At 44.9% G+C, this 57,671-nt stretch carries 45 protein-coding genes and 1 pseudogene (2 of these 46 only partly in view); 34 read left to right on the forward strand and 12 right to left on the reverse strand.

Going from position 1 to position 57,671, the window contains the following annotated elements:
• The 7 genes from ACEN86_RS03820 to ACEN86_RS03850 form a co-directional block, all read left to right on the forward strand.
• A protein-coding gene (locus tag ACEN86_RS03820) for a hypothetical protein (protein WP_495633038.1) crosses the window boundary here: on the forward strand, positions 1–202 show its 3' portion. It extends 191 nt beyond the left edge of the window; 202 of the gene's 393 nt are visible here — the last part of the coding sequence; its start codon lies beyond the left edge, outside the window; its stop codon occupies positions 200–202.
• Between the two features lie 567 nt (positions 203–769).
• Positions 770–1,648, forward strand: a complete 879-nt coding sequence (locus ACEN86_RS03825; protein ID WP_495633039.1) for a DUF4007 family protein — start codon at positions 770–772, stop codon at positions 1,646–1,648.
• A gap of 10 nt (positions 1,649–1,658) precedes the next feature.
• Positions 1,659–5,135 (forward strand): DUF6079 family protein, encoded by a 3,477-nt coding sequence (locus tag ACEN86_RS03830; protein WP_495633040.1) that lies wholly within the window; start codon positions 1,659–1,661, stop codon positions 5,133–5,135.
• Positions 5,136–5,140: 5 nt separating this feature from the next.
• Positions 5,141–6,016, forward strand: coding sequence for a hypothetical protein (locus ACEN86_RS03835; protein WP_495633041.1), 876 nt, complete (start codon positions 5,141–5,143; stop codon positions 6,014–6,016).
• Between the two features lie 142 nt (positions 6,017–6,158).
• Positions 6,159–7,997, forward strand: a complete 1,839-nt coding sequence (locus ACEN86_RS03840) for a hypothetical protein (protein WP_495633042.1) — start codon at positions 6,159–6,161, stop codon at positions 7,995–7,997.
• On the forward strand, positions 7,990–9,534 hold the full coding sequence (locus ACEN86_RS03845) for a hypothetical protein (protein ID WP_495633043.1): 1,545 nt from the start codon (positions 7,990–7,992) through the stop codon (positions 9,532–9,534). Before ACEN86_RS03840 ends, ACEN86_RS03845 begins: the two co-directional genes overlap by 8 nt.
• Positions 9,531–14,867, forward strand: a complete 5,337-nt coding sequence (locus ACEN86_RS03850) for an FtsK/SpoIIIE domain-containing protein (RefSeq protein WP_495633044.1) — start codon at positions 9,531–9,533, stop codon at positions 14,865–14,867. The genes ACEN86_RS03845 and ACEN86_RS03850 overlap by 4 nt, the downstream gene beginning before the upstream one ends.
• 98 nt (positions 14,868–14,965) lie before the next feature.
• On the opposite strand, the gene ACEN86_RS03855 is transcribed toward ACEN86_RS03850, so the two are convergent.
• Both ACEN86_RS03855 and ACEN86_RS03860 read right to left on the reverse strand, forming a co-directional pair.
• The gene (locus tag ACEN86_RS03855) at positions 14,966–16,216 is read right to left on the reverse strand and encodes a DGQHR domain-containing protein (protein WP_495633045.1); all 1,251 of its coding nucleotides are present in this window, start codon (positions 16,214–16,216) and stop codon (positions 14,966–14,968) included.
• 15 nt (positions 16,217–16,231) lie between these two features.
• Entirely contained in the window at positions 16,232–16,732 is a 501-nt protein-coding gene (locus tag ACEN86_RS03860) for a GIY-YIG nuclease family protein (RefSeq protein WP_495633046.1), read from the reverse strand.
• Positions 16,733–17,535: 803 nt separating this feature from the next.
• Between ACEN86_RS03860 and ACEN86_RS03865 the strand changes: the two genes are divergently transcribed.
• From ACEN86_RS03865 to ACEN86_RS03885, 5 genes are all read left to right on the forward strand, one after another.
• Positions 17,536–18,432 carry a glycerol kinase gene (locus ACEN86_RS03865; protein ID WP_495633047.1) on the forward strand — a complete coding sequence of 299 codons (897 nt, stop codon included), beginning with the start codon at positions 17,536–17,538 and terminating at the stop codon, positions 18,430–18,432.
• A 298-nt stretch (positions 18,433–18,730) separates the two neighbouring features.
• Positions 18,731–19,924 carry a winged helix-turn-helix domain-containing protein gene (locus tag ACEN86_RS03870; protein ID WP_495633048.1) on the forward strand — a complete coding sequence of 398 codons (1,194 nt, stop codon included), beginning with the start codon at positions 18,731–18,733 and terminating at the stop codon, positions 19,922–19,924.
• Positions 19,925–20,117: 193 nt separating this feature from the next.
• Positions 20,118–21,107, forward strand: a complete 990-nt coding sequence (locus tag ACEN86_RS03875) for a tRNA dihydrouridine synthase (protein WP_495633049.1) — start codon at positions 20,118–20,120, stop codon at positions 21,105–21,107.
• A gap of 363 nt (positions 21,108–21,470) precedes the next feature.
• Positions 21,471–22,040, forward strand: a complete 570-nt coding sequence (locus ACEN86_RS03880) for an SF0329 family protein (protein ID WP_495633050.1) — start codon at positions 21,471–21,473, stop codon at positions 22,038–22,040.
• 65 nt (positions 22,041–22,105) lie between these two features.
• Positions 22,106–23,095, forward strand: coding sequence for a hypothetical protein (locus ACEN86_RS03885; protein ID WP_495633051.1), 990 nt, complete (start codon positions 22,106–22,108; stop codon positions 23,093–23,095).
• Positions 23,096–23,193: 98 nt separating this feature from the next.
• Here the strand turns inward: ACEN86_RS03885 and hcp are convergent, their stop codons facing one another.
• A complete protein-coding gene (gene hcp, locus ACEN86_RS03890; RefSeq protein WP_495633052.1) occupies positions 23,194–24,882 on the reverse strand; it encodes a hydroxylamine reductase in 1,689 nt (562 codons plus the stop codon).
• 263 nt (positions 24,883–25,145) lie between these two features.
• Here hcp and ACEN86_RS03895 point away from each other — a divergent pair, with 263 nt between their 5' ends.
• The 3 genes from ACEN86_RS03895 to ACEN86_RS03905 all read left to right on the forward strand — a co-directional run bounded on the left by ACEN86_RS03895 (position 25,146) and on the right by ACEN86_RS03905 (position 29,094).
• A complete protein-coding gene (locus ACEN86_RS03895; protein ID WP_495633053.1) occupies positions 25,146–26,168 on the forward strand; it encodes a 2-oxoacid:acceptor oxidoreductase family protein in 1,023 nt (340 codons plus the stop codon).
• Positions 26,165–28,459 carry a thiamine pyrophosphate-dependent enzyme gene (locus tag ACEN86_RS03900; protein WP_495633054.1) on the forward strand — a complete coding sequence of 765 codons (2,295 nt, stop codon included), beginning with the start codon at positions 26,165–26,167 and terminating at the stop codon, positions 28,457–28,459. The genes ACEN86_RS03895 and ACEN86_RS03900 overlap by 4 nt, the downstream gene beginning before the upstream one ends.
• 275 nt (positions 28,460–28,734) lie before the next feature.
• Positions 28,735–29,094 carry a DUF6463 family protein gene (locus tag ACEN86_RS03905; RefSeq protein WP_495633055.1) on the forward strand — a complete coding sequence of 120 codons (360 nt, stop codon included), beginning with the start codon at positions 28,735–28,737 and terminating at the stop codon, positions 29,092–29,094.
• 63 nt (positions 29,095–29,157) lie between these two features.
• Here ACEN86_RS03905 and ACEN86_RS03910 read toward each other — a convergent pair whose 3' ends face one another.
• Positions 29,158–29,712 (reverse strand): O-acetyl-ADP-ribose deacetylase, encoded by a 555-nt coding sequence (locus ACEN86_RS03910; protein ID WP_495633056.1) that lies wholly within the window; start codon positions 29,710–29,712, stop codon positions 29,158–29,160.
• Positions 29,713–30,339: 627 nt separating this feature from the next.
• Here ACEN86_RS03910 and ACEN86_RS03915 point away from each other — a divergent pair.
• Positions 30,340–31,454: pseudogene (locus tag ACEN86_RS03915) on the forward strand (slipin family protein).
• 49 nt (positions 31,455–31,503) lie between these two features.
• Positions 31,504–32,730, forward strand: a complete 1,227-nt coding sequence (locus tag ACEN86_RS03920; protein WP_495633057.1) for an RtcB family protein — start codon at positions 31,504–31,506, stop codon at positions 32,728–32,730.
• 149 nt (positions 32,731–32,879) lie between these two features.
• Here ACEN86_RS03920 and ACEN86_RS03925 read toward each other — a convergent pair whose 3' ends face one another.
• A complete protein-coding gene (locus tag ACEN86_RS03925; protein ID WP_495633058.1) occupies positions 32,880–33,806 on the reverse strand; it encodes an AraC family transcriptional regulator in 927 nt (308 codons plus the stop codon).
• A gap of 177 nt (positions 33,807–33,983) precedes the next feature.
• Here ACEN86_RS03925 and ACEN86_RS03930 point away from each other — a divergent pair, with 177 nt between their 5' ends.
• The 3 genes from ACEN86_RS03930 (at position 33,984) to arr (ending at position 36,012) form a co-directional block, all read left to right on the forward strand.
• A complete protein-coding gene (locus ACEN86_RS03930) occupies positions 33,984–34,721 on the forward strand; it encodes an SDR family oxidoreductase (RefSeq protein ID WP_495633059.1) in 738 nt (245 codons plus the stop codon).
• A 255-nt stretch (positions 34,722–34,976) separates the two neighbouring features.
• Positions 34,977–35,486: a DoxX family protein gene (locus ACEN86_RS03935; RefSeq protein ID WP_495633060.1), complete on the forward strand. Its 510-nt coding sequence runs from the start codon at positions 34,977–34,979 to the stop codon at positions 35,484–35,486.
• 109 nt (positions 35,487–35,595) lie between these two features.
• On the forward strand, positions 35,596–36,012 hold the full coding sequence (gene arr, locus ACEN86_RS03940) for an NAD(+)--rifampin ADP-ribosyltransferase (RefSeq protein WP_495633061.1): 417 nt from the start codon (positions 35,596–35,598) through the stop codon (positions 36,010–36,012).
• A gap of 19 nt (positions 36,013–36,031) precedes the next feature.
• Here arr and ACEN86_RS03945 read toward each other — a convergent pair whose 3' ends face one another.
• Positions 36,032–36,874 (reverse strand): helix-turn-helix domain-containing protein, encoded by an 843-nt coding sequence (locus ACEN86_RS03945; protein WP_495633062.1) that lies wholly within the window; start codon positions 36,872–36,874, stop codon positions 36,032–36,034.
• A 270-nt stretch (positions 36,875–37,144) separates the two neighbouring features.
• On the opposite strand from ACEN86_RS03945, the gene ACEN86_RS03950 reads away from it, so the two are divergent.
• Positions 37,145–37,729: a DUF4256 domain-containing protein gene (locus ACEN86_RS03950; protein WP_495633063.1), complete on the forward strand. Its 585-nt coding sequence runs from the start codon at positions 37,145–37,147 to the stop codon at positions 37,727–37,729.
• A 186-nt stretch (positions 37,730–37,915) separates the two neighbouring features.
• On the opposite strand, the gene ACEN86_RS03955 is transcribed toward ACEN86_RS03950, so the two are convergent.
• On the reverse strand, positions 37,916–38,275 hold the full coding sequence (locus ACEN86_RS03955; RefSeq protein WP_495633064.1) for a putative zinc-binding protein: 360 nt from the start codon (positions 38,273–38,275) through the stop codon (positions 37,916–37,918).
• Between the two features lie 193 nt (positions 38,276–38,468).
• Here ACEN86_RS03955 and ACEN86_RS03960 point away from each other — a divergent pair, with 193 nt between their 5' ends.
• Entirely contained in the window at positions 38,469–39,050 is a 582-nt protein-coding gene (locus ACEN86_RS03960) for a TetR/AcrR family transcriptional regulator (RefSeq protein WP_495633065.1), read from the forward strand.
• Positions 39,051–39,104: 54 nt separating this feature from the next.
• A complete protein-coding gene (locus tag ACEN86_RS03965; protein ID WP_495633066.1) occupies positions 39,105–39,815 on the forward strand; it encodes an SDR family oxidoreductase in 711 nt (236 codons plus the stop codon).
• A gap of 60 nt (positions 39,816–39,875) precedes the next feature.
• Here the strand turns inward: ACEN86_RS03965 and ACEN86_RS03970 are convergent, their stop codons facing one another.
• Entirely contained in the window at positions 39,876–40,352 is a 477-nt protein-coding gene (locus ACEN86_RS03970; protein ID WP_495633067.1) for a GNAT family N-acetyltransferase, read from the reverse strand.
• 198 nt (positions 40,353–40,550) lie between these two features.
• Here ACEN86_RS03970 and ACEN86_RS03975 point away from each other — a divergent pair, with 198 nt between their 5' ends.
• The 6 genes from ACEN86_RS03975 to ACEN86_RS04000 all read left to right on the forward strand — a co-directional run bounded on the left by ACEN86_RS03975 (position 40,551) and on the right by ACEN86_RS04000 (position 47,600).
• Positions 40,551–41,258 (forward strand): DNA alkylation repair protein, encoded by a 708-nt coding sequence (locus ACEN86_RS03975; protein WP_495633068.1) that lies wholly within the window; start codon positions 40,551–40,553, stop codon positions 41,256–41,258.
• Between the two features lie 91 nt (positions 41,259–41,349).
• A complete protein-coding gene (locus tag ACEN86_RS03980; RefSeq protein ID WP_495633069.1) occupies positions 41,350–41,712 on the forward strand; it encodes a hypothetical protein in 363 nt (120 codons plus the stop codon).
• 453 nt (positions 41,713–42,165) lie between these two features.
• Positions 42,166–43,440 carry a class I SAM-dependent methyltransferase gene (locus tag ACEN86_RS03985; RefSeq protein ID WP_495633070.1) on the forward strand — a complete coding sequence of 425 codons (1,275 nt, stop codon included), beginning with the start codon at positions 42,166–42,168 and terminating at the stop codon, positions 43,438–43,440.
• Positions 43,441–43,442: 2 nt separating this feature from the next.
• Positions 43,443–46,028 carry a metallophosphoesterase gene (locus ACEN86_RS03990; protein WP_495633071.1) on the forward strand — a complete coding sequence of 862 codons (2,586 nt, stop codon included), beginning with the start codon at positions 43,443–43,445 and terminating at the stop codon, positions 46,026–46,028.
• A gap of 58 nt (positions 46,029–46,086) precedes the next feature.
• Positions 46,087–46,548: a DIP1984 family protein gene (locus ACEN86_RS03995; RefSeq protein WP_495633072.1), complete on the forward strand. Its 462-nt coding sequence runs from the start codon at positions 46,087–46,089 to the stop codon at positions 46,546–46,548.
• A gap of 500 nt (positions 46,549–47,048) precedes the next feature.
• Complete coding sequence (locus ACEN86_RS04000; RefSeq protein ID WP_495633073.1) at positions 47,049–47,600, forward strand: RNA 2'-phosphotransferase; 552 nt, start codon at positions 47,049–47,051, stop codon at positions 47,598–47,600.
• A 294-nt stretch (positions 47,601–47,894) separates the two neighbouring features.
• On the opposite strand, the gene ACEN86_RS04005 is transcribed toward ACEN86_RS04000, so the two are convergent.
• A complete protein-coding gene (locus tag ACEN86_RS04005; protein WP_495633074.1) occupies positions 47,895–48,719 on the reverse strand; it encodes a WYL domain-containing protein in 825 nt (274 codons plus the stop codon).
• Complete coding sequence (locus ACEN86_RS04010) at positions 48,706–50,013, reverse strand: helix-turn-helix transcriptional regulator (protein WP_495633075.1); 1,308 nt, start codon at positions 50,011–50,013, stop codon at positions 48,706–48,708. Before ACEN86_RS04010 ends, ACEN86_RS04005 begins: the two co-directional genes overlap by 14 nt.
• A 515-nt stretch (positions 50,014–50,528) precedes the next feature.
• Between ACEN86_RS04010 and ACEN86_RS04015 the strand changes: the two genes are divergently transcribed.
• The gene (locus ACEN86_RS04015) at positions 50,529–52,034 is read left to right on the forward strand and encodes a TROVE domain-containing protein (RefSeq protein WP_495633076.1); all 1,506 of its coding nucleotides are present in this window, start codon (positions 50,529–50,531) and stop codon (positions 52,032–52,034) included.
• A gap of 53 nt (positions 52,035–52,087) precedes the next feature.
• Here the strand turns inward: ACEN86_RS04015 and ACEN86_RS04020 are convergent, their stop codons facing one another.
• Positions 52,088–52,585, reverse strand: a complete 498-nt coding sequence (locus ACEN86_RS04020; RefSeq protein WP_495633077.1) for a VanZ family protein — start codon at positions 52,583–52,585, stop codon at positions 52,088–52,090.
• Between the two features lie 384 nt (positions 52,586–52,969).
• Between ACEN86_RS04020 and ACEN86_RS04025 the strand changes: the two genes are divergently transcribed.
• From ACEN86_RS04025 to ACEN86_RS04035, 3 genes are all read left to right on the forward strand, one after another.
• Positions 52,970–53,713 (forward strand): hypothetical protein, encoded by a 744-nt coding sequence (locus ACEN86_RS04025; protein ID WP_495633078.1) that lies wholly within the window; start codon positions 52,970–52,972, stop codon positions 53,711–53,713.
• An 83-nt stretch (positions 53,714–53,796) separates the two neighbouring features.
• On the forward strand, positions 53,797–54,756 hold the full coding sequence (locus ACEN86_RS04030) for a metallophosphoesterase family protein (protein ID WP_495634210.1): 960 nt from the start codon (positions 53,797–53,799) through the stop codon (positions 54,754–54,756).
• A 273-nt stretch (positions 54,757–55,029) separates the two neighbouring features.
• A complete protein-coding gene (locus tag ACEN86_RS04035) occupies positions 55,030–56,412 on the forward strand; it encodes an amino acid permease (protein WP_495633079.1) in 1,383 nt (460 codons plus the stop codon).
• A gap of 259 nt (positions 56,413–56,671) precedes the next feature.
• Here the strand turns inward: ACEN86_RS04035 and ACEN86_RS04040 are convergent, their stop codons facing one another.
• Positions 56,672–57,481, reverse strand: coding sequence for a PaaX family transcriptional regulator C-terminal domain-containing protein (locus ACEN86_RS04040; protein ID WP_495633080.1), 810 nt, complete (start codon positions 57,479–57,481; stop codon positions 56,672–56,674).
• A 121-nt stretch (positions 57,482–57,602) separates the two neighbouring features.
• Here ACEN86_RS04040 and ACEN86_RS04045 point away from each other — a divergent pair, with 121 nt between their 5' ends.
• Positions 57,603–57,671: the start of a metal-dependent hydrolase gene (locus tag ACEN86_RS04045; RefSeq protein WP_495633081.1), read on the forward strand. The gene runs 618 nt beyond the window's last position; the window shows 69 of its 687 coding nt (coding positions 1–69); its start codon is at positions 57,603–57,605; the stop codon falls past the right edge of the window.

Below are 57,671 nucleotides of genomic sequence, written 5' to 3' on the forward strand. Positions count from 1 at the left end.
GGATGCATTAGGCACAACATTATCTATAAAAGATTCATTTAAAATTACTGGAACATCTGTAGTTAAAACTAATACGGTAGGTTTATCACTTGAAGGAGTGACAATACCTCAAACAGATAAAGTTTATAATTTTGAAATAAATTGGATTGAGAATAGTGTACACAAAAATGAAAAAATTGTAGTCACGATGAAAGTTACATGAGCTTACCATTGAACAACCAACAGATAAAGTCGATGTACCCCACATTAAGTACTTATAAATAAAAATCGCTTTTTCAGAAAAGGACTTTGGAGCTAAATATATACACGTGAGAATAGAGGGTGGGGATTCCATTTGTATTGATCAAGGAAGCTATTTTGAACCAGCTTTCTACGAACCTGACCCTCTAGTTTATTGTACAGCCTAAACTAAAACGTTGGGGAAAAGAAATAAGAGGTTAATTCTTACAAAATCGATCTTTTACTAAGAAAGGAAGTTTAGTCAACGATTTAAGCCGATGCTATATTGGAGGGCCTTTAAATACATATGAAGAGGCTAATGTTAATATTATTAAAAACAAAGGCTAAAGATGATTATCGGTGGTTAAAGTTTGAAATTACTGCTGTACGTTCTATAGATATTCTGAGCAGCTAAGGGGGAAGTGAATGTTTAGGGGAACGCACGTTTTCTTTTTTCGTTGTCCTTTTATAGCATTTTGATGTATAATTACTCCTGGAGATAAGTCTCCAGGAGTAATTTTGTATTTACGTGAAGGGATGATCTACATATATGGCTTATGCTAGACACCAAAGCTTCTATATAAGAGATAAATGGTTCAGTAAGGGATTGAGGGCAGTAAAGCAAAATAAGAGATTCTTTTTTGAAGAATATGCTTTTGAGACAGTTGGCTTGGGCAAAAACATGCTTGAGTCCTTAAAGTATTGGCTGCTAGCTTTTGATGTTCTTGAGGAAAGAACAGAAGATGGTCAGCGGGTACACGAGCTATCCGAACTTGGTGACATTTTGTTTCATAGTGATCGACTGCTTCAGAGGAACGAATCGTTATCTATTCTTCACTACCATTTGGTAAAGAACAGGAAGGATCTTTCGACAGTTTTCGATTGGTACTTTAATAAGTACAAAGAAACGATGGTTAGCAAGGGTGATTTGTTTAATTCGTTTATCACTTGGGTAAGCCAAAATGAAATGAAAGAAGTGTCGCAGAATTCTCTCAAGCGAGACACAGATTGTTTGATCCAATTTTACACGAAGGTACCGGATGTGAATGATCCGGAAGACGTGTTGTTCTGTCCATTCTCCAAATTATCCTTAATGAGAAGTGAACGTTCTGGAGAACGGGATGACACAATTCGGAAAGTTACTCCTGAGATTTCAACAATAGGTATCCCGACTCTTTATTACGTTCTACTTGACTATGACCGGATATCAGAGGATCGACTTATTAGTGTTGATGAGATTGTGAATGCTGACAACCTCTGGGGAAGAGTATTTAATTTAACTCGAAATAAGGTTGTCGAAGTCCTAAATAGTCTAACCACCCATGACAAATATCCGATAGAGTACATTAGAACAAATAATTTGGATTATGTTAGATTGCCGGAGATTTCATCTGTTGATTATATAAAAGGCGAGCTTTTGAAAGGATGACCTACTAGAGATGGCATTCAAGTCAAGTATTAACATTAAATTTGATATTGGAGATGCAGAGTTATTTAAACGTTATATTCCCACACCTTCTCACGCTGAGGCCATGAAAGGGATCATTGATGGGTTCGCTGAAGGGGCTAACCGATCACATATTATTATCGGACCATATGGTACCGGGAAATCGTTGTTAGCCAACGTTATCGGAAGTATTGTGTCAAAAATGACGAGCTCTATGGAAGTTGACGCGTTAATAGAAAAGCTTGAACAAGTCGACGACCATGTTGCATCAAAGATTAGAGATGCAAGTAAACTAACGATATCTTATCTGCCAATTTTATTGAGTGGTAATGAGGGCAGATTTAGACATTCGATTATATCTAGCGTTGTTAAGAAACTCAAAGAGAAGAGCATTGATATTGTATTACCCGGACTGGCAGCGAAAATAATTAACTCTATTGATTTATGGGAGAAAGACTTCCCTGATACGTATGACAAGTTTCGTCTGCGGTTAGAGCAAGATGGGAAGCAACTCAATCAATGGGTTGAAGAAATAAAAAAGCAGAATGAAACCGAGATTAAATACTTTTCGGAAATGTACCCGCTTCTCACAGCTGGTGCTTCGTTTGATATCGATTATGATCATAGTTTTTTGTCGCAGATGGAATACTTGGCAACCGTTTTACAAGAAAATAACTTGGGGATCTTTATTGTATATGATGAATTTGCTCGATTTTTACAGGGCATGAATGCTACTAAATTTAATGAGTCTATGCAAGATATTCAAGATCTTGCCGAGTTGGCAAACAGAACGAATTCAATACATTTCTTATTAATAACACATAAAAGCTTACGCTCCTATTTTAGTGCTTCGAATGAAGAGGTAGCCAGAGAATTTCAGCGTATTGAGAAGCGATTTAATCAATATTTGGTGAAAAGTGACCAGGCGACCTTTCTCAGAATTTCGGAGTTAATACTGACGGAGAATATAAATCAGAAGTCAGTTATTAGTGATGCAGCTTTTACAAAAACACGTGAGATGCTGAGAAAGTACCCCCTCTTTCCGACTATAAATCAGACGGAACGAGATGAGTTGGTTGTTCGAGGCATGTTCCCGCTTCACCCGGTATCGATCTTCCTGCTGCCGCACTTAACTCGAGTGTTCGGACAAAATGAGAGAACGTTGTTTACTTTTCTAGAAAGTCAAGAAACGGGCGGGTTATTAAATCATATAGGCAAAAGCAATGAATATTATTTAGGCCATCAATTGTTTGACTTCTTCTTTCCGGACTCTAACGATTTTGGGAATGATGATGTTTTGGAACACATTCTTCTTTATAAAAAAGCAATGGCTCGTCTTCCTGAGGAGCTCTTAAATAAACAATCGGCAACGAACTTAGTAAAGTTCATAACTCTTTGGAACTTGTGCGGAGTACAAAGCGAACAGAAGCTCAATACTGAATTCTTACAATTTGCGACACAACTGAATGAAGATGAACTCTCGGGTATTTTGCCCGTATTAAGCAAACATAAAGTGATTAGGTTTAATAGAGTGAACGACTACTGGGAGCTATTTGCAGGAAGCTCAGTTGATTTGCACGAACGGTTGGAACATGAGAAACAGTTCCTAAAAACAGATCAATCTAAGGAGATTGAAGTTCTATACAATAATCTCGTAAAGAAATTTTATTTTCCGGAACGGTACAACGATGACAAGGGAATGACAAGATTCTCTGCAGTAAAAGTTGTATATGGAAAAGAAGTTATTGAACGAAAATGGATTCAAGAGAATCAACAGTCCGATTTTTCAGTCTACTATGTTCTAGCGGAAGATGAAGAGACACACGAATCACTAGATCGCGTCTTACGAGGTCTGAGTCAGGAAAACGATAGGGCGCTATTCTTCCTGCACTCCAAACCTGTATTAGAAATAATACCTGAGGTTTACAATTATCTAGGTTTGGACTCATTGAGAAGGAATAAGACTTTACTCGAGGAAGATAAGGGGGTTAAGGAAGAATTAGAGATCTTATTCAATGAAACCAAATTTAGAATCTCTCAATATTTATCAGAAATAGCTTCGTACGAAGACGGGAGAGCCTGGTACATTGCAGGAGATAAAGTGACAATACGTTCAGAACTTGACGTTACGGAAATATTGTCCGATAAATGTTATGAGATGTTCAAGTGTACACCTGTGATCTTGAATGACTCCTTTAATAGGAACGCGGTTACAGGAGTACAAAGAAATGCAGCAATTAAGCTGATTGAGAAAATTATTGAGGATCCACGTAAACAGCAGTTTGGAATTGAAGGAAATGGGCCTGATTATGCCTTGTTTGCAGCCATCTTTAAAAACAATGATAGGCTTGATGGGAATGTCAATAATTTGGACTACTCTAACATAATAAATGAATCTTTCTCTACGCTTAGATCAAGACTGATCGAAGTTTTAGAAAGTAACCCGACAGGTAACTTCAAAGATATTGTTGAACTGTTTTTGGCTCCACCGTTTGGGATTAGGAAGCCATTGATCCCTATTCTTTTTGTTGCTCTGCTGAGGGATCGTTGGAACGAATTCATGTTGTATCGCAACGGTATGTTTGTTCCAGGTATTAATGGTGAGACGCTCTTTGAAATAATAGTGGAGACGGGGGCGGAGTACTACCAGTACGCTTACGAGCACATTAATGATAGTTATGTTGAATTCTTTAACAGTATTGAAAAGTGCTTTGCTGATTCGCTTGAAACGCGCTTAAACAACCAATCTAGACTAATATTTATTTGTGGTACATTATTGAAATGGCTGCGGTCGCTCCCTAGAATTGCACAAACTTCGCTTAACGTGGATAAAGAGTTTGGAGAACTTAGGGATCTTATAAAGAGGTCGGAGGTAGATCCTCAACAATCGGTCGCAAAGCTATTAAAGCTCTACCAACACAATATAGATAAGTTGTTAGCTACTAAGCAATACGCTGAGAATTTCATTGTACTAATAAAGAAAGAACTAACTGAGAAGTTGTTGCAAGTTATAGGGGTCAGCGACTTCAAAGAGTTAAAGAATTGGGTCGAGGAACAGCTTAACAACGGATCTTATACGATTAATAAGCTACCAGAAAAAATTCACAACTCTCTTTCGAATGAAAATGAAGATATGTGGATAGAACATTTTTTCGGAAAATACGTCGGGGTTAAAGTAGAAGATTGGTCTGATACCACTTATGATTTATTCTTTGCACAACTAAGTCACGATTTAGAGGAACTAAGACTTACTGAGCAGGAGATTGAACAAAGCAACCTAAATGTGGTCTCAATCCAACTTAACAACAGTAGGAAATTGATTAATAAGGTCGATTTGTCTGTAAAATCGGCGACAGTCTATTCAAATTTAGAAAGAATGATTAATGTGGCAGGGAAAAATGTCCCGCGGCAAGAGCTTGAGTACCTTATCTATCAGTTGTTTGAAAATTACGTAGTAAAAGTGGAGTGATGACGATGGATACCCAAAAGAAAAAGGTTGTGCATGTGGCTATGTTTAGTGGCGGGGCTGGGAGTGCGTATGTCGCTAATCATATGGTACAAACCTACGGTAAAGAGAACTGCATTTTGTTTTTTACAAACACTTTATGGGAAGATGAAGACAATTACAGATTTATGGAGCAAGTATCGAACCATATTAGTTTGGAAATTACGGAGAGACTCGATGGAAGAACTCCAGAAGAAGTATTCTACGACGAGCGATTTCTTGGTAATGCGCGTTTGGCCAAGTGCTCGGAAGAACTAAAAGTAAGGCAAACCATTATCTTCTTAGAAGATGAATTAAGGAATGAAAGAAACCTAGAACCCATTTTGTATTTCGGAATTGGTCCTCACGAGAAGCATCGCGCTAAGAACTTGAAAGATTTTTATTCTCATTTTCCATTAGAACCTATTGAGACTAGGTTTCCATTGATCGAATTGTTCAGGGAGGATCTCGACGCCAAGGGGATTATACGTGACGAATGGGGCATCGAATTGCCTAGAATGTATAACATTGCTGAGCAGCTAGCGGAGGAAGGAAATGAGAATGCCAAAGTTGCTTTAAGAAATGGTATCAAAGGATTTTCCCACGCAAACTGTGCGGGAAGGTGTGTGCGTGGAGGTTATCAGCATTATGCTTTATTATACGCGATATGGCCAGAGCGTTATCGGGAACAAGAAGAGATGGAAGAGAGATTTAGGGCTACCCTCCAAAAAGATGTATCTATTTTGAAAAAGAACGGTGGGTCCTATACGATGAAGCAATTCCGAGAGGTGATGGAGGCGGAAGGTTTCGAAAAGTTCTTGTTTAAAGCTGATGCGGATATTCCTTGTGTATGTTCATTTTCGTAAATTAATGTACTCAACCGTCGTTTATCGGCGGTTTTTTTATTTAAACCTTTATTTTGTGATATTAACATAATTAACAGGAAATTAGATGGAAGATGTCGAATGAAGCATAAGGACCATTTTCTAGTAAGGGTGGTAGTACATAATGACTATAGTGCAGTCGGAATGGATTGGGTTTCTCCGACAGTATGGCCCAATCCCGCGTAACGATAACATGTATGATGAAGCGATTCATAGAATCATAAAGCGGAAAAATATCAAGCCAATTATCGTTGATTCGGTTTATTTAAGTGAGCTTATTGAGAATTATAAATCCCCTAATCCTAAGTCTGTAATACTCACCGGGACTGCTGGGGATGGAAAGACATATAACTGCAGAGAAGTTTGGTTAGCGTTAAACGGTTCACTACAGGTGTGGCAGAATGACGATAAGGTAAAGGAGTTAGATCTGCCAAATTCTAAGAAACTATATGTTATTAAAGATTTAAGTGAGCTGAAGGATGAAGAAAGAGGTATCTTAAATTGGTTCGTTAACTCGGTCCTTAATCCAAGCGATAGCAATGTGTTTTTAGTTGCTGCAAATGATGGGCAGCTAATCGAGGCCTGGAAGAATCTTGGTACCGACCCACAAACTGTACAAGTAAAACAGTGCGTTGAAGATTTGTTGGTTACTGAAATCAAAGAAAAAAGCGGGTTTAATCTAAGACTTTATAATTTAAGCCAAATAAGCGCGGCGAGACTCTTTCCTCAAATTGTGGATGTTGTACTGCAACATCCCGGATGGAACGATTGTAATCAGTGCTCTTTGAGAGAGTATGATCAAACGGGCAAGGTATGTCCTATATGGGAGAACCGTAATCGTCTTGAAGGGAATAAAGACGAACAGCTGATTCGATCGCGAGTCACTGATCTTTTGGAGTTATGTGAGTTAAATGGTGTGCACCTTCCTATAAGACAACTACTTCTCCTAGTGTCAAACATGCTTCTTGGTCATCCGGAGGCTAAGGATCGACTCATATCGTGTTCTGATGCTGCCAAAATAGTTGAAGAAAATAAAGCATCGCTTGCAAGTGTTTACCGAAATATTCTGGGTGAGAATCTCACGGAAAGACGTCGCGAATCTACTGATGTATTTGCTGCACTTGGAAAATTTGGTATTGGTTACGAGACAAGTAATACGATCGATAACATCCTAGTTTTTGGTGAGGACGATCCTGATCTTCGACCTTACTACGAAGAACTTGTGCTAAACGATACATACTACGGTGCCGACCCAACTTTCCGAGCAAATCAAAAAGAATACCTAGAAGGCGTATTAGATAGCGGTGAGAACTTTTTAGAATCTCTCCGATCCCAAAGGCAAAGGTTGTTTTTTGTAATCCCAAGAGAAAAAGAGAATGACCTTAAACTTTGGCATCTTACAACCTTCCAATACGCTGGGGAATTTTTGTCTGATGTATACAGAGTAGCTAAAGACGGCAAAGTAACTACACAAATAACTTCGAGGATTTCCCAGGGTTTAAATCGGATTTTTACAGGTCTGTTAGCAAAGAACAATGATGAATTGATTCTAGCTACTTCTGGGAGCCACTCCCAAGCGAAGGTTAGTAGAATTTTTGAAGAAAGTATTTCGGTACCGAAAAAACGCGGGGAAAGCATGCAGATCCGAATGAATGCAAATGGCAAGCTCGTGATCGAAGTGAAGTTATCACCTTCTGTTGCAACAGTTGAACTACCGCTCCAATTGGTTCGCTATGAGTTTCTTTCGCGGGTTGCCGAGGGTGCATTGCCGGGGAGTTTTTCCAGAGAATGCTATGAAGATATCCTGGGTTTTAAAAGCAAGCTTCTTAAAAGACTAGAGGAACGCCGAAGAATAGATGAAGAAGATTCGGATGATGAAAGTGATTTGTCCTTTAGAATCATTCGGCTTAATCAAGACGGCCTGATTGACGACAGAATCGTGGAGGTTAACTGCGATGAATAACGAAAGACTTTCGCGCCCGACAAAGATTGACGCAGATATGTGGGTAGATGAGGCGATCTGGGGCCACAGATTATATGATGAGCAAACCCCATGGCTTTGTTTTATGGAATTTTTAAATGTTCTTCAATCTGAACTCGAGTATGGTCGTGCATTTGTTGAATCCGAACCAAACAAATTGGCGTATTCACCCAAGTCAAGACTCTACTTACGGAACATCTTGTTTAATAACCCTCAATTAACTCTAATATCGAGTAAGTATAGATATGATGATAAAGAGGCCTGGCTGCAGTGGTACGAAGTTATGGGAAAGGGACAAGCCGGCATCGTTAACGCCGATTTCAAATACCTAGAGAAAAGGTTTTCAAATTTCGGGGATTTCGCATCGGCGATTCAGTTTCTTCGAGAAACAACAATTGAGGGCGAGAACAACAAACGGTGGAGTTCACAATTTATTTTTCCATACGGGCCGGACTGTTTGTATGAAGACCTTAATGTAAAAGATAACGGCTTCACGAATGATCGAAGATTTTTTGGTAGAACTGGCGAGTTGTTGTATTTAATGTTGACGAGAAGCGGCAAAGGGGTTCAAATACTTGCAAACCTACAGAAAAGCGTCTTAAATCCATCAAATAAGTTTAATCGTTTAGTTGCAGCACTAGAACCGAAAGATACGGTAAGTTCATCTCCTATTCGACCAGGTGTTTATTTGCCTTATCCAGAATTGGCTGACTATGAATTGCTCGCGGATGATTGGTTGCGTTTGCTAGAAAGCAACATTCCGAATTACGATGCGATTCCACACCTTGTAAATATAACCGGACTTCATTTAATAATGTACAGTTTAAACCGGGCGAAGGCCGTCTTAGGTGATACTAACAAGCTCACATTTATATTAGAGATTGTTTCTCCTAAGAAAACAATTATCAGAGAATTATCTTCTGAATCTTTCTTTGAACACAACAATATGTCTCGGAGAGCAGTAGAGACATACATCAGAAAGGTTGTCGAAACGGAGTCTTGGAATCAAGTTACGGATATACATGAGGCAATAGCTTTACTACAAAACGAATATGCTTGGCCGAAAGAAAACAAAGAGAGCGAGGTTGCATCTGCAAATTCACCCGAAGATTTAGTTGATATGTTTGTTACGGCAGCCATTAGTAGACACCAACAGCATGTTGATAAATTTCACGGTGTCTGGGGAAAAGAAATAGGGCTCTCTTCAAGAAGAGGCGCTCGAAGACTTCGTTATGCTCCCCAAGACATGTTTCTAAAATCTTTAGTATTATGTGTGGTTCCGAAGAGAATGGAGTTTCAAGACTTCTTAGATAAATTATATGAGAAATATGGTTTTATCATTGGTGATAAGCAGGCTCTTGAATTGACGGAGACTGGGAGAGCAGATTTAGAAGCGTTCTCAGACAATGCAAGACGACTAGAACAACGATTGGCTAGTATGGGGTTGCTACGAAGACTATCTGATGCATGCGCATATGTAGAAAATCCTTTTGGGATTCAGGAGGAAGTTTTATTATGAATCAATTAGAGTTGATTGGAAAGGTAGCTACTGAATATCTTCGTCGGCAATTACAAAACAGCCAATCCGAAGAGGGGATTGCCCGTTTCTTATTGGATCGCCTTACTGGAGACCAGGTCACCAATATATGCAAAACGATAAGCCAGGATATGCTGTTAGTTTCAATAATGGCCATAAAGGTCCCACGGAAATTAGTTGAGGGCGGCGGGTTGCCTTCTGAAATGGTAACTGACGAGAAGACAACGTATTGGAGAAATGCTACTTGTGATAAGCCCGCTATTTTACTAGCGAACACTAACGATGATCAAGGGCAATCGTTAAGAGATATAACAAGGGTCGGGGCAGGGGATTTAAAAAGTAACCCGGATATTTGGGTTCAGGTAGCGAGTAGCGATCTCCCCCTAAGCGATGAACAAAAAAGGCACTGGCAGCAAGCTCTGAAAGGTTTGCAAGAGGCAACTGAGTGTAGCCTTGAGGAATTTAGTGAATTTACTGTAAAAGTACGTGAAACAATTGCGGAGAATGGGATCCCTGTTGTTAGGGCACTTGGTTGGGCGTTACCTGCGCTCCGTATTCCGCGCGATTCCTATTATTTTGATGGAATACCTGAGAATGCTTTGGGTCATTCGAGCAGATGGAAGAAGTTTTTTACAGATGCTTATACCAAAAAGGCTTGTTATCTATATAAGCAGCATCCGAATCGTCAAATCATCGAAAATAGTGAGATTCGAGCTTCTTACGAGAGGGCAAAAAGCCAGATCGATCCATCCGTTCAGCCAATCATGGAATTGTTCATTGAATCCAATGTAAGTTGGTCAAATGCCGCGGAGAATCTATCGGAGTTAGAGTGGGAAACGGATAAAGTCAACCTATTATTTTTCGAATTGAAGCCAATGAAAATAAATCTGGCAGAAAAAACTCGGCAATTATATGATGATGAGTTTCCAGATACTTTAACGGATGCGGAGATTCTTTATCTTGATAATTTAAACGCATTCTTTAAAAAGAAAAAAGCGAAGGAAGCTACAGAGGAAGATAAGGAATTTTACGATAAACACCGTCATAACTTGGAGACAGACAAAGCACTAAAGTCAGAATGGGATCGTTTCGTTTATGGAAAGGCGATTGAATGCAATGATTTTTTAGTTGGTTTATTAGAGGCAACTGAGCGCCTATTCGCTCAATGCGATAGTTTTGTTGGGGAGAAGACTCTAAGAATTCGTACTCAGAAGACCACTAGTAAAAAATCTTGGTTGGATCTAAATGAAGATTTGGGAATGGCCTTCTGTAACGCATATAAGGGGCTTGATAAGTTAACCAACCACTGGCAAGTAAATTGGGAAACTTATCATTTGTTTAAATACGATGAGTTAGTATTAGAGGCCAAACAGAAGAAAGGCTATAAAAAGAACGCCTCAACGGCAAAAGCGGCTATTCAGATCGTATTTTACCTAGAGCTTGGTTACCTTGACTTGCAGAGATCAAAGCAAAAAAATGAAGTCAAACTGGTGTGGCAAGGTAACCCTCAAGAGATTGGGCTTGAGCTTCACGATGATTTAAGGAGACTGGCTGACCACCCCTTTTCTTATTCTAGTGTATCGCAAAATCCTGTTAGCAAAAAAGGTAAGCTGCAGGGGTTATCTTTGAGTGATGTCGGTACAATTCAAGCAGTATTTGGACAGGATAGAGGTTCTTTAGTTGGAGTCTATGCAAAAACAACTGATTTGCAAAAACTAATCTTAAATAACCTGAAGAAGTTGCTTGAAGAAGCCAGACTTTCTCAGAGTGATTATGATGCTCTAAAAGAAACGTGGGCTAACTTTTCAACTAAGTACAAACAGTCTATAAATGATTGGCTAATTGACGGTATCAGTTCTGATTCAATGATTGAACAAAGCGAGCTGTACGATAAGTTCTTACGAACCTTACAAGAGCATGCTTTGGGCGATATGAATCGAATCCATATCGTGCAGCCTGTTTTGGATATTGGGAACATTAGGGTGGATGGAGATAAAAATAAGCCAATGACAATAGTAGCTCCATGGCATCCAATGCGAATGGCGGCAAAGGCGGTTAAGGCGCGGCAAGTCATTGGTTTAATAAACTATGTCTTAACATCGGACCAAATTGACTTCGGCGATCAACGTTTGTTCTTTTCGGATCTCAAAGAAGAAATAGTAGATCCATATTACCCTGAAGTTGCAATAGGGTATAAGGGCCATGAACCGGTGCTCCTTTCGATTACAGATACTAAGAATGATTACACCTTAATGGAAAGCCCAGTGCGAACTGAAGAAGAAATGCAGACGAATGAAGATCCAAAAGAGGCAAGTAATAAACTTCTTAGTCTAGTAGAACGTTACTTGGAGCTTCAACCTCATGAAAAGACGAATTTAAGCTTAGTCTTGTACAACTGTGATTCCACAAGACTTCCGGAGACAATCGTAAATTCGTTAGCAGCGATGCATGAAGTTGAAGATGAAGTTCGCTGTCAGGTGATCTTGAGGCATCGCGATACAAATAAATTAAATGAATTATATATGAAAATGATAGAGAGTACGGATAGCGATGCCGACTCCTTTGTTGCGAGCGAGGTAACCCGTGATTTTATGGCACGTCTCCGTGTAGGCGTCATGGCACATGAGGCTGGTGCATTAGACCCAAAAGAGGGAAAGCTAGCTGATATCGTATTCTTGCAAGATGTTATTTCACGGCAAGCCAACCTTGAATGGGATGAAGTTCAGGTGAGGCAGATGCCAGAGTTACTTAACCACTATCCTTCACGGTGGGCAAAAAGAAGGTCTACGGCGAAGGATGAACTTAAATCTACGGTGTACTTGGCATGCCCAAGTCAGCCTTCTGTTGGATGGTCTTATTTATCGTCGGTTTATTCCGTTGTAAAGGGAAAAGACGTTAACCCAGGAACATTCTTTTTACCGGCAAGGCAAATATCTTTTCAGAATGATAAGGTGAAGGCCATCTTCGACGAAGCACACAAGCTTGGCGAATGGGTAGTCAATTATGACGAATTATTAGAACGTAGGCAACTTAGGAATCTTGGGGTGAAAGTAATAAAGTACCAGCACAATAAATCCCATGGCTCAAACGTTGTTGTTTCATCAAAATCTCAATTAAACCTGTTAAATGTACTCGTAAAAAGAAGATTGAATGCTTTAGGCTTAGGATTAACTGAGGCGGAATTAGTGGAGCTCACGGAGCGGTTTATTGAGGATGCCAATACCATATCAGGCGACATCGTTCTTCGTGCTGCAAAACGAGGTGTGTTCGCGGGTGAATTAATTGGTGTCGTGCTTAGTAAGATGATCCTTCAATCTGAGATGGGAACAGAGCAGGCTGTAGCTTGGTTTTTCCTTGATGATTATGCAAGTTGGCTTGGACAGAAAGAAGAGCAGATCGCAGATATTTTAGCAATTTCACCCAAAATGGTTGAAAATAAGCCGCATCTTCAAGTATTTGTTTCTGAAGCAAAGTATGTTGATGCCAAGGGCGTATCTGAAGCGAGGAAGAATTCATCAAAGCAGTTGCGTGATACCGTCTCAAGAATGGATAACGCACTATTTGGTAACCCAGGACGACTTGATCGTGATTTATGGCTATCTAGATTAAGTGATATGTTAAATGACGGTATTGAATTAGCTCCAAATTCTCCGTTCACTGTCGAAGAGTTGCGAGAAGGTATTCGGGCAGGAGAAATTCCCATTGAGATCAAGGGTTACTCGCATGTATTTATGTCTACATTACCTGACACAGCTTTAGATAGTGAAAGAAATCCTATTGCGAATGCTAAGAACTCCTATCAAGAAGTGTTTACAAGAGATCTTGTCAGGGAGTTAGTCTTGGCCTATCACCAGGGAAACTCCATTATAGAAGTCAGGGAGAAACTTGACGATAGTAAGCCTTGGGAGTTATGCGATTCTAAATTACCCGCTCCAAGAATCAACTTTGTTGCTGCAAGTAATAACGGGTCTAGTACAGGACAGAGTAAGACCCCTGATACTTCTGATGACGATCAGGTGCAGTTTGATTTTGAGCCGGATGAAGTTACAGGGGGAATAGAGGAGAATGATCCTCCTGTGGCCGGTAGAGAAGAAGCAGAATCAGGAGAATCAAATAATACTGGATCAAACTCGGAAATGAGTAGTGAAATTCCATGGGCGAATACTCAGTTAGCAACATGGATATTACAGAATGCTCAAAGCACAGAAGAAACCGATGAGGATCAATCATGGGTTAGTGAGACAGTAAATAAACTTAGAATGGCTTTGATTAGCTATAACTTGCAAGCGAAAGTGGTTGGATTTCGATTGACTCCAAATGCTGTTGTCATAAAGCTAAAGGGATCGGACCAGTTAAAAGTTGATGATATTGAGAAGAGGAGATCTATTCTTCTTACGACACATGCCCTTGATGTCATAAACATAATGGCCCAACCTGGAGAGATTGTTGTTTCCTTGGCCCGCCCGCATAGGCAAAGCATATCATTGGCGGATGTATGGAAGGTAAGGAAAGTTCAAACCAATGCATCCGGGTTAAACATGAGTTTTGTTATTGGTGTCAAAGAAATTGATGGGGAATTACTTTACCTAAATTTGGGGGGCGAGTTCGAAGGCGGAACTCAGCATGCCCCACACACTCTCATAGCGGGAGCAACCGGAAGTGGTAAATCCGTCTTGTTGCAAAATCTAATCCTTGATATCTGCGTAACCAATAGCAAGGATCTGGCGCACATTTATTTAATTGATCCCAAATACGGTGTCGACTATATGCATCTTGCTGAATTACCACACCTTGTTGAAGGCATTATCGATGACCAGAATAAAGCAACACAGATACTAGAGGACCTCGTCGTTGAAATGAATGATAGGTACCAAAAGTTTAAGGAAATCAAAGTAAATAACCTGAAAGACTATAATGCCAAGGTATCCGACAGCGAAAGGCTTCCGCTGATATTCTTAATACACGACGAATTCGCTGAATGGATGCTCGTTGATGAGTATAAGGGCGCGGTTTCCTCCATTGTACAGCGTCTTGGGGTAAAAGCACGCGCGGCAGGAATTCACTTGATCTTCGCAGCACAGCGCCCAGACGCAAACGTATTGCCGGTTCAGTTAAGGGATAACTTGGGGAATCGGTTAATACTTCGGGTTGAAAGTGTTGGGACTTCGGAGATTTCCCTCGGAGAAAAGGGTGCTGAAAAGCTTCTTGGTAAGGGGCATTTGGTCGCCAGGCTACAAGGGGAGTCTGGGTTGATTTTTGGGCAAGTGCCCTTTCTTCCAACGGAACAGATAGCTGTTATTGCAAAAACGCTTTAGAAGATTTTGTTTATCTATTTGGTGCTTTGGAAAAACTGTATTAATTGTTGAACAAAGAAAAGTAGCGGATTAATTGCCGCTACTTTTTCTTGTTTTGGTTATTCATTTGTATTTGATTGGCTCAATTGATTAAGGATACCTCGGGCTTCTTCCGCATTACCAAGTTTCCCAATATACTTCGCATCAAGACTGATCTTTTCATTTTCCTTTAAAATGTCTGGGTTGTACATGTACATCAATAGTAGTTTTACTAATTGGTTGTCACCCGAGATTACTTTTTTTTCGTGATCATTCCATAAAAATCTAATCCATGGTTGTTGATTAAGTTGCAAATTCACGATGTTAAATTTTCTAAATGTTTTTTCAAGGGTAGAGTTACTTTCCCTGCGACATATTTCTAAGGTAGAGGTGACAAAGGGGAGAAGTCCAATAGGTCTGAATAAAAGGTGGCCCCCATTTTCTCTATTTCTAAAAGCTTCGGCAGGTGCATTGCCTTCGGTCGCTAGAAATTCTTTAATAACGGTTATATGTGTTACAAAATCATCCCAATAATTAAAAGCATATTCCTTAAAGGCTTCAATTTCTTCCTCCGATGGCCTTAATTTTAAATAATCTGCAAGAGCTGTTTTATTATTATTGATTGTCTTGAAACTTTTTAATAATTCCTTATTGCAATCATATAGTGTAATTACTGAAGTAAGAGCCTGCTTATTCGAATCAGGAATCGGCTTCCCCTTGGAATCCAATACGCGATCATTTTTAAAAAGAGGATGGTTAACCAAGATTTCCCTTGTAATAATCGCTACAACATCATCTTCATCTAAGGCGATTATGTCCCTCATACTGACTGGTTTGGCGTAACGATTTAGTGTGCTAAATAATCTACGTGTCCTTTGCATTCCTTCTTCATCTGTACTGTGTCCAATAAAGATAACTGGCACAGTTTGTGTCGATAAGCTTCCATCTTCCTCTAATGCACGTTTTATACCCTCAGCTCGATGTTGCCCATCGACTGGAAATATTTTCTCCTCTCCATTTAGTTTCAAAAAGCCCATATTGAAAAACTCTTCACCGTCGTCGTAGTTAATCTCTACTTCAACCCACTGGGGATGGCCATCGTAAACTGCTAGTACAAGTGAATTGAAAAAACGTTCATCCTGATTCAGAATATAACTTTTTATTTTTTTATAATTATCAGTTATGCTTCGTTGAATCATCTTACTTAGAGTGGTGGATTTATGCAGCTCGTCATTAATTTCTTTTACGTAACGAGCTACATCCTGAAAACTCAATGTGGAAACGTAATAATTCCATACTCCAATTTTTCCACGGATAGCGGGTAATTTCATTCTTCCACTTCCTTATTAAAAAGCGTCAACAGCTCTTTTAATTGTTTTATTCGGTATTTCATCATTAAATGGCGGAACAAGTGCATTAATTAGTTTTATTTCAAGTGATTTTATAGTGTCGTTGTCAGTCAGCTCAATATATTTTATGTATAGATAAGGCCCCCATTCCCTTATCATAGTATTTATTTTCGGACGTTCTTCGGGGTATTTCTGAAAATAACTTCTGCAACGTTTTTTAAGGTTTTGGGTATTGGTAAATTGGGCTCTACCTATGTAAACTAAATATTCTGTATTAGGAAGTATACCCGGTCTAATATAAAAAAAGTATATACCACCTGCAGTTAGGGGGAGCTCATTCATATGATCGTGCATTGCTGAGCCATCGGTATTAAGGAATTTTTTTTCATGGAATACAGTCTGGGACCAATCAAAGTCTTCTAACTGCCATAAATCTGGGCATAAGCGAAAACTAACTGAAGTATTTCTAATTTTATGTATGAGATCTACATCATCCATATTTTATCACCTGATCAATATTTATATAGTTTGATAACCAAAATAAAGGCACGCTAATTATACTAAAGGTATTAATACGATAAGTATATTCTATACTTTACAACAAAAATAGTGAATGGAGATAGTGAAATTTGTTGATATAGGAGGATTGTTTAGTCGTGCAGGCAGTGTTTGCAAAAGGTGTTGTCTTTGAAAGTAACCTGCATCAGGTCACGTATGGTAGGAGTATTGTTGACGACTTGTTGACGAACACCGTCAACAAGCAACCAAACTCGAACAAAAAGAACAACATGCCATGGACAAAACCCTTATATATCAAGGGTTTTGTCCAACTAACACAGATTACAACCAACCCCCACATGTTCCCGCATACGGTGCATGTGGAGTCGGTGGCTTTATTGGTGAGGAATGGTTATAAGTAGCATTATAAAGTTCATCAAAGCCTAAATAGTTTGCATAAGAGCCGAACGAATTCAGGTATTTACTCCTGTTTCTCGCTCGGCTTTTTCTTTAAAACCAGGGACGAAGAAGCAGGTGGAAAGAAAGAGCCAAACCCTTCCAATCCATTGTTTTATCGGGCATTTTCTCGAAATGCCTCTCCTTTATTTGCTAAACCCCTTAATCCTTTCTTTTTCCGATAGTTTCAACCCTGTTTGTAATACGACTTTAAGTGCTATTTGACCCCATTTTTTTTATCCTTCCGTCTCTTATATACATTAGGTTATTGGTAATACCGATATTACAATATAGAGACCAAGTACTAAACTCTCATATATATATTTAACTGGAAGGAATGTAACCTCATGTCTACATCAAAATACATATCTACATCAGCATTAGCCAAAGAACTGAAAATCTCGGCAAAAGATTTATTTCAAAAGCTTTTAGAAAAGGGACTGATTAATCGTGAGAACAATAATTGGAATCTAACGGATATAGGAAAAGAAGCCGGAGGCGTAATGAAAACGCATCCCCAGTATGGGACCTATATCGCGTGGGATGAAGATAACAAGGAACTGCTAATGGCGGAGGAAGGTGAAGAAGAGGGCAAGCTAGTCAACACTACCGCTTTAAGCAAGCATTTTAATATTTCAAAGTTTAGAATGAACCCAATTTTATCTGAGCTTGGAATGATTCAAAAAGATGTCAAAGGCTGGGTATTAACCAAGCTGGGTGAGAGTTTAGGCGGTAAGCAATTTGAATATGTACGAACTGGGATACCTTATGTTTGTTGGAATGAAAGTATATTAACAAATAAACGTCTGTTGGAAACGATCCAAAGTGTTCAAGGCGTAAGTAGTGGGGAAGAAAAAGAGGGAGAGGTCAAATCCTCCTCAGCGGTAGGTTTTCGTGATAAGTTCGAGGCGAAGCATCGGACCGCGGATGGACACTATGTCCGTTCCCGAGCGGAAATGCTCATCGATAACTGGCTTTATATGTCCGAGATTGTCCATGCTTACGAAAGAAGGCTGCCTATTGAAGAAGAGGCATACTGCGATTTTTATTTGCCGGTCGGCAAGGTCTATATTGAATATTGGGGAATGGAGAATGACGAAAGATACGTAGAACGAAAAAAAGTAAAGCTAGATATTTATAAAAAGTATGGTTTTAAGTTGATCGAACTTGAAGATGCGGATATTCAGAATCTCGATGATATTTTGCCGAAAAAGCTTTTAAAGTTTGGTATTCAAGCTTATTAAAAAAGCTAGTATAAATAATGAAAATGAGATTGATCGTGCCTACTCGTGTTGAGTACTGTGCGTTCGAAGGTGCAGCTTAACTAAGTTCTCTATACGTTGTTATGTGTTGTCTGTGTATTGATGAGGGTTACCACAATCAACACTTTTGTAACTTCTTATGTAGATTGTACGTCCAAGACCTGTGTAGCCGGTTTGCCCTATTACCCATGAAGGATTTCAATATCTCTTGTCTCCATTCTCATATAATGGTAAAATATTATGGGAACATATGTTTGATTATTAAGGAGTCGATACATATATGATCCAATTGACGAACCGCCAGGCACGGCAGTTTCTGTTATTGAAGCACGGGCTGTTGGGCGAATATCAATTTACCGGAAAGCAGGGCATATTGGAATTTGTACGGCAGGTCGGTTGTATTCAATATGATCCCATAGATGTCTGCGGAAAAAACGTCGAGCTGGTGTTGCAGTCGCGAATCAAAGGATTTACTAAGGACATGCTGGGTAAATTGTTGTATGAAGATAGATTACTGATCGATTATCCCGATAAGAATCTGGCTATTATCCCTGCCCTAGACTGGCCTTATTTTGACCGATACAGGCAAGCTGCCCGGCAGCATGCCAAGCGCTATCCTGAGATGGAGGCGTTGACAGAGCAAGTAAGGACCTACATTCAAAATCACGGCGCGATTAGTTCGGATGATCTCAAGTTGGAAGGAAATTTCGCTTGGCGATCCGCCATTCATTGGAGCGGCGGGAACAATGCATCCCGGTCGGTGCTGGAGCAGATGTACTCGACAGGCGAGTTGATTATCCATCACAAAAAAGGAACACGTAAATATTACGATATCGCCGAGAAGTACATACACCCAAATTTGATCAATGCACCCGAGCCGCTAGAGAGCGATCTTGAGCATCACAAATGGCGGGTATTGCGCCGGATCGGCGCTGTTGGACTTTTATGGAATCGTGCATCTGATGCATGGCTGAACATCTGGGGATTGAAGGCGGAGCAGCGTAACGAGGCCTTCCGTCAGTTGCTACATGAGGATCGCATTGTTGCTGTGTCCGTGGAGCAAATGAAGGATACCCTGTACTGCCGTGCGGAGGACTTACCGCTTATTGAAGCCGTCCTGCAAAATCCAGAGCCGGAACTACGATGCGAGCTGATAGCCCCACTGGATAACTTGATTTGGGACAGAAAGCTGATCAACCAATTGTTTGGATTTGATTACACGTGGGAGATTTACACGCCTGCACTTAAACGGAAATTCGGCTATTATGTGCTTCCTTTATTATATGGAGAAAGCTTCATCGGACGAGCTGAGGTCATCGCGGAGCGAAAAACCGGAACACTCGTTGTAAAAAACATCTGGTACGAGGACGGCGTAAGGCCAACAGAGCAATTACGTATAGCCTTGAACGAATGTTTGCAAAAATTTGCATTATTCAACGGATGTGAGACGATTTCGGTAGAGTCTATGAACTGACATTTTCATTATTCACATTCCCATTCAGCGAATGAATTCGATCACAGTCAAGCTGCTGATTGAAGATGAAGAAGTAGGGCAATTCTCAACAGCAAGAGGGGACACCCCTCTTTTTAAAAATTTACCCAGTGAGCATGCTTCTCCCAAGGTTATGATATAATTTGATTTATCATGCTTTAGAGAGGTTTTTGATATGACAAATAATTTTTGGCGTGAATTGCCACGCCCCTTTTTTATATTGGCGCCTATGGAAGATGTGACGGATGTTGTGTTTCGGCATGTCGTGAGTGCGGCGGCCAGACCGGATGTGTTTTTTACCGAGTTTGCGAATACAGAGAGCTACTGCCACCCGGAGGGAAGCCATAGTGTGCGCGGGCGGTTGACGTTCACAGAGGATGAACAGCCCATGGTTGCTCATATCTGGGGAGACAAGCCGGAGTACTTTCGTCAGATGAGTATCGGCATGGCGAAGGAAGGCTTCAAGGGCATCGATATTAATATGGGCTGTCCTGTAGCGAATGTAGCGGAGAATGGAAAAGGAAGCGGGCTGATCTGCCGCCCAGATACCGCAGCTGATATTATCCAGGCCGCCAAAGCCGGAGGACTGCCCGTCAGTGTAAAGACAAGGCTCGGTTTCACGGACGTAGAAGAATGGCGCGGCTGGTTAACTCATATTTTGCAGCAGGACATTGTGAATCTGTCCATTCATCTACGTACAAGAGAGGAAATGAGCAAAGTAGATGCCCACTGGGAGTTGATTCCGGAGATTAAGAAGCTTCGTGATGAGGTGGCGCCAGATACGCTGCTGACCATTAACGGGGATATCCCTGACCGTCAGACCGGCCTCCGGCTCGCTGAGCAGTACGGTGTGGATGGGATTATGATTGGGCGCGGTATTTTTCAAAATCCATTCGCCTTCGAGAAGGAACCGAAGGAGCATAGCAGCGAGGAATTGCTTGATTTGCTGCGGCTGCATCTGGATCTTCATGATCAATATTCAGATCTGGAACTACGTTCGTTCCGGCCACTTGCCCGATTCTTCAAAATATATGTCCGCGGATTTAGAGGGGCAAGTGAGCTAAGGAATAACTTAATGAACGCGAAGTCCACAAGCGAAGTGCGTGCGCTGCTTGATGAGTTTGGAAGCAGGGAGCATGATGAGGCGGAGGAACGCGAGAATTAAGCTGCAAGATTAAAGAATCATCGGACGATTTAGGTAAATACGGGTTAGTTCACTATATAAGTTGAATTTAAGAATTACTTATAAGCAAGAGTGTGAAATGATTTCGGAGAAGCGGAGCGTTCGCCTTTGTGATTAGACTTCTACCTTAGAAAATTAATAAAGAAGTCTGAGAACAACAGCGATCGTAGGAACATTTCACACGGCAGCCTAGCACGTAAATCATTAGTTCGACTTATATAGTAAGAATAAATCCGCGCAGATAATATAAAAATTTATAAACAGATTGAGGATGGGACGAATGCAGAGGGAATCAAACCCTGAGCCAGCAAGCCTTTCCTCTGTTTTTATATAGAGGAGGATTATATGTCCTGGAGCAAATTGAAGCAGCAGCTGGAGGGATTTCTCAGTCCTGCGTTAATTGGAAGGGTAGAATATCGCGCACCGGCTTACCGTTATGTAGCTGATAAACCGGGGACTTGCTATATCTCGGTAGATAAAAAGAACGTACTCAATATGAGTGATAAAGCCAGCTTCATCAAATGGTATCAGACGGAGCTGGAAATCAAGAATGATCCGGATATCCAAATTCCTGTCTCCCAAGACGATATTGAAGCGGTCAGACAAGCCAGTAAGGGGCCAGTGCCTGAGGATCGATTAGTAGTTATGGCCAGAAGCAGGAAAAGTTCAGAACATGCCAAAGAGCTTTTGTCAGCACAGGCTTCATTAAGTAAATCAAATTTTATTGTTGCGGCGAATAAGTATCTACATACCTCTATCGAGGAATGCATAGAGAGCAATGATATCCTATTTAATGTTCTTGCCTTGGTAGACCGAAGGGTTGGTAAAAAGCGAATTGTGAACATGTCCGAGAAGATGGGGTTAAAGCATCCGATTGTGCAGTATTTCTATGAGCTGCGGCGGAGTACATTGTGAAGTAAAAACAGTTACTTCTATAGAGTCACTATCCTCAGCAAAGCCTTTTGAACGGAGTGAGAATCATGGGACAAAGAGCAAATTTAATTATTGTCAGGAATGAATCTTACGAGTTGTATTACAGTCATTGGTGTGCGAACACTCTGCCACAAGATTTATTCTGGGGGGAACAGTATGCCCTTCAATTTATTGAGATCCAGACAAGGGTTGATGAATCAGGATGGTTAGATGATGTGTGGGCAGAAGGCGGGGCAATTCTTGATTTAGATAAAAAGAAATTATTTTTCTATGGTGGTGAAGATATACTGTATGACATTCCACTAAGGAAACTCTATTTAGAACTTATGGGAATTACTTGGCAGGATTGGGAGATTAAATGGGCTTACGAAGGCATATTAGATTTAGCTACATACGTTGGTTACCCTAAGGAAAAGGTTCTAACAAGTTCTGAAATTGATATTAATGATTTAAGTCTTGCACCTCCTGAAGAAAAAAGCTGGGTTGATACTGTGGCTAGTGTAAAGTTCTCTCAAAACGAGTTACTACTGTTTCCGATTAGCGGGGGTGTAGATATTTATTTATCATATGGGCCTGATTTGATTAACAACATAGATAAATCATTTGGTTATAAAAGTATTTCCTTAAAAGAATGGTCTAAGGATTTCCCCATGGGGGGCTTCCATATTGATATTACGGCGAAAAGATTAGAGTATTGGCATGCTAATGATATCCCCAACATATCTCAAGAACTTCGGTCGAAGTGGCCAGATTGGGATGTAATTGAAAATTACGACAACTACGAATCACAATATAACAGTACTAATGGACTGCTTAAGTTTCAGGACATCAGTCAACATCAACTATTGAGGGAATTAAAGGTTTTACTGTTGAGTGAGCCATCGAATCCAATAAATGCAATAGAATGCTTTGTGAAAAAAGAAGAAGATGCTGGAAAAAAGGTAGAAGTAAATCCTCACGCTTTGAAAAATGATAGGTATGAATTACCCAAAAATGTTAGAGAAGAAGTATTAGACTTTGCGATAGATAATCTATAGTTGTAGTCTGCACTTTTTAGATATAAAAAGTAGGCTGCCGGAACTCTCCCGACAGCCTACTCCCCGACCTATGCAATTTCCTTATGCGAGTGACGTAATCATGCCCCCAAGAACATCTTCATGTCATCTTCCACATTGGTAATGCCGCCGATCCCGAAGTTCTCGACGAGAACTTTGGCAACGTTAGGCGACAGGAAGGCAGGAAGCGTTGGGCCAAGATGAATATTCTTGACGCCGAGATAGAGCAGGACGAGCAGCACGATCACTGCTTTTTGCTCGTACCAGGCAATGTTATAGGAAATCGGCAGTTCGTTGATATCTTCAAGGCCGAATACTTCCTTCAGCTTCAGGGCGATAACGACCAGAGAGTAAGAATCATTGCATTGTCCGGCGTCCAGAACGCGCGGGATTCCGCCGATGTCACCGAGCTCCAGCTTATTGTATTTGTACTTGGCACAGCCTGCCGTCATGATGACGGTATCCTGTGGAAGCTGGGCTGCAAAGTCGGTGTAATAGTTGCGGGATTTCATCCGCCCGTCGCAGCCGGCCATGACGAAGAAGCGGCGGATGGCACCGGTTTTCACGGCATCGACGACTTGATCGGCTACGTTCATCACTGCGGCATGAGCGAAGCCGCCGATGATCTCGCCAGTCTCAATCTCCGTAGGAGCTGGGCACCCTAGCGCCTGCTCGATCAGTGCGGAGAAGTCCTTGGCAGCGCCGTTCTCTCCCTCAGGGATATGGCGGACGCCCGGGAAGCCGGTGTTACCTGTCGTATAAATCCGATCTTTATAACTGTCCTTCGGCGGAACAATACAGTTGGTCGTCATCAGAATCGGTCCGTTAAAGGCTTCGAATTCACTATTCTGCTTCCACCAGGCATTGCCGTAATTGCCTACGAAATGCTCATACTTCTTGAATGCCGGATAATAGTGGGCAGGCAGCATCTCACTGTGCGTATACACATCCACGCCAGTTCCTTCCGTCTGCTTCAGCAGCTCTTCCATATCCTTGAGGTCATGACCGCTGATGAGAATGCCGGGCCGGTTCCCAACTCCGATATTGACCTTCGTAATTTCCGGATTTCCGTAAGCGGAAGTGTTGGCATTGTCTAGCATCGCCATGGCGTCTACGCCGTACTTGCCAGTCTCCATCGTCAGAGCGATCAGATCCTGCACTTCAAGGCTGTCGTCCAGCGTAGCTGCAAGTGCCCGGCGCATGAACCGGTTCAGCTCGCCATCGTCCTTCTCCAGATGCAGCGCATGGTACGTGTAAGCAGCCATCCCCTTGAGGCCGTAAATGATCAATTCGCGCAACGAGCGCACGTCTTCGTTACGGGTGGAGAGAACGCCAACGGTACGTGCTTTTACATCAAAATCGGCTTCTTTATCCGCTTCCCAGACAGCAGCATCCGGTAGATTGACGGTTCCTTCAGGATATTGTTCATCGTAATAAGCGCGCACTTCGCTGCGGAGCGCAATGGCATCCCGGGTTTTCCCCACAAAAACCTCGCGGTCAAAGTTGGCATTCGTTATGGTTGCGAACAAGGAGTCCATGATGAATAGCGATACCCGCTGTTCCAGTACTTCGGGCAGCCGGACGTCCAGACTGAGCCAAGAGATCCCTTTTAGCAAATAAATGAGCAAATCCTGTAAGTTCGCCACGTCATGCGGCTTGCCGCATACCCCTATAATGGTGCAGCCTGTTCCTTTGGATGCCTCCTGGCATTGAAAACAGAACATGGATGGTTGATGGTTAAGGGACATTTCTGCCGTGTTGTTATTCATTATTATTCCTCCCAATATCGTGTTTCTTTATTGTTAAAAGTCGTCATAAATTCGGCTTGCAATGGACTGTCAGACTGAAGTATACCCTGCCGCAAAAGTCGATTTAGTGATTAAGATCACTGCAACTCAATCTGTGATACAAATCACTAACTTGGTAGGATTCTTCTTTTAAACTGAAGCTATTGACCCTTTATGTATTGAACTATAGAAGCGTAACTGCTTAGTTCATTCCATATAGAACACGAAGAAATGAGGGAGAGCACGTGTCGATTTTGCCTCACAAAAATGAACTGGGATTCTACGAGATCCGTCTTGAATCCATCGGTGGACTTGGTGCCAATCTGGCTGGTAAAATGCTGGCCGAAGCCGGGGTAACCGGCGCTGGACTTAATGGTTCCAACTTCTCCAGCTATGGTTCCGAGAAAAAAGGGTCGCCTGTTAAAAGCTTCGTAAGATTCTGCGACCCCCAAGTGGAAATTCGCGATCACAGCCCTATTGAGCAGCCGCATGTGGTCGGCGTATTTCATGAAGCGTTATATAAGACAATAGATGTGATAAGCGGTTTACGGTCTGATGGGACGGTGCTTGTGAATACAGCGCGAAATCTTGCCGAAGTGGCCGCGGACCTGAACATGACGCAGGGAACGCTGGCCGCGATTGATGCGCTGCGAATTGCCGTTGAGGAGAAGACCAAAGTCAATACAGCGATGCTGGGCGCCTTGTTCCGGATCTGCAGCTTCCTTGACCCTGACGACATGCGGCGGGTGATCCGTAAGACTTTTGAGAAAAAGCTGCCTCATCTCGTGGAACCGAACCTGCGGACTTTTGACAGAGGGTATAATGAAGTCCAGTTCCTCACCATAGGAGATGGCACTGGGCTTATGAACCAGACAGCTTTCACAAGAATACAGCCGGTTCTCGGATATGAAACACAGGAGCTCGGCGGTGTTCTGAACGTTACGGCTAACAGCGTGCTGAAGGATCTTAGCGGCTCCCGGCAGGGGTATTTGCCGGAATACAAGATGGAGGACTGCATCAACTGTGCCGCATGTGATACGGTATGTCCGGACTTCTGCATTGTATGGGAGCAGAGGCCGGATAAGCGCGGCAACCTGCAAATGTTCATGAAGGGCATTGATTACCAGTACTGCAAAGGCTGCCTGAAGTGTGTGGAGGCCTGCCCGACTACCGCTTTGGCCGCCATGCTGGAAGAGCCGCAGTACGCGGAGCAGAACCGTGTGCCGCAAGTCTTCCCCTATCTAACTGTGGAGGGAGTCAGATCATGACCTTACAAACCAAAGACTTAACCGAGCACAAGGTCCCTGCCGCTCAGACGGCTGTCTTCGAATCGGGCAACGAAATGGCTGCCATGGCGGCCGCCCAGATTAACTATCACATCATGGGGTATTTTCCAATTACACCGTCTACGGAGATTGCCCAATATCTTGATATGATGCGTACGCGCGGCGAACATGACATCAAGCTGATTCCGGCCGACGGTGAACACGGCTCGGCAGGGATCTGCTACGGCGCAGCCGCAGCCGGCGCGCGGGTATTCAACGCCACTAGCGCGAACGGATTCTTGTATATGATCGAACAGCTCCCCGTGCAGGCAGGTACTCGCTTCCCCATGGTCATGAACTTGGTAACGCGGGCGGTCAGCGGACCGCTGGATATCCGCGGCGACCATTCAGATCTGTACTACGGACTGAACACCGGCTGGGTGATTCTGACCGCCCGCTCGCCGCAGGCCGTGTACGACATGAATATTATGGCGCTGCGTATCGCCGAACATGAGGACGTACGTCTGCCGGTCATCGTGGCTTATGACGGCTTCTTCACCTCGCACCAGAAGCGCCGGGTGCAAATATTTACGGACCGGGATACCGTTCAGGAGTTCGTAGGGGAACAGCCTGAATTCCCGCACGTGCTGGACGAGAACAATCCAATCGTCGTTGGGGCTTATATGAACGGCGACGACCTTATGAACAACCACTTCCAGCAGTCGGAAGCCATGTACCGCGCGGGCGAGGTGTTCAAGGAAGTGGCGGAGCAATACGCGGGTTTGTCGGGAAGATCCTATTCACCGCTGGATCTGTACCGTATGGAAGACGCGGAGGTGGCTTTGTTCCTGCTTAATTCCGCAGCTGAATCCTCCAAGGATGTAGTGGACCGCCTGCGGGCACAAGGAATCAAAGCGGGCGTGATCAGCCCGAATATTATCCGGCCGTTCCCGGCACGGGAAATCCGCGAGGCGCTGACAGGCGTCAAAGCGCTGCTGATCGGCGAACGCGCCGACTCTTACGGCGCGAACGGAGCCAATTTGACCCATGAGGTCAAATCGGCCCTGCAGGAGATCCGCGGCCCGCAGCCGATTGTGCTTTCCCGCATATTTGGTCTTGGCGGGAAAGATTATTACGCGGATGACGCGGAAGCCTTTTTTGCCTTGACGCTGGAGGCCATGGAACTTGGCTATGCCAAGGTGCCGTTCGATTATTACGGGCAGACGCCGGGCAATGAAGCGCACAAGCTGCAGCCAGTTATGGTGCCGATGAACGGGGACAGCTTCAAATCCGGCCTGATCACCGTCAAGGTGGATGAGGCGACAGGCAAGCTGGCGGTGAAAGTACCACCGATGCGTGCGCTTGCCGCCAAGCCGAAGCGCCTCGCTTCGGGTCATGGAGCCTGCCCAGGCTGCGGGATTTTCCCGGGGCTGGAGCTTTTCTTCAAAGGAATCGAGGGTAATATCGTGACTCTATTCCATACCGGCTGCGCCTATATCACCACTACAGGTTATCCGTATAACTCGCATAAGCAGAGCTTCATTCATAACCTGTTCCAGAACGGGCCGGCTACATTATCCGGTACAGTAGAGGCGTTCCTTGAGCGGAAACGCCGCGGGGAGATCGAGGTTCCCGAGGACTTTACCTTTGTCATGGTGACCGGCGACGGCGGCATGGACATCGGGATGGGATCAGCCATCGGGACGGCGCTGCGGGGCCATAATATGATCATCCTTGAATACGATAATGAAGGCTACATGAACACCGGGGCACAGCTTTCGTACTCCACGCCTTTAGGACATATGACGAGCACATCAGGCGTCGGGAAGAAGCAGCAGGGCAAGACGTTCCATCACAAAGATACTGTGCAAATGATGGCGGCAGCGCATGTTCCTTATGTATTCACGGGAACGGAAGCCTTCCCGCAGGATCTTGTGAAAAAGGCGGCCAAAGCACAGTGGTACGCCCAGAATGTAGGTACCGTCTACGGCAAGCTGCTGATCACATGCCCACTGAACTGGAAGTCCGACGACAAAGAAGGCGAGAACATCGTACGCGCAGCCGTGAATTCCTGCTTCTTCCCGCTGTATGAAGTGGAGCAGGGAGAGACGAACATTACGTACGATCCGGAAGAAAAGAACAAGAGGGTGCCGCTCGGCGACTGGCTGAAATATATGGGCAAATCAAGACACCTGCTCAAGGAAGAGAACAAAGAAATGCTTGGCGAATTCGAGCGCGAAGTGCAGCGGCGCTGGTCTATTCTGAAAGCGAAGCACGAGAATCCGCTGCTGTAGGAGAGAATTCTTAATCCAGCGAAGCGGGAGAGTTGTATTCTAAAGACACGGAGTTATTCTTCCGTGTCTTTTTTGTTTTCTAAAGCAATTTGAAATTCTTGAGAAAAAGCTTTTCTTGTCCAACTTGCATATACACATGACGATTTCTTTGCCCTTGCCAAATTGTACGAAATCGTAGTAAAATCAAAATACAATATAATTACTACGAAATCGTAATAAAGGATGATAAGTCGTGTAATTTTACAAACATTCAAAGATAAAAAAGGAGTGTTAGTATGGTAGCAGCAGCATGGATCTTGTTGGCCTTAGGAATTGGTCATTTTCTTTATGGGTTAGTCTGGTTTAGAGTACCTTTCTCAGAAGTATTTAGTGAGGGGTTTATAAATAAATTTAAGTCAAATGAATCGCGGCGATCAGCATTTTGGTTCACTATATTTGGTCCCTTGCTTATTATGTGTGGACATACCTCACTTCATTTGGCTATTGCAGGAGATAGAGGTCTATTTTTGATAATGGGTTATTATCTGCTTATTATTTCGCTTATCGGAGTCTTAGCGCTTCCCAAATCACCATTCTGGTTAGCTCTCATCGGCTCTCTAGTCTTTGTTGCGGCAGGGTATGGGTGGATTAATTAATTAATACAAAGACCCTTTCAGCAATGATAGGGTCTTCGTGTATAAGTCGCTTAATAAGGGATTTTAAAGAGGATGCATGTTACGGTAAATATCCAAATTCTCATCATCATAGCAGACAAAATAAACCTGTTCGAGCGTTCCTGTCGGGTCATTAACCGAGTTCAAATAATCAATGACCGCTTCCAGTGCAGTCTCAGCTGCAAGCTGTTTGGGGAACCGGTAGATCCCTGTACTGATATTCGGAAAAGCAATGCTTTTGGCTTTATACTCCAATGCAAGGCCTAGGGAGTTACGATAGCAGTCTGCAAGTAAACTGGCTTCGCCTTGGTTCCCACCATTCCATACAGGACCCACCGTGTGGATGACATGACGTGCCGGCAGGTTCCCAGCCGTAGTAATAACAGCCTCGCTGACCGCGCAGCCTCCTTGCCGCTCCCTAATCCGCAGGCATTCTTCGAGTATGCTTCGACCCCCGGCCTGGTGAATAGCGCCATCCACGCCCCCGCCTCCCAGCAAGCTTGAATTCGCAGCGTTGACGATGACGTCGGCCGTTATCTTCGTAATATCACCCTTGATCAAAGAAATGCTCGTCTGGTTAACCTTTAGAAAATCTCTCATTATACGCCTCCTAGATCGAAAGGATTCCAACATACGCCTTTTTAGATAATTACCCCAGAATACCCGAACCCGTCATTGTATTAGAGGATGGATTTGATGAAATGGATAACTTTGAACTGGTTCGTAATACTTTCGCCATGTTCGTGTAGGTCGAAATGAGCGAATATAGAACCTGTAAGACCTACGGTTCTTATTCGGACGATGGTAACGAGGCGGGGATATTCATTATCCCGCAGTGCCAGGCATGTATGCTGTGGTATCCTGTGCAATCGGATCGGTAAGAATCCACTATTTGGGGTTCGATTCCCCAATCGCCTAGGGAGCGATTCTGGTAGAATACTCGATTTTCACTCGAGCGAAGACTGAACAAGACCATAAGAATAGAATCCCCGGCGGCTATTTCAAGCGCACTGCAGATAAGGCTCTGCAATCCGTGGATACCGATAATGCAAAATTCCAGGTGTTTGTATGGGATAGAAGAGGAAGAGAGGCTGCTGAAGTAGGGTCAGCCATCGAGTTCGGATTCCTTCAACAATCACTGGATGATCGCTTATCTAAAGCGCGATTCCGCCGGAACTGCGGGGGGATTCTATATCCGGTGGTCGAACTAATAAGGGAGGCAACAACATGTTCACTAAAGTAACCATTCAAGCTGACCAGCGCGGTTTGCTGTTTCATAAAGGAAGTTATGTAAAAAAGCTTATTCCAGGGACCTATAACTTTCTCTCATGGTCACAAAATACCGTTGTCGTGTTAAATATAGCGAAACCCTTCAAGGTGGAGGGAAAAGATCTGCAGTTGTTCCTTCACGAAATGAACTCGTGCAAGAGCTCGATATTGTGCGGGTACCGGATCATGAATACGTGCTGCACTACGAGGACGGCCAATTCGTACAGCTGCTGAAGCCTGGTGTCTACGCCTACTGGAACATACTCAAGCAACATACGTTTTTACATACGGATGTCAGACAGCCAGAATTGCCGGCTGAGGTAGATCGTTCGATTTTGTCAAAGCTGTCGGCCTATACGCAGTCCTATGAAATTGCGAGTTATGAATCTGGGTTTTTGTTCTATGATCAAGTTCTGCAGCGAGAGCTTGCTCCCGGAAAGTATTGCTTCTGGGGAGGGCCAGTTTCGGTAATGGTCAAAAAGATTGACTTGAGACAGCAGCAGATGGATCTCATCGGTCAGGAGATCATGACAGAAGATAAGGTGACGCTGCGGTTGAACTTCGTCTGCCAATACAAGATCGTACAGCCTCTTCGTGCCTTGGAAATGAAGTCATTCGACGAGCAAATTCATATCCAGCTTCAGCTCATGCTGCGAGAATATGTTGGAACTCTTAAGCTGGATGAACTCTTGAAACGGAAAGAAGATGCTGCTTCGTTCATACTGTCCCGCTTGCGTGAGAAAAGCGAGGAGTACGGAGTACAGTTTTTGAGTGCCGGGATTAAAGATGTCATTTTACCTGGAGAGATGAAGGATATTCTCAACACCGTCCTGCTTGCGGAGAAGAAGGCCCAAGCGAACCTGATCACCCGCCGGGAAGAAACGGCCTCGACTCGAAGTCTGCTTAATACGGCGAAGCTGATGGACGAGAACCAGACGTTGTTCCGTCTGAAAGAGCTTGAATTCCTTGAGAAAATATGCGAGAAAATCGGATCCATCTCTCTTACGGGCGGTGGAGATCTACTCGAACGGTTGAGCTCTCTCCTTGGTGAGAATAGGGCAACAGGCAATTAGTAAGTACAAAACTGGTCTTTAAAATTATTTATGTAGGAGTTGAAATTCAGTGGCTTATCAAAATATAGACGGCGTACGTGTCTGGGGCAACCCGGATAGCGGGGCGCTTGATCAGGCGAAAATGTGCGCGGAAAACGGAAATGTGGTTCAGATGCTACTTATGGCAGACCATCATAAAGGATACAGTCAACCGATCGGCGGAGTTGTGGTCTACGACGGGCAAATCTCTCCCTCTGGCGTTGGCTATGATATCGCTTGTGGCAACAAGGCTGTGCGAACCAGCTTACTTGCTGAAGACATTAAGCCCAGATTGAAGATGATTATGGATGAGATCGCACGTAAAATCTCCTTTGGAGTAGGTCGTGTCAACAATGATAAGGTTGATCATGACCTCTTCGATGATTCGGATTGGGCTGTCTACAAGGCGATAGGCAGACAAGAGCATGATAAGTTGAAAGCATTGGCGCAAAGTCAGCTTGGCACTGTAGGCAGCGGTAACCACTTCGTGGATTTGTTCGAAGAAGCAGGAACCGGGCGTTTGTGGATCGCGAATCATTTTGGAAGCCGTGGCTTCGGGCATAAGACGGCAAGCGGTTTTCTTAACCTTGCTGCCGGAAGAGAGTTTCTCGCGAGCGCTCCTGGTGAGAAGATGGACCAGCCACCAGTACTTCTTGATTTGAGCAGTGAGCTAGGGGATATGTATTACAGAGCCATGAAGCTCGCTGGACGTTATGCCTATGCCGGCAGGGATTATGTGATACAGCAAGTATTGGCCATTCTGGGAACGGAAGCGGAATTTGAAGTGCATAACCATCATAACTATGCTTGGAAAGAGAAGCATGGCGGGAAGGAAGTCGTCGTTGTCCGTAAAGGAGCGACGCCATCCGCACCCGATCAGGTTGGATTTATCGGCGGGAGTATGGGGGATATCTCCGTTATCGTAAAAGGGAAGGATAGCATGGAGAATAGGGATTCTTATTACAGTACCGTTCATGGAGCGGGGAGAATCATGAGCCGTACCCAGGCGGCAGGCAAAATGAACTGGAAAACCCGTACCCGCAGCGGGGGCCAAATCAGCATGGAACAGATGATGGAGGCTGTTCGTGATTTCGGTGTAGAATTGCGCGGTGCAGGTACGGATGAGAGTCCTTTTGTTTACCGCAAGCTTCAAGATGTATTGGATGCTCATGCGGAAACCATCAAGGTCATGCACGTGCTGAAACCAATTGGGGTCTGCATGGCTGGAGCAGATGAGTTGGATCCGTATAAGGATTGAATCCATTTTAAAGGGATTGCCGTTTATGGCAATTCCTTTATTTTTTTGGAACACTGGACTATTTAACTGAAACAGTTGCAGCTACGAATATACCCATCGGGCGAGCCCGCTATTTTCACCGATGTGAAGGATAGTTACTGGGCAAAAGATTACATTAGCATATCGGAGCCCGCGCTGGAACCACGAATCTTCTGTACATCAAGCATTGGGGGGCTTCCATACATACGAGCATATTCCCTGCTGAACTGGGAAGGGCTCTCATAGCCTACACGGAATGCGGCATCGGAGACTTGCACGGTTTCCGTCAGCAATAAGCGCCGGGCTTCCTGCAAGCGGACCGTTTTCTGGTATTGCAGTGGGCTCATTGCTGTAACGCGTTTGAAATGTTTATGAAACGCCGACGTGCTCATGTTGAGAGACTTTGCAAGCTGCTCAATCATGAGCGGACGATCATATTGCCGATTAATTATCTTGATCGCTTCAGCGATATTGTGCGCATGGTTGCCGATCATCGCGAATTGGCGGATGTCTGCGCCTTGTTCACCTTGCAGCACCCGGTATAAAATTTCCCGAATGATGAGTGGTGCCAGGATCGGAGCGTCCTCGGGATCATCCAGCAGCTGCATAAGCCTTACAATGGCTTCGAGTAATGTAAGAGACGTTCGGTTCACTGTTATGCCACGACTGGTATGCGAGGGAACCGTAGGAGGGAAGCTCATGTTACTTACGATGTCCAGGATGACGTCGGCATCGAAGCTCAGCTTTAGGCTTAAATAAGGAAGTTCGGGCGAGGCTTCGATAATTCTACCCATGATCGGCAGCTCGACGGAAGTGACCAGATAGGTCGATGGATCATATCGATAGGTTTCATTCGCCAGTGTCGCTGTCTTTGCCCCTTGGGCTACGACGCAAATAGAGGGCTTATATACGGATTCCAGCGGCTCTGTTAACTGAGTGGCATGCATCAGCGTTAAGGAAGGTACGGCTGTCGGATGCGTACCGTTCGATGGGGCATGGTTATGAATCAAGAGTGCCAATTGCTTCAAGGCTTCATCCATATGCTGAGTTCCATCCATTTGGCGAGTCTCCTTTCATGTAAATGTAGTTTATATAAAGTAATAGTGAAGAGAATTAGGCAAGGATCGAACAGTTATGTTCTACCAGGTCAATGTAATATTTTACTATAATGAGAATGTAAAGTCGCACGTAACGAACTAACATACAGCCAAAACAAATAAAAGGAGAGAACAAATATGAAATTGAATGGAAAAGTAGCGATTGTTACTGGCGCATCGAGGGGGATCGGACGGCAAATCGCCATCCAATTAGCGAAGTCGGGAGCGAAAGTGGTTGTCAATTATTCCTCGAGCCCCGAGAAAGCGAATGAAGTTGTAAGCACAATTGAGCAATCTGGTGCCGAAGCCACTGCGATTCGGGCTGATGTGAGTAAGGTGAACGAAGTTGAGGCTTTGTTCTCGGAGACGATTGAGCGATTTGGACGCGTAGATATACTGGTCAATAACGCCGGAATTATGGAATGTATGGCCCTCCCGGACGTAACGGAAGAGGTGTTTGATCGGCATTTTGCGGTCAACGTGAAGGGGACTTATTTCGCTTGCCAACAAGCGATGAAGCATATGGAACAAGGCGGAACAATCATTAACTTCTCGACGTGTGTCTTGGGTGCAATGCTCCCGACATATAGCGTATATGCCGCGACGAAGGGCGCGATCGAGCAGATCACACGCCAATTGGCGAAGGAATTCGGCCCCAGGGATATTATCATCAATTGCGTGGCGCCGGGACAAGTGTCGACGGAGTTATTTTTGGATGGCAAGTCAGAGGAATTGATCGATACGTACCGCCGAATGAACGCATTTGGTCGGCTGGGCGAACCTGAAGATATTGCGAATGTAATCGAGCTGCTGGTCAGTGACAACGCCCGTTGGATAACGGGACAGACGATTCGCGTAAACGGCGGGTTCAATTAAATAGGGTAAAAGGGAGTAATCTATCATACAGGGACACAGGTGAACACAATGACAGCCGATCGATAATCAGGAATCATTTCTAATTATCGATCGGCTTATTTCATTTTTGCTGAACAAAGACTCTCATAAAATTAAGAATATTTGACTAGAACGAAGGGGAAATTCGTTACCATTTCCTTATTGCTAATCTCTGGAATCAATATGATAATGATAATCGTTATCATTTAATATATTGATTATTAAGGAGGTATAATCGTGTTTTTAAATTTTTTAAGGGAAAACCGCTATGTATCCCTGCTTCTGACTGTCCTTAGGGTGTATCTTGGATGGCTTTGGGTGAGTGCAGGGTGGAAAAAAATTTCGGGTGGAAAATTTGATGCTAGCGGCTTTCTGAATGGGGCTGCTGCAAAAACAACTGGAGAACATCCGGTAGTTCAACCGTGGTGGGGAACCTTTGTGAGAGAGGTCGCATTGCCTTATGTAGATTTCTTTAACGTACTAGTTCCGTGGGGAGAATTTCTGGTAGGTCTGGGTTTAATCTTTAGGATTTTTACGTCATTCTCCATACTCATGGGGCTAACTATGAATTTCGCTTATCTGCTATCAGGGACGACAAGTACGAATCCGCAAATGGTTATACTGGGAATGTTCATTCTAGTGGCGGGATGGAATGCCGGGAAAATCGGGTTGGATCGCTGGTTCCTACCGTGGCTCGGGAGGTTGGCAAATAAAAGAGGCGGTATTGAGCAAATGTCGCCAAATTGAGGGAGCTTCTACTTTAATTATAATACGATAAGCAAATTATTTACAGACTACCATTTTTGGAATTCATACCCTATATTGTTGTATATCACATTGAAAGAGGTGTACCTGTATGGATTCCAACAATGACGTCTTAGATCGTGGCCCTTTTTTTCATGGGACTAAAGCAGAACTGAAAATTGGAGATTTGTTAGAACCTCAATATCTGTCAAATTACCAAGATAAAAAATCCAATCACATATACTTTACTGCAACCTTAGAGGCTGCTAAGTGGGGTGCTGAATTAGCAAAGTCCGACTCAAAGGAAAGAATATATATTGTAGAACCCCAAGGTGAATTTGAAAATGACCCGAATGTTACGGACAAGAAGTTTCCAGGGAACCCAACTCGCTCTTACAGGTCTAAATCCCCACTCAAAGTTGTAGCTGAACTAGGTTCATGGGAAAGGCATTCCGATGAACAGATTAATCATATGATTACATCGATCAATAAGCTGCATGAAGAAGGGGAATTTGTGATATATGATTGATTCTGAATGCTCTGGGAATTTAAACTGAATCGAAATGTTCGTTGGTTATCTTTTGGGCAATCACCTTGGTCATGGCATGCTTGTGAGCTATACCTGACGAATTGCAATCGAACACAATTTCCGAACTATCATTAATTAGCCAGTCGTGATAATGGCTGAGTAATTCACCAGAGTACCACTTATAGGCATTGGGCTCTTTCTCAGGTGGTGGATCAATGAACGGCTTATTTACAAACACATTAAAGACATGTAAGCCGTTCTCGTTTGTAAATTGCTTATAATTATCAAATATGTCTTTACGATATTCCGGTTTTATGTAGTGCAGCACGCCGCTAGAAAAGATAATGTCATAATAAGTATCCAAACGATAATCTAAAATGTCTGCCTTAAAAACATTAATATGAACACCAACTTTATCTGCAAGACTTCTTGTTTTCTTAATACCTGCATCTGAAACATCAAATGCGGTAACATCATATCCATTTCGAGCAAAGAATACTGAATCTTTCCCTTCGCCGCATCCGATATCTAGTAATTTAAAGTGTTTTATTGGCGGCATAAGCTGTAAGACTTGATAACATGCACTATTAGGCTCAGTCCCCCAATAATAATCTTGTGTTCTATATTCCTCCTCATATATTGTTATTTGTCGGTTCTGCGAAACATACCCAAGAAGTTTATCGATGTTTACTTCTAAGACTTTTGATAGTAAAGGAAGTAGCGAAATATCAGGCATGGTCTGGGCATTCTCCCACTTGGATACGGCTTGAAATGAAAGCCCAAGTAGCTGTGCAAGTTCCTCTTGTGTAAGTCCTTTTTCTTTGCGGTATAGGCTTATGTTTCTTGCTAATTGTTCTCTCAATATATATCACGCTCCTCTATGTAATCCAATTCTATTGGAGCTGCTTGGAATGAACAATAACTTCTTATTTGAGTTTTTATAATATTCAACCGTAAGTTGAGCTAAACTTAATGAAATTTGAGAAGTTGATGGGGAAGGAAGCGTATTTCCGTCCCTTTTTGGTGTGGGGGATAGATAGTACACTGTACATTGTTAGTAGACCTTTCTGAGTATATGTAGTATGAAATAAGACAGCAAGGATTGGAATCCAAGCTGTTAGGAGGAAGCAAAATGACCGAGAAAAGCGAGAGCAGCAATACAAAAGAGCTGTCATCCGAACAAAGCGAAGAACTGCTTGGGATATTGAAGTCCCGTTTTGAGAAGAACATGAACCTTCATCCAGGTCTGGAATGGGCCCAGGTACAAGCCAGGCTTGAAGAAGCGGGAAGGGATAAGCTGTGGTCGCTCAATGAAATGGAGAGAACTGGAGGCGAACCGGACGTGGCCGGTTATGATCCGAAGACGGGTGAATATATTTTCGTTGACTGTTCAGCAGAAAGTCCTAAAGGACGCCGAAGTGTGTGTTATGACCATGAAGCACTGGAGTCTAGGAAGGAACACAAACCACAGAATAGCGCAGTAGGTATGGCTGCCGATACGGGCATCGAACTCCTAACGGAGGAGCAATACCGGGAGCTGCAGGAACTGGGGAATTTCGACAGGAAGACATCGAGCTGGGTGAAGACACCTTCCAGAATCAGAGAACTCGGGGGAGCGATCTTCTGCGACCGCCGCTATGACACGGTCTTTGTGTATCACAATGGGGCGGAATCCTATTATGCTGCTAGGGGATTCAGGGGCTCGCTCAGAGTCTGATTAGACTGTGGCATCCGCATGAAGCGGCCACCAACGCGCCTGCACATCATGCAAGTTATCGTTGCCTATTCGGCGCTAACTGGAGTAAAGTCATGAAATAACCGGATTTCCGGGCAAGCCAAGACCCTTCCTTATGGAAGGGCCTTGAATGTATAACAGGCATTGCAGGAATTGAGTCCATACGGATCACTGAGCGGTTAGTTCAAGGATCTTATGATATGCGCTCAGGAATTGGTCTGGATCAGGGTCCTCTCCTAATCGCTTGGGTACATCAAATTTAGATAAATCGAAGTGATGCTGGGGCACAACGTCATGTCTGGCTAAGCAGCTCTTGCAGCAGGCCAAAGGGCAACCATCGATGGCAATGATGGGACGTCCTGACGTTGCTGTCCGGACAAGGGGTTTGACATCTCCACCGACCCCGGCAATGCAGGACATTTCGGCCAGGTTATCGCGGTCCATTCGAATTGCAATCATGTTGGCAGTCTGTGCAGCTGAGGAACATCCGGAACAGGAATAGACAAGAGGAAGATCTTTTTTTCTCATAAAGGCACCCTCACTCACTAAGTAAATTTTTTAGGTCATCATAACCCGAGTGCACCGAATGAACAGTGAGGGGGGTCACTTTTTGTTTATTTTAACTCTCTCTATTTCCTGTATTCAAAGGTCTATTGACAGAGATGAGCGGATGAAATACACTCGTTATATACCGATCAGTACATAAAAGGGGCAAAGAATAATGGCAAGGCCAAGGGAATTTGATGAACAAGAAGCATTAACGGCTGCCATGCAGGTGTTTTGGGAAAAAGGCTATGAGGCAACGTCTCTCAGCGATTTGACGACAGCCATGGGAATTCAGCGGCCGAGTCTGTACGGGGCCTTCGGCGGTAAAGAAACATTGTTTCAAGCCGCGTTATCGCTCTATGCCGAACGCAGTCTCACCTTTATCCGCCACAAGCTGCAAAGCGCACCTTCAGCCAAATCGGCGATCCTCCTGTATCTGCAGGGAATAGCTGACAGCACAGATGGGCGCAGGCCGGAGCTAGGCTGTATGTGTGTGAATACGATTGTTGAGCTTGCGCCGCACCACCAGCAGTTCACCCGGTTCACTCGGGAGTACCAGCAAAAGATAACAGAGCTAATTCAATCGACGATCGAGAACGGAATACATAAGGGCGAATTATCTCCTGACCTTCATGCGCCAGCATTGGCTAACGCCATTGGAATTGCGGCTGTTGGCCTAGCCGTAACCATGAAATCTGGTCCGGACCTTTCTGTAGTCGAGCAGGCCATTCATCAAATCATCCAGCTGCTCGACTAATTTTTTTTGATAGTTATGTACTGATGGGTACAATACATGAATGGGGGAATTCATTTGACCAAGCAAGTTGCTTTAATTACTGGAGCTTACAAGGGAATAGGACTTGAAATTGGGCGTCAATTGGGCCGTATGGGCATTATCGTACTGCTCGGTGCCCGCAGTAAGACCGCAGCGGATACAGCCGCCGGTAAATTACAGGAGGAGAATATCGAAGCATACGGTGTTGAGCTAGATGTAACGAATAGAACTCATATTGAGGCAGTTGCGACAAGGATAGAGACCGAATTTGGCAGGCTGGACATTCTCGTTAACAACGCAGGAGTCTATACGGATCACCTGGAGAATTATATGGAGTCTATGCGTGCCAGCTTTGAGGTTAATCTCTTCGGTCCTCAAGCTCTGACAGAGGCGCTTCTGCCTTTGCTGAAGGCAAGTCCAGCCGGTCGAATCGTGAATCAGTCCAGTATTCTGGGATCTCTGGGGACGATACTCACTAATCCGATGTATGGCGAGAGAGCGGTTCCCGCATACACGACATCGAAAGCCGCGTTAAATGCGTGGACGGTGCAGCTATCGCTTGCCCTTCGTAATACCAGGATAAAGGTGAACGCCTGCCACCCAGGCTGGGTAAAGACCGATATGGGCGGCGAAAGCGCGCCGATGGAAATCCATGAAGGAGCGGAGAGCGCCGTATGGCTGGCAACGCTTCCTGAAGAGGGGCCCACAGGGGGGTTCTTTCACCAACAAGAGCAGCTTCCTTGGTAACTGCTGCGTATACGAAAACAACGAGTACGAAGCCCATGAGCTTTGTACTCGTTGTTCTGTTCACAGGTCTTTCATATACCAAGCGTCACAGGCGTTATGCTCGGATTCCTCAAGCCCTTGTTCAAGCTGGCGGAAGCCGAACTTGAGGTAGAGAGAATTCGCGGCTTTCAGCTTCTCGAATGTCTCGAGATAGCAATGCTTATAATGCTTGGCGGCAAAATCCAGGGCCGTCTTCATCAGCTCTTTCGACAGCCCTTTGCCCTGTTCCTGGGGCGACAGGTACAGCTTCTGCAGCTCGCACACTTCGGGGTTCTGTCCGAAGCGCCCAATGCCCACGCCACCTGCAATTTCCCCTTGATCTGTAACCATAACCCAGTACTTGGAGCCAGGCTGCTGCTTATAGTACTCAGCCAGACTGCCCAACTGAGGGTCAAAGTAGGCCGTTCCTGGAATGTTCAGTCCGAAAGATTCCAAGGAGCGTTTAATGATCTGTTCCATGGCTTGATTGTCTTTTTCCTCGATTTCCCGTATTAGCATGAAGTTCATCCCCATCTAGGTGTGTTCAAGACTATATAGTTTGCAATAACTTAAATTTAAGGACTTATTGTAAGGCGGCCTTCTTCAAATGTCAATTTGGAAGAGGAGGTATAGGGGTTAAGGAGAATATTATACATGCATGGTATTTCCCTGCGAGTGATTAATTTAGCTAATAACCCCTAGAAAGAAGGGATTAATATGAATTTAGAAACGGTCATGCAGGAGCTTGAAGCTCTCGGCAAGGAACGTACCAAGAAGATATACATATCGAACGGCGCTCATGAGCCGCTATTTGGCGTGGCTACAGGGGCTATGAAGCCGATGGCCAAGCAGATCAAGAAGAATCAGCCTCTGGCTGAGCAGCTTTACGCCACGGGGAACTACGACGCCATGTATTTTGCCGGTGTAATTGCGGACCCGGGTGCAATGACGGAAGCGGACTTCGACCGGTGGATAGATGCGGCTTACTTCTATATGCTGTCCGATTATGTGGTTGCCGTCACATTGGCAGAGACAGAGATTGCACAGGAAGTAGCCGATAAATGGATCGCAAGCGGTGAGGAGCTGAGAATGTCCGCAGGCTGGAGCTGCTACTGCTGGCTGCTAGGGAGCCGTCCGGATCGTGAATTTGACGAGAGCAAAATAGCTAATATGTTAAAAAGGGTGGAGGCGGAAATTCTAGATTCCCCTGAGCGGACGAAGTACGCGATGAATAATTTCATATACACCGTGGCCACGTCCTATTCACCGCTTCATGATCTGGCTGTGCAGACCGCGCAGGCTGTAGGACCTGTGGAAGTCAGACAAGACAAGGGAAAGAGCAAGTTCCTGAGTGCTTCTGATAATATTCAAAAGGCGGTAGCCAGGGGACATCTTGGTTTCAAACGCAAGTATGTAAGATGTTAAAATAATTCAGCCAATCTCCCGGCGGATTTGTCCATTCCAAAGTATCTGCTCCTTCATTAACTAATGTATAACAACTAAGGAGTTGATTATTTTGAGAAAAGCAGCCTTGATGCGAATTAAAAAGGCGGAAGCAAAGCTCGGGAGAAAATTCAAAAAACGCAGCCATGTATCTTTTAATCTGAGAAAAGCCATCCGTGTAACCCAGCTCGGAGATGGATTTGCACGCTTCACGTTCTCTTCGGTCACTATCCCTCCAAATAGCTACAGAAGCACCACAATTTACGGTAACAGCTACAACCTGATCAGCGGTTCCTGGATTTTCTCCGGAAATGATCAAGGCTTCCTTCTCGACAACTATTCCGCAGCCGAGGACAGATGGTTCTTCACCGCATGGAATCCGACTAATTTCACAAGAACTGTAACTTATGCAGTTATTGCTAAGCGGAAGCCATAAAGACGATAGCATAATAGGGTAGGAAAAGGAGCTATGGAGGCTCCTTTTTTTGTTTGGGATGTAAGGTGGGCGCTTAGTAATGAATAAACAGAAAGGGAGAGGGCTTAGTCCATTTTCAATGACACTCCATATTCTAATTCCTTCACCCTCGTAATACTTTCACCCTGTTCGATTCCACGCAAATAAACGAAAATATTACCAGAAGAGCCGACGTTGAAAGTTAATTCCGGCCAAAATCCTCGAGGCGCATGGATGGGTTACTTCGCCTGCTAAGCGGCAGGTCGCTGGTTCGAATCTAGCTTCCGCTTGAAGAAGCGGAATAGCTCAGTGGTAGAGCAGTTCTGTACCTATCCGACCCTTTTCCTCGAGGATCTTCACATGAAGCAGCTTACCGAGGTTGCCCAAGGTTACCTCGCCCGATGTTTCCAATTTGTAGTCTAGGAGTAGATTAAGATGGCGATTGTCCAAGTTAGATCCACCAACCCGCAGTTCTCATTTTTGATCAAGAAAAATCCGAATTCCGGCATGATGCTTCGCTCTGTTCGCAAGGGAACCGCGTACGGATGGTACACGGATGAGCTGACGTTTAACGTGTATTTTAAAGATGCGGATAATGAAATTTCTTATAAACAGAATGAACAGGAGAACTTCGAGTATTTGAACGTCTCCAGGTACAACACTCCCTTGTTTCCGCTGAATGCGATTAACGAATTCTTCTCCACGCCGCTGAAGGCACACGATACACGGGACACAGAGGGCTACGAGCATACCCTGTTCATCAACATGATACATATTGAAAAGGTCCAGTATATTGAGTTTTTTGAAAAGCATCTAAAAGAGTTCTCGTTCGACATTACACACCTGGCGCATAAGAGCTACTCGCTCACGGTGACGACTCGGAAGAGTCTTTATCACCTGCTTCACGCAACAAGTGTACTCTGTCTATTCCTCTCGATGTTCGGCAATGAGTACATTGATATCTCGGACAGCGTCCTGGATAAGTATATCAAGAGCATCCATGTGATTGATGCACCCTTCTATATCCGTAATCTGTTTGTACGGAATTTCTTGTCTTCGAGGGAACGGTTTAAGAAGTACAAGGCGGAGCTTGAGCGGACGGATAGGTATGATATTCAGTTCGCCTACGGAGGAACCTCAATGCAGCGGAGGAATTATATCGGAAGTGTGCTGCCATTTGATAAATATATCCTGGATGTGGGCTGTGGCGAGGGATTTTATGCGATTCCTTTTGCCGGCAAAATTGAGATGAGCTATTATGCCATCGACATTAATGAGGAGCTGCTGGAGAAGGTTAACCGCAAGGCAGAGTCCAAGGAGATCGGCAACCTGGTGACTTTTGGTTCGATTGATGCATTCCTGGACAGCTATAACGGAGAACAGGTCGATGTGATTCTAACTGAGGTTATCGAGCATATGAGTCAGGATGAGGCTAGGCAGCTGATCCATCAAATTGGAGAACAGGTGGATTTCGATAGTTTCATTATCACAACGCCTAACGCTGATTTTAATCCTTATTATGAGCTGAGCGGTTTCCGGCATGACGACCATAAATGGGAAATGGGCGAAGCGGATTTTCAAGATTGGATGCAGGGTGTAGTGGATGAAATGAAGGTACCGGATCTGCATGCGGAGTTTGTAGCCATCGGGGATGGCGTTAACGATATTCAGACGACACAGGGTGTCATTCTTAGGAAAAGGAGGGGCTGACCGTGAACATTCATACAAAGGTACATACGGTCTTCATGCTGATTGGTACAACGGAGTGCGGCAAGACCACATTTGCCAAGGAAGTGCTGATTCCCGGTCTGCGTTTTGCGGATTCCGGCCGGAATATCAGGGCCAACGTGCAGTATTTATCCTCCGACCAGATCCGGCAGGAAGTGCTTGGATATGACTATGACAAATATGATCAGGTAATGCTGGAGGCCAGCGAACAGGCTTTTCATCTGCTCTTTGAGCGATTGAAGATGGCGACGTCTTTTCCGGTGAATGCGGAGTTTGTCATAGTGGATACGACCGGGTTATCCGAGGATTTCCGGGCCAAGGTGAAGGAGATTACCGCTGAGAATAACTACAATCTTGAGGTGATTGTCTTTGATTACCGCAAGCGGGAGGATTATTATGCATCGGAGCGCTCGAAGAGGTTGATTACGAACCATCTTAACCGATTAAGAAAGGATGTGCTCGGGTCTCTTGCTCGCGAGGACTACGGTAAAATCCATAAATTGCGCGCTAAGGACTTTTACCTGGTTGAAGAAGGCAAGCCGAATCCTGATTACCATATTGTTATCGAGGATTTGGATGCTTACCTGGCGACCGTTCTTCCTCAAGATCAGCAGTACATTATTATAGGCGACGTTCATGAATGTGTGGATGATCTCCAAGGACTGCTGCTCGATCATGGGTACAAAATCGACGCTGGCAAGCTGATTGTGCCGGATAAGCTGAAGAAGACCAAGATCATCCTGGTCGGAGACTGGATTGACAAAGGCAAACAAACGAAGGAGATTATTCAGTTTCTGTATGATAATCAGGAGCATTTCCACCTTGTACTGGGTAATCATGAGAACTTCGTTGATAAGTATATAAAGGGGGACATTCATGGCGTCGATCAGGAGCTGCTCCATACTTATTTTGACTCCACTCTAGTGTTGCGGGAAGATCCAGAATTGCTGGCAAAATTTCAACATCTAGTAGCCATTTCAATGCCATTTTATCGCTATGTGGGGGTGGACGGACCTTCCTTCTATGTGACTCATGCTCCGTGCAGGAAGAAGTATATCGGAAAGCTGGATACGAATTCCGTCCGCCATCAGCGTAATTTCCGGATTGACCGGGAGGCTCCACTTGAGGAGCAGCTGGCTTTTCTGAAGGAGGAATCGGTCAAAAATCACCCGTTCCACGTGTTCGGGCACATTGCTGCCAAGAAGACCTTCCGTATCGGGAACAAAATTCATATCGACACTGGGAGTGTACACGGTAATATGCTGACCTCGGTCAGCATTTCGTACAAACCGTTTATGAAGTCACACAAATCCCGGAACGCAGTTATTAACGAAGAACTGCATGTCCTCTTCAAGGAAGAGAGAAAGGTGTCCATTCGGGACCTGGGCGAGGATGATATCCGCAGACTTGGGTACTGCTCAAGGCATAAAATCAATTTTATCTCAGGTACGATGTCACCTGCGGATAAGGATGAGGCGAGGAATGAGCTCGAGTCCTTGAAGCGTGGGCTTGGTTACTTCAAGGAACGCGGTGTGAACCATGTCGTTCTTCAGCCGAAATATATGGGTTCCAGGTGCAACGTTTATCTGCATAAGGATGAAGGGCAGTGTTATGCAGTTAGTCGCAATGGCTACAAGGTGAAACAGGTGGAGTTATCGGAGATTTACAGTAAGCTGCTGCACAAGTTCGGTGGGTACATGGAAGAGCAGCAGATTGAGATGATGATTCTGGACGGAGAGCTCCTCCCATGGATGGCAATGGGCTCAAACCTGATCGACAGGCAGTTTGAACCGATTGAGAAAGCGCTGGAGACAGAGCTGCGGTTCCTGCAGCAGAACGGTTTTGAGCAGTCTTTTAATAAGCTAGTTACTTATTACGAGACGAGCGGCTTTGAAAAAGACCAGCACCAAATGCCCAAGTCCGCCCTGAGTGACAAATACGGCTCAAATGTATATCAAAACTATAAGTACATCCATGAAATTCGGGATAACTGTGTGCCTTTGGCAGAGCACTTGGAGGCCAGCAGCACGTATAAGAGGCAATTGGAGATTTATGCTGAACAGGGAGATATGGAGTATAAACCTTTTGCAATTCTGAAAATCATTTATAAAGATGGCAGAGAGGAAATCCCGGAGTGGAAGACCTCTGAGATGTACGGTTTTCTGTCCGAAGACGAGGCGCTTACGCTTGATTTGTCCGAGCCGGATAGTCTGGAGGCAGCAGAACGTTATTTCTCCAAGCTAACGACGGAGCAGCATATGGAGGGGATTGTCATCAAACCGGAGAGATGGGATGGACGGACCGTACCTTTCATGAAGGTGCGAAATCCTGATTATTTGTCCATTATTTACGGTTATGACTACAAGTTCCCGCATAAGTACCGCAAGCTGCTGAGGCAAAAGAATGTAAGTCCCAAGCTCCGCACTTCGCTGAACGAATACACGCTCGGTATGCAAATGCTGGCGGTTCCATTTGATGAAATTGCTCCAGAGCATGAGGGCTATAAAGAGATTGCGGCCAACTTGTTATTTGAGGTGGCCAAGGAGCGGGAGATCGACCCGCGGTTGTGATTAGTAGATGGCGTTCTCTGAGGATTGAATCAAAGAGGATAAATTAAGGAGGGAAACTATGAAACTTGCAGAAGCCCTTGTTCTTCGGGCCGATTGTCAGAAGAAAATAGCTCAAGTCAAGCAGCGGCTTGAACGAGTGGTTAAGGTACAGGAAGGAGAACAACCTGCCGAGGATCCCCAATCTTTACTTTTAGAAATGGATAGGAGTCTCGATGAATTGACGCTCTGGATCAGAAAGATCAATAAAACTAATGCGGTGACTCCGTTCAACAAAACGCTATCGATTTCAGATGCATTGGCAGAGCGGGATAAATTAATGCAGAAGCGTAAAGTGCTTAATGAAGTCTTAGAGCAAGCAGCAATAAAACAAGATAGATTCAGTCGATCAGAGGTGAAATTTCAAAGAACTGTTGACGTTGGATTAATACAAAGCCAAGTAGATGAATTATCAAAGGCCTATAGAGAATTCGATTTCAAAATTCAAGAATTGAACTGGACAACTGTGCTTATAGAAGATTAGCAGCCGGAGGTAACCATACCAAAAAAAGCGAGCATAACCCGCCAACGGGTATGTTGGACCTCCATGGATAGACGCAGGGCCACGTCTAAAATAATGACTAATAAGCCCAGTACTGTTACAAGAATGCGGTTTAGCATGGGAGTAAGCTGTACACATTACTGTTACTACCGAATGCTGGTTTTTTGGTTGGTGAGGGTGGGGAAGGGGTTAGGCTGTATAGGAGGCACTGATAAGGACATATGCATTCGAAAGGAAATAGAAATTGCCCGGTTATGAATTTCATAACTATGTTAGAGCTAGCTGGTTCAGCGGGCTCTTATTTTTTTGCTGGAATATCTATTCACAAGCCTACCACCAAAATATACTCTAATATTTAATAGTCTCTAACTATAGAAAGTTTGAGTTTAACCAATAAATCCCACTAGAGTCTATCTGGAACAGGTATAATTTCTATTACATAGAAGTTAAATGCAAGAAGCAATAGGGTGTGAAGAGAATACATGTTAAATCAAACAATGGAAAAAAGCTTAAGCAAATTCATGACCAAGCTGCTCCGGCATACGCCCGAGGATTTTGGTGTGGTGTTAGACCCTGAGGATGGGTCATGTCCGGTGGATACCATATTGGAGGCTATTCGGAAGCAGCCCAAGTGGTCAGGGGTTACAGAAGAAGATATAGAGCAGGTAGTTCGCAATTCGGACAAGCAGCGATTTAAAATCGAAAATGGCCGAATACGAGCCAGATATGGTCACAGCCATGATAAAGTCAACTATGTCCCAGGTGAGCCGCCGAACGTGTTGTATCATGGTACGAATAAGATGGCTCTGCCGTCAATTCTAGAAGAAGGACTGCGTTCTATGGGTCGGCAGTATGTTCACCTGTCAGAGGGGACTCATTTTGCCACATTGGCAGGTAGCCGCCGGGGTGAGCTTGTAATTCTTAAAGTGGATACACGCAGTGCGATGCAAATGGGAGTCACCTTTTACTATGCGGGTAACGAGGTATGGCTGGCAGATGACGTTCCGCCACAGAGTCTGTCGGTATGGGATTAACTTCAACATAATAGAGGGATGCAAGTGATGGAAGATCGTCGGTACGATAGAATCAAGACGGAGTGTACGGCGTGGTCGTTGGGGATGCTTTGGGAGGAACGAAAGGATTTATGTTCCGGAGGCGATTAAGGCAATGAATGGATATCATCGAAAAGTTAGTCTATGTTAAGTTTTTGTCGGAGAGGAAATAAGAAGAGGGACACTGGGTCCCTCTTTTTGTTTTGTTAGCTTGTTAGCTCATCCGAAATACCTAGTCTCATGATAAAGTTTAGCTATAGAATTACGCTCCTTATTCTAAGACGACAACTCCTCCGCATCTGACCCTACGCCATAACGTGCCAAAGCCTTCGTTGATGCTTCCAGCATGCGCCTCTTCAAGTAATTTCCCTCCACAACCCGGACCCGTTTTCCCAGAAAGCGGATTTTGGACAGCAGATACTCACTCTCATTACCGAAAAAGCACACTTTGACCCGGTACGTATCCTTCTCCCTATCATACTGAACCTCTTTCTCGAAGCTGGAGAAAGCGTACAGGATTCGAGATAGCTCCGCATTATAATCACGGACCACTTCAATTATTGCCTCTTGTTTGCGTGATTCTAGGGTCTGTCTCATTCTCTCTATAATGGAGTCTGCTGCAGACGGATTAATACCTTCAGTAGCGACAGAGTGAATCATGTCCAGACTGGTACACATGACTGCGCGATGCCGCAGCCGATACCACAGAAGATACCACTCTCTCTTAATCATGGAATATTCCAATTTGTACGGATAACCCGAATGCTCGCTGTTCACACGTCCACCCTTAATCTCATAGGTTAGGCGGATTCCTGTCTTGTTCATAATATGCCGGCGCAGGGGCCGCAGGAGTGGATGGTATACGTGTTTCTCCTTGCTCCGGGCTTTCTCTACCAAGTGCTCAGAGATATCCATCATCTGATCTATCTCAAGAACAGAGCGTAGTTTCTCCAGGGTGTCTGCCGTGAACGCTTCCGTCGCTGCAGGATGCTCCAGCATCGTCTTCAGCCATGCACGTTCGTGTGAGGTGACCATGAAGGTGCCCGAATCTTCGAGCCGGGTGATGATCTGATGGTTAAAGATTTTCTCAAACAGATTCATAATAGCCCTGAATCTCCTTCCATTCGGCAATCATTTCCCGCCGGAATTGAACTGGCTCAAGGACTTCACAGCTTGAACCGAAGCTGCGCAGCCATGGCTTGATTTCTGTCGTTCCGTTCACCGTGATTTCGTAAATAAAAGTGTATTCATCCTCAGCGACAATCTGTCCCCACTGTCCTTGCAGCTTTACCCGCTTCATCACAAAATCAGGGGCGGAGCCTTCAGGCTTATAGAATCGGGCACGTACTGTCACCGGCCGACCCGTATCGATCAGCCAGCTATACTGCGTTTTTTCCGCAAGCTCGGTCTGCCTTGCCTCAAATACATCCTCCGGGACAGATTCATCCTCTTCGATCTGGGTGATGCCTTCCATCCGGTACTTTCGGATTCCCTCTCTGCCGTAGGACAATAAATACCATCGTCCGTATTGATGATCGTAGACGATTTTAAGAGGAAGCGTTTTTTCGACTTTGCCTTTCGTCTCCCGTTCAAATAAGGGATTGGTATTTTTGGAGGTATAGCTCTTCTCCGACTTTGGTGAGAAATAGACAAATTGGACCTTACGGTGTTGTCGGATGGCGTTTAGCAGTGTGAATAGATGGGCCTCATCCAAAATTCGCGAATAATAGTGGTACTTATACAAAAACGGCTCTATGCCGTAATGCTCTTCCTGACCACGCAGAAAATGTTTCTTAAGTCCATCCCGCAGCAGATAACCTTGCACGGAAGGGATCTGGGTGTTCGCCATGACATCCACAAAATCATACAGGTCGATGAGCTCATCTTCTGTTAAGTTTCGTATCATGTCGTCTTGAATGCGGTACCGGTAGGGACGAGGTCCCGGCTCCCTGCGGATTACGCCAACCTGCTCCAGGTACTTAAGATCTGAACGTATAGTCTTCTCATCGGGCAGCGCAAGATCAGCAGGCAGACTGCCGCAGCATACATCCAGAAGCTCCATGGCGGTCAAGGCCTGCTCATTCAGCGCCCCGAGCAGCAGCGAGATTCTTTGGCTTTCGGTTTCCTTCACAGATTTGGCGCGGAATAGGAACAGCAGCAGCGGATCAGTGGAATCATAATAGCTGTACCGAAGAGTTTCGGAGAACTCCTTCGACGTTTCTTGCTGGGATGGGTGTGCAGAGGCTGCTACCTCTTTTAGCCGCCGTATTGTTTTATCAAAAGTATGTACAGAGATCCCCAGCCGCTCAGCGAATTGCTGTCTATTGAATGCGCCGCTGGTCAGCACCAGCATCCGAAGGAACTGAATTTCTTTATCAAAGCTTTCCTTAGCCACAAAAATCCCCCGTTCTCGCGATACATCTTCCTTTTATTGTAACAGGGGAGAGATTGGGGTGAAATGGAAAACTTTATAATGCATCGTAATACTTTCGCCATGTTCGTGACTTCCAAAATGAGTGAAGATAGTACCAGAAGCCGAACACGATCAAGTGGCGGCTTCGCAAAGAACAACCGAGGCGCATGGAAGGGTTACTTCGACTTCTAATCGGCTGGTCGTTGGTTCGAGTCCAACTTCCCCTAGCGGGGGATAGCTCAGTAGGTAGAGCAGCATTGTACCTTTCCGGCCAACTTCCTCGGTGTTCTTCTTAAATGAATAATGAAGCGAGGCGCCAGAAAGGGTTCCTTCGACCCTCGCTGCATTTTAATAATTTATACTTTGTGAGGCGCTGGGATGGGCTACTTCGAGCTTATCGACCCAAGGCAATACCCCGGGCTTTACGGCAGGTTCGACTCCTGCAGCAAGCCTATCCCGCTTTTTCCTCACCAAGTAATACAAGGAGGCTTCAAATTATGAGCATAGCTAAGAAATTATTTGGCTCTCTAAGACCAGATACTTTAAATAAAGAACGGTACCCGGCATTCACTAGGTCCGCGGAAGAGCAGTATCTGCAGACTCTGCTGACCAATACACTAAGCAACACCTTTTATGCGGATCAAAATGAATTACTTGCAGGAGCGGAGCAGCTGCACCATGAGATGGCGACCAGCAGCCCGGAATTCATGGCTAAAGCGATCGTATTTGCCCGGCGTGAAGGCTTCATGCGGCTGCAGCCTTTGTTCGGTCTTGCGGTCCTCTCCATGTACCGTCAGGATTTGTTAGCGAAGATCTTCCTGGAGGTGGTTCGGATTCCTTCAGATTTGTCCGATTTCCTGACCATATTGAAGGGGCTCGGACGCGGAGAAGGGGGGAGGGCGGTCAAGCGGCAGGTCAACCGCTTCCTGTCCCAGGTCTCTGAATACTGGGCCATGAAATATAACGGGCGGGGCCGCGGTTATAGTCTGGGCGACGCCATTGCAACCGCGCATCCGAAGCCGGAGGATTTGAAGCAGCAGGCCTTGTTCCGATACTTGCGGGGACTTGAGGCCAACCTAACCCTGCTGCCGCAGGTAGAATCCCTGGAAAAATTGAAGCTCGCTTCCACTGAAGCGGAGCAGATCGAGTGGATAGAACGAGGTAAGCTGCCTTATGAGACTGTTACGGGTGTAATTAAGCCATCGAGGGCAGTCTGGGAAGCACTGCTGTACCAAATGCCAACATTCGCCCTACTCCGGCATATGAATACTTTGCAGCGGGCCGGTGTCTTAGAAGATCTGCGCAACCTGGATTATATCGTGAACCGTCTAACGGATGAGCAGGCGCTAAGAAAGGCTAAAATTCTGCCGTTCCGGTTAGCAACGGCTTTCCGCCAAGTGGAGCATGCCGAGCTCAAGGATACTCTTCGGGAAGCTGCTGAGCTTACGTTCAACAACTTGCCCGAGATCGGAGAGCGTACGGCCATTTTCCTAGATATATCAGGTTCGATGAATGGCCAATATTTGGAGATCGGTTCGGTATTTGCGCTTGCTATGTATAAGAAGACCCGGGGAAGCTCATTGTTCTGGCTATTCGATACAGAAGTCATGGACGCCAAGCCTTCACGCAGGGACAGTATCCTTACGCGGGCTGCGCAGATTCATTCACGCGGGGGGACCGATACGGGGGCACCTGTTCGGAAGCTAATCCAGGAGCGGAAGAAGGTAGACCAAATTATTATTATTACGGACGAGCAGCAGAACAGCGGCAGTCCGTTCTATGAGCAGCTAAGAAAGTACCGCTCCAAGATTAACCGGGATGTTAAGGCGTTCATCATCGATATCGCCCCTTATCGGCATGCGATGGTACCGGATCACGACCCACAGACCTTCTACATTTATGGTTGGAGTGATACTGTGCTTTCCTATATCTCGCAATCCGTAGAAGGCTACTCTTCATTGGTCGAACGGGTGAGGGCGCTTGACATGGACAGTTCATTTTAGAACAATAATTCTAATCTAAAGGATATGGCCACCGACTTTTATCGGGGCCTTTTCTAATGCTCAGAGATAACCCTCTTGTTCCCCAGTAAAAACATCCCATACCCCAGCACACTCCCAAATGTATTCAGAATCAGATCGTCCACATCGAAAGTGCCTATGGCCAAAATAAGCTGGGCCGTTTCCAGGGCAAGACTGAAGGTGAAAGACATAATTAGCACTTTCGACAAGGGGTTGGACATTCCCCTAAATATAAGCGGCAGCAGGATCCCGAAGGGGATGAAGATCACAATGTTGCCAATAAAGTTAATTAAGCTGTGAAAGCTCGCATGCTCAAAATAATCCATAATCTCATGAAATGGGATGAAATTGGCATTAAAGATCAATTGGTCCTTAATCAAATTGGGGCTATGCAGGTGTTTTATAAGCTGGTGTTGTATGAATTGGGGATCAATACTGTGAAACTTAAAGAGAATTACCTTAACTACAATATAGAGGTACATTGCAAACATAGCCGTAATCATCATGCTGAAGCTCATGCGCTTAACTCTCATTATAACTCCCCGTTTCTGATGCATGTTGTCCTTACACTACTAAAGATAAAGGATAATATTTACGAAATATTGGGGAAAAGATAACGTTTTTCTTAAGGTTTGATGTAGAACCCTAAGGATCAGGTGTGAGAATCCAAGAGCGAAATTCGTCAGTAACTATAAACCAGGTATGATCCCCTCATGGCAGACCATGAAAAAGAGCTCATTTTAATAAATGAACTCATCACGGTTAGCTGTTGGGGATTTATTTAATTTGTCGCTAAAATTCCGTGCATTAACTATGTTCACCACCCCGGTCCTCCACCCCGGTCCATCACCCAAACAACTCCCCCCGTATATTCATACAGTATAGTGCTGATCAGTTAACGTTAAGGGGGTGCGGCTTTGGCGACGATCCGTCAGGGCTCATGCGTTGGAATTCTGTATAGACCGCCCATGGGACAGTGCAAGCCAGATCAATGTCAGACCTATTCAGGGTCCTGCCACTGTGTTCATAACGGAAGATTTGTAGGGGCGGTAACTAAGCTTGGAAATACCAAGGTGCATCTATCAAGGACTTTGAATACCACGAATTTGAAGTCGGTAACGGGCGTCCTGCTCAGACATTGGAGCATAGGCAAGAGTAGTGACAAGAACTCCATATTCCTAGAATATTTGTTCTTCCCCGTTACTCGCCTCGAGAGCATCGACATCACCCCATTCAAGAACCTGGATCGACCCGTCCCTCCTCCAGGCAACCCATGCTCGCAGCCGCCCAAAGGTTCTCCACGCAAGCCGAATACCGTGTACCCGGGAGACTGTGTGGGCATTCGCTTCAGGAAACCGAATAAGCTGTGGGATATCAAGAATGGCAAATACCTATTCTGGCAAAAAGGCAGCGCGAGCCACTGTCAGTGGAATACGCAAGCCGCGAATAATCCTGACAAAGTATGGTACAGCCACTGGATTGTACGGCAGAGCGAGCCCCACTTTGGGTCCGTTGCCACGAATCGGGGACCCCAGTCGAGCGGCATGGAGACGGGCATCTCCCTCCACCCGATCACGGGTTATAACCCGAAGGAGGGCTCGAAGGTTACAATTACTTTCTTGGATCGATCCAGGGTGTCTCGTATCGTGACGTATTCGTAAGCTCTCAAGGACTGTCCAGGTTGCTGGCAGCTGTAGAGGGAAGAGCAAATGAAGTGAACATGGGGGAGAGGCTAGTGGCAGGGATGACTTTAACGGATATTTCATTAGCGGTTCTCAAGAAGAGGATTGCAGCCCGGAAGTCACAGGATTTCAATTTTGTATTCTTTGGGGACACCTGGTTTGACTGGGGAGACGCGACCAAGCAGACGATGAAGCAGGCCAAACAGGACGCGATTCGGCGGTTTCAGATTTTTGGTTCCTGTCTGGAGGCAGCGAGCCGGATCAAGCCCAAGCCGCTGTTCATTCTATATGGCGGTGACGCCGTCCGATCGGGAACAGAGGAGCAGCTCCGGTATTTCAAAGCTGTAACAGCAGATTTTGTGAAAAAGAACCAGATCCCCTTCTTCATGGTACCGGGCAATCACGAGAGAACCGGCCTCGGCGGACCGCTCACTCTGTACCAGAGCATTATTGGCCCGGGTAAAGGGAATAAGGAACTGCAGGAGAACGAGTTGAGCTATATTCTCAATACTCCCAGATTAAGAATTGCCATGCTGAATGATATCGGCCCGGTCTCGGGAGGCACGGTCTATGGCATCACTCCAAGTGCTTTAAGTGTCTTTGGTAAGGCGGTTACCACGGCAAAAGATGTGGTGGTCGTCATGCACGTCCCTCCGAAGGTTGGATCGTTCAAGAACTTTCCGAGCGGGGAGGCATTCCCGATTACCACAGCGGCTGATAAGAAGTTCATTGCTAAACTGAGGAAGTCGCCCAATGTGAAGCTTGTTCTGGTTAGCCATATACATGATCGCCTGCTCAGCGGCAGTATCGCCGGGAAACCTGCGGTGTTGAATGGAAATGGCGGAGCGGGCACCGATGTACGCCCGACTCCGAAGCCTGCCATTGCCTCGTTCACTTACCGCAGCAAGTCGAAGACCGTGGTCTTTGGTGGACAAAAGTCCGTAACCGTTAACACCAAGCTTAAACCTAATAAGGTGTTCATAACCACCAAGCAAGGGACTATTACCGTACCGGTGAATTAGCACGCAAAAAAAACTTCATGCGCGTCTGCTGTCGAATTCATACTGCAAGCAGCGGCGAATGATGGAGCTATGCTCCTGGAGAAACCGCAATTTTGCGGTTTTTTGCTATTTGGACTATTTTCGCCTCAAAAACAGCGACTTCCCCAGTAAATGCCTACGTTCTGTCATTGAATTTAAGCGGTATTTGTCATAAAATCTCTGTAATGCTATGGAGGGACGTCTTCCAGATCATTAACGACGGAGAATGAACATTAACGAAGGGGAGCGTTCGGTTTGGAATCAAAACAACAATTAAACAGGGGGCTGAAGCCGAGGCATATCGAGCTGATTGCACTCGGAGGCACGATCGGCGTTGGCCTATTCATGGGGTCGGCCAGTACGATCAAGTGGGCGGGACCCTCGGTGCTGCTGGCCTATCTGCTTGTCGGGATTATTATGTTTTTTGTTATGCGGATCATGGGGGAGATGCTGATTGTTGAACCGCTGACGGGTTCATTTGCTACATTTGCCCATAAGTATATCAGCCCGCTGGCCGGGTTCTTGACCGCTTGGAGCTATTGGTTCTTCTGGGTTACGGTCGGGATGGCGGAAGTGACCGCGATTGGCGTGTATGTGGGCTTTTGGTTCCCGGATATTCCGCAATGGCTGCCGGCCTTGGCAGGCGTGGCTATTATCGCAGCAGCCAATTTGGCAGCGGTAAAGTTCTACGGGGAATTCGAATTCTGGTTCGCGCTCATCAAGGTAGTCGCGATCGGCTTTATGCTTGTAATCGGAACGGGAATGATCTTCTTTGGTCTTGGGAATGGCGGACATCCGATTGGATTGTCGAACCTATACAGCCATGGCGGATTTTTTTCCGGGGGGCTCAAAGGCTTCCTGTTCGCGCTCTGTATTGTCACTGCGGCCTATCAAGGGGTTGAACTGGTTGGGATTACCGCAGGTGAAGCGGAGAATCCGAAGCTAACCCTGCGCAAAGCAATCAAGAACATTATCTGGCGCATTCTAATCTTCTATGTGGGTGCGATCTTCATCATCGTTACACTCTATCCATGGAATCAGATCGGGGAGATCGGCAGCCCGTTCGTACTGACTTTTGCCAAGGTTGGGATTGTAGCTGCCGCAGGAATTATCAATTTCGTGGTGCTTACTGCGGCGATGTCCGGCTGTAACAGCGGGATCTACAGTGCGGGCAGAATGCTGTATACGCTGGCCAAGAACGGACAAGCACCGAAGTTCTTCGGCAAAGTGTCCAAAAATGGGGTGCCCAGAAACAGTATTATCATAACCATTTCCATGCTGCTTCTCGGTGTGCTGTTCAACTATCTGGCGCCGAACTCGAAGCTGTTCCTGTATATTTACAGTGCCAGCGTACTTCCCGGCATGGTGCCTTGGTTCGCTCTGGCATTCAGCCAGTTCAAATTCAGGAAGAAGTGGAAGGACGAGATGGGAGATCATCCATTCAAGTCGCGGTTCTTCCCGATCAGCAACTACGTTACGATTATCTTCTTGTTCCTCGTGATCATTGGCATGTGGTTCAATCCAGATACTCAGACGTCTCTCATTGTCGGTATTGTGTTCATGGCGATCGTGATTGCGGGTTACTATGTGTTCCGCTTAGGGAAGCGGGAGAGAACGGAAGATATTGACGAGGTTTAAGAGATATCGGGGTTAAGCTATTTCGCAAGACTGGTTATCGAAATTGAATTAGTCGCATATCAGAGTGTGATGTGAAATGAGGCTGGAGAGCGAGGCATTTGCCCTCGTGCTCCTTGGGAATATTTCACAAGGCTGCTTACGTGTGAATGAGTAGTTCAACTTAACAGAAACAAGCCAGGGCACGGTGTGCTCGGGCTTGTTTTCTTTTGCAGCAGGAGAGATGTCTGGGACATACCTAGACCCATCATCCTGGCAGCTATTAGCTCGCAGTAAAGCGATTCACGAACACCCGATATGCCGAATGCTCGGGGATTGCACCTGCGATGGTACGCAGCATGCGCTGATATTCCAGGAAGCAGGATCTTCCTATCCACTCCTCAGGAAGCAGCTCTTCCGGAAGGATCGGATCGCTAAGCCCCAGCTCCGCAATGATCTCACCAAGCTCCAGAAAGCGGACGAACAGTGCCCGGTCATTCACGGGTTCTTCCTTCAGCAAGCGCTCAAGGGACGGCGAGAAATGGCTGCGAATCCAGTCCTGCTTGGCCAGATATACCTCGTTCAGGCAGCTAAGACTCCAGATTTCCCGAGCCTTCCCTGGAGTAAGCCCATTATGGACAAAACTCCCCTCGCAGGTGGTAACCCAGTCAGTTATATCTAGATTATCGGCAAGACGAAGCACGTCCTCTGTATAGTCCCAAGGCGAGATATAGACACTCTTATACAGCAGACCAAAACCCAACTGCAGCAGGCCGCTGCGGAACGCATCCCGCTTCTTCCGATCCGCTTCGGGCACTTCGAACATGACCATGTGCCAGACGCCATCCCACTGCTGCTCAATGAGCAGCGGCTTGCGGTTAATGGTCTGGATGAATTCAGAACCGAGTGGGGTCACGGCGTAGCGTGACCGCTCAGTGGATTCGATGTACCCGTCTTTCTTCAGCCGGGACAATGAATTCCGGATAATTTGAGGGGATACCTCCCTGGCTTCATAGATATCGACGAGGGTTTTTACATCAATATCAAGGGTGCTGGAGATTAGATAAAGGATTTGTTTCTCTACGGATAACATTGCTCGGCTCCTCATAAACAGGATGATGGCAAACAAATATTGACAACTAACACCATGTTATATAATAATAAATTCAACGATCGTTAATAAATTAATTATAAAAAGAAAGTGAGGACTTTATATGCAAATTCAGTTTCATGGGCATTCCTGCATCCAGGTAACGGAAGGCGATCATTCGGTGATTATCGAT

Source organism: Paenibacillus sp. Paensp111 (assembly GCF_059492195.1).

Excerpts from the sequence above, each read along its gene's own strand:
- ACEN86_RS03825 (WP_495633039.1), top strand. The coding sequence starts at position 770 with ATGGCTTATGCTAGACACCAAAGCTTCTATATAAGAGATAAATGGTTC.
- ACEN86_RS03830 (WP_495633040.1), top strand. The coding sequence starts at position 1,659 with ATGGCATTCAAGTCAAGTATTAACATTAAATTTGATATTGGAGATGCA.
- ACEN86_RS03835 (WP_495633041.1), top strand. The coding sequence starts at position 5,141 with ATGGATACCCAAAAGAAAAAGGTTGTGCATGTGGCTATGTTTAGTGGC.
- ACEN86_RS03840 (WP_495633042.1), top strand. The coding sequence starts at position 6,159 with ATGACTATAGTGCAGTCGGAATGGATTGGGTTTCTCCGACAGTATGGC.
- ACEN86_RS03845 (WP_495633043.1), top strand. The coding sequence starts at position 7,990 with ATGAATAACGAAAGACTTTCGCGCCCGACAAAGATTGACGCAGATATG.
- ACEN86_RS03850 (WP_495633044.1), top strand. The coding sequence starts at position 9,531 with ATGAATCAATTAGAGTTGATTGGAAAGGTAGCTACTGAATATCTTCGT.
- ACEN86_RS03855 (WP_495633045.1), bottom strand. The coding sequence starts at position 16,216 with ATGAAATTACCCGCTATCCGTGGAAAAATTGGAGTATGGAATTATTAC.
- ACEN86_RS03860 (WP_495633046.1), bottom strand. The coding sequence starts at position 16,732 with ATGGATGATGTAGATCTCATACATAAAATTAGAAATACTTCAGTTAGT.
- ACEN86_RS03865 (WP_495633047.1), top strand. The coding sequence starts at position 17,536 with ATGTCTACATCAAAATACATATCTACATCAGCATTAGCCAAAGAACTG.
- ACEN86_RS03870 (WP_495633048.1), top strand. The coding sequence starts at position 18,731 with ATGATCCAATTGACGAACCGCCAGGCACGGCAGTTTCTGTTATTGAAG.
- ACEN86_RS03875 (WP_495633049.1), top strand. The coding sequence starts at position 20,118 with ATGACAAATAATTTTTGGCGTGAATTGCCACGCCCCTTTTTTATATTG.
- ACEN86_RS03880 (WP_495633050.1), top strand. The coding sequence starts at position 21,471 with ATGTCCTGGAGCAAATTGAAGCAGCAGCTGGAGGGATTTCTCAGTCCT.
- ACEN86_RS03885 (WP_495633051.1), top strand. The coding sequence starts at position 22,106 with ATGGGACAAAGAGCAAATTTAATTATTGTCAGGAATGAATCTTACGAG.
- hcp (WP_495633052.1), bottom strand. The coding sequence starts at position 24,882 with ATGAATAACAACACGGCAGAAATGTCCCTTAACCATCAACCATCCATG.
- ACEN86_RS03900 (WP_495633054.1), top strand. The coding sequence starts at position 26,165 with ATGACCTTACAAACCAAAGACTTAACCGAGCACAAGGTCCCTGCCGCT.
- ACEN86_RS03905 (WP_495633055.1), top strand. The coding sequence starts at position 28,735 with ATGGTAGCAGCAGCATGGATCTTGTTGGCCTTAGGAATTGGTCATTTT.
- ACEN86_RS03910 (WP_495633056.1), bottom strand. The coding sequence starts at position 29,712 with ATGAGAGATTTTCTAAAGGTTAACCAGACGAGCATTTCTTTGATCAAG.
- ACEN86_RS03925 (WP_495633058.1), bottom strand. The coding sequence starts at position 33,806 with ATGGATGGAACTCAGCATATGGATGAAGCCTTGAAGCAATTGGCACTC.
- ACEN86_RS03930 (WP_495633059.1), top strand. The coding sequence starts at position 33,984 with ATGAAATTGAATGGAAAAGTAGCGATTGTTACTGGCGCATCGAGGGGG.
- arr (WP_495633061.1), top strand. The coding sequence starts at position 35,596 with ATGGATTCCAACAATGACGTCTTAGATCGTGGCCCTTTTTTTCATGGG.
- ACEN86_RS03950 (WP_495633063.1), top strand. The coding sequence starts at position 37,145 with ATGACCGAGAAAAGCGAGAGCAGCAATACAAAAGAGCTGTCATCCGAA.
- ACEN86_RS03955 (WP_495633064.1), bottom strand. The coding sequence starts at position 38,275 with ATGAGAAAAAAAGATCTTCCTCTTGTCTATTCCTGTTCCGGATGTTCC.
- ACEN86_RS03960 (WP_495633065.1), top strand. The coding sequence starts at position 38,469 with ATGGCAAGGCCAAGGGAATTTGATGAACAAGAAGCATTAACGGCTGCC.
- ACEN86_RS03970 (WP_495633067.1), bottom strand. The coding sequence starts at position 40,352 with ATGCTAATACGGGAAATCGAGGAAAAAGACAATCAAGCCATGGAACAG.
- ACEN86_RS03975 (WP_495633068.1), top strand. The coding sequence starts at position 40,551 with ATGAATTTAGAAACGGTCATGCAGGAGCTTGAAGCTCTCGGCAAGGAA.
- ACEN86_RS03985 (WP_495633070.1), top strand. The coding sequence starts at position 42,166 with ATGGCGATTGTCCAAGTTAGATCCACCAACCCGCAGTTCTCATTTTTG.
- ACEN86_RS03995 (WP_495633072.1), top strand. The coding sequence starts at position 46,087 with ATGAAACTTGCAGAAGCCCTTGTTCTTCGGGCCGATTGTCAGAAGAAA.
- ACEN86_RS04000 (WP_495633073.1), top strand. The coding sequence starts at position 47,049 with ATGTTAAATCAAACAATGGAAAAAAGCTTAAGCAAATTCATGACCAAG.
- ACEN86_RS04005 (WP_495633074.1), bottom strand. The coding sequence starts at position 48,719 with ATGAATCTGTTTGAGAAAATCTTTAACCATCAGATCATCACCCGGCTC.
- ACEN86_RS04015 (WP_495633076.1), top strand. The coding sequence starts at position 50,529 with ATGAGCATAGCTAAGAAATTATTTGGCTCTCTAAGACCAGATACTTTA.
- ACEN86_RS04020 (WP_495633077.1), bottom strand. The coding sequence starts at position 52,585 with ATGAGAGTTAAGCGCATGAGCTTCAGCATGATGATTACGGCTATGTTT.
- ACEN86_RS04030 (WP_495634210.1), top strand. The coding sequence starts at position 53,797 with ATGACTTTAACGGATATTTCATTAGCGGTTCTCAAGAAGAGGATTGCA.
- ACEN86_RS04040 (WP_495633080.1), bottom strand. The coding sequence starts at position 57,481 with ATGTTATCCGTAGAGAAACAAATCCTTTATCTAATCTCCAGCACCCTT.